At 38.9% G+C, this 57671-nt stretch carries 44 protein-coding genes, 1 tRNA gene, 6 pseudogenes and 1 riboswitch (1 of these 52 running past the window's edge); of the genes and pseudogenes, 16 read left to right on the top strand and 35 right to left on the bottom strand.

The features are described from left to right. The 9 genes from QWY93_RS13705 to QWY93_RS13665 form a co-directional block, all read right to left on the bottom strand. Positions 1-884, bottom strand: partial view of a sugar phosphate isomerase/epimerase family protein gene (locus QWY93_RS13705; RefSeq protein WP_290248914.1) — the 5' portion only. The gene continues 40 nt to the left of window position 1, outside the view; 884 of the gene's 924 nt are visible here — the first part of the coding sequence; the start codon lies at positions 882-884; its stop codon lies off the left edge, out of view. Positions 885-887: 3 nt separating this feature from the next. After that, complete coding sequence (locus tag QWY93_RS13700; protein WP_290248912.1) at positions 888-2363, bottom strand: CoA-acylating methylmalonate-semialdehyde dehydrogenase; 1476 nt, start codon at positions 2361-2363, stop codon at positions 888-890. A gap of 22 nt (positions 2364-2385) precedes the next feature. Beyond that, positions 2386-3966, bottom strand: a complete 1581-nt coding sequence (locus tag QWY93_RS13695; RefSeq protein ID WP_290248911.1) for a solute:sodium symporter family transporter — start codon at positions 3964-3966, stop codon at positions 2386-2388. A gap of 230 nt (positions 3967-4196) precedes the next feature. Beyond that, positions 4197-6059 carry a 3D-(3,5/4)-trihydroxycyclohexane-1,2-dione acylhydrolase (decyclizing) gene (iolD, locus tag QWY93_RS13690; protein WP_290248909.1) on the bottom strand — a complete coding sequence of 621 codons (1863 nt, stop codon included), beginning with the start codon at positions 6057-6059 and terminating at the stop codon, positions 4197-4199. 5 nt (positions 6060-6064) lie between these two features. Then, positions 6065-7111 (bottom strand): 5-dehydro-2-deoxygluconokinase, encoded by a 1047-nt coding sequence (gene iolC, locus QWY93_RS13685; RefSeq protein ID WP_290248907.1) that lies wholly within the window; start codon positions 7109-7111, stop codon positions 6065-6067. After that, the gene (gene iolB / locus QWY93_RS13680; protein ID WP_290248904.1) at positions 7104-7991 is read right to left on the bottom strand and encodes a 5-deoxy-glucuronate isomerase; all 888 of its coding nucleotides are present in this window, start codon (positions 7989-7991) and stop codon (positions 7104-7106) included. The genes iolC and iolB overlap by 8 nt, the downstream gene beginning before the upstream one ends. A gap of 39 nt (positions 7992-8030) precedes the next feature. Then, positions 8031-8981, bottom strand: coding sequence for a class II fructose-bisphosphate aldolase (locus tag QWY93_RS13675; RefSeq protein ID WP_290248903.1), 951 nt, complete (start codon positions 8979-8981; stop codon positions 8031-8033). Positions 8982-9356: 375 nt separating this feature from the next. Continuing rightward, positions 9357-10385 (bottom strand): LacI family DNA-binding transcriptional regulator, encoded by a 1029-nt coding sequence (locus QWY93_RS13670; protein ID WP_290248902.1) that lies wholly within the window; start codon positions 10383-10385, stop codon positions 9357-9359. Positions 10386-10682: 297 nt separating this feature from the next. After that, positions 10683-10756 (bottom strand) — tRNA-Pro (locus QWY93_RS13665). Between the two features lie 674 nt (positions 10757-11430). On the opposite strand from QWY93_RS13665, the gene QWY93_RS13660 reads away from it, so the two are divergent. Then, complete coding sequence (locus QWY93_RS13660; RefSeq protein WP_290246175.1) at positions 11431-12351, top strand: IS1595 family transposase; 921 nt, start codon at positions 11431-11433, stop codon at positions 12349-12351. A gap of 49 nt (positions 12352-12400) precedes the next feature. Here QWY93_RS13660 and QWY93_RS13655 read toward each other — a convergent pair whose 3' ends face one another. The 13 genes and pseudogenes from QWY93_RS13655 to QWY93_RS13595 form a co-directional block, all read right to left on the bottom strand. Further along, positions 12401-13621 (bottom strand): radical SAM protein, encoded by a 1221-nt coding sequence (locus tag QWY93_RS13655; protein WP_290248901.1) that lies wholly within the window; start codon positions 13619-13621, stop codon positions 12401-12403. Then, complete coding sequence (locus QWY93_RS13650) at positions 13611-15359, bottom strand: hypothetical protein (RefSeq protein ID WP_290248900.1); 1749 nt, start codon at positions 15357-15359, stop codon at positions 13611-13613. The genes QWY93_RS13655 and QWY93_RS13650 overlap by 11 nt, the downstream gene beginning before the upstream one ends. A gap of 413 nt (positions 15360-15772) precedes the next feature. Further along, positions 15773-16165: a hypothetical protein gene (locus QWY93_RS13645; RefSeq protein ID WP_290248899.1), complete on the bottom strand. Its 393-nt coding sequence runs from the start codon at positions 16163-16165 to the stop codon at positions 15773-15775. 48 nt (positions 16166-16213) lie between these two features. After that, the gene (locus QWY93_RS13640; RefSeq protein ID WP_290248897.1) at positions 16214-16483 is read right to left on the bottom strand and encodes a glycoside hydrolase family 2 TIM barrel-domain containing protein; all 270 of its coding nucleotides are present in this window, start codon (positions 16481-16483) and stop codon (positions 16214-16216) included. A gap of 14 nt (positions 16484-16497) precedes the next feature. Next, the gene (locus QWY93_RS13635) at positions 16498-17019 is read right to left on the bottom strand and encodes a hypothetical protein (protein ID WP_290248896.1); all 522 of its coding nucleotides are present in this window, start codon (positions 17017-17019) and stop codon (positions 16498-16500) included. 262 nt (positions 17020-17281) lie between these two features. Next, positions 17282-17386 (bottom strand): annotated as a pseudogene (locus QWY93_RS13630) (AraC family transcriptional regulator); the annotation flags it as partial. Between the two features lie 120 nt (positions 17387-17506). After that, complete coding sequence (locus tag QWY93_RS13625; RefSeq protein ID WP_290248895.1) at positions 17507-19846, bottom strand: GH92 family glycosyl hydrolase; 2340 nt, start codon at positions 19844-19846, stop codon at positions 17507-17509. A gap of 9 nt (positions 19847-19855) precedes the next feature. After that, positions 19856-21835, bottom strand: a complete 1980-nt coding sequence (locus tag QWY93_RS13620; protein ID WP_290248894.1) for a glycoside hydrolase family 2 protein — start codon at positions 21833-21835, stop codon at positions 19856-19858. 88 nt (positions 21836-21923) lie between these two features. Continuing rightward, a pseudogene (locus QWY93_RS13615) lies at positions 21924-24632 on the bottom strand (DUF8487 domain-containing protein). Positions 24633-24911: 279 nt separating this feature from the next. Further along, positions 24912-28250, bottom strand: coding sequence for a tetratricopeptide repeat protein (locus tag QWY93_RS13610; RefSeq protein WP_290248891.1), 3339 nt, complete (start codon positions 28248-28250; stop codon positions 24912-24914). A 6-nt stretch (positions 28251-28256) separates the two neighbouring features. After that, positions 28257-29648, bottom strand: coding sequence for a sugar porter family MFS transporter (locus QWY93_RS13605; protein ID WP_290248890.1), 1392 nt, complete (start codon positions 29646-29648; stop codon positions 28257-28259). 497 nt (positions 29649-30145) lie between these two features. Continuing rightward, positions 30146-31735 carry a RagB/SusD family nutrient uptake outer membrane protein gene (locus QWY93_RS13600; RefSeq protein ID WP_290248773.1) on the bottom strand — a complete coding sequence of 530 codons (1590 nt, stop codon included), beginning with the start codon at positions 31733-31735 and terminating at the stop codon, positions 30146-30148. A gap of 15 nt (positions 31736-31750) precedes the next feature. Next, on the bottom strand, positions 31751-34900 hold the full coding sequence (locus QWY93_RS13595; protein ID WP_290248772.1) for a SusC/RagA family TonB-linked outer membrane protein: 3150 nt from the start codon (positions 34898-34900) through the stop codon (positions 31751-31753). 520 nt (positions 34901-35420) lie between these two features. Here QWY93_RS13595 and QWY93_RS13590 point away from each other — a divergent pair. Then, positions 35421-36308: an AraC family transcriptional regulator gene (locus tag QWY93_RS13590; RefSeq protein WP_290248770.1), complete on the top strand. Its 888-nt coding sequence runs from the start codon at positions 35421-35423 to the stop codon at positions 36306-36308. Between the two features lie 47 nt (positions 36309-36355). Here the strand turns inward: QWY93_RS13590 and QWY93_RS13585 are convergent, their stop codons facing one another. From QWY93_RS13585 to QWY93_RS19735, 3 genes are read right to left on the bottom strand one after another with little or no spacing between them, the layout of a single operon-like run. Next, a complete protein-coding gene (locus QWY93_RS13585; protein ID WP_290248768.1) occupies positions 36356-36838 on the bottom strand; it encodes a cupin domain-containing protein in 483 nt (160 codons plus the stop codon). A 12-nt stretch (positions 36839-36850) separates the two neighbouring features. Continuing rightward, the gene (locus QWY93_RS19740) at positions 36851-37087 is read right to left on the bottom strand and encodes an acyltransferase (protein ID WP_353959641.1); all 237 of its coding nucleotides are present in this window, start codon (positions 37085-37087) and stop codon (positions 36851-36853) included. A 32-nt stretch (positions 37088-37119) separates the two neighbouring features. Next, positions 37120-37434 carry an LbetaH domain-containing protein gene (locus QWY93_RS19735; RefSeq protein WP_353959640.1) on the bottom strand — a complete coding sequence of 105 codons (315 nt, stop codon included), beginning with the start codon at positions 37432-37434 and terminating at the stop codon, positions 37120-37122. Positions 37435-37683: 249 nt separating this feature from the next. Beyond that, positions 37684-37879: riboswitch (cobalamin riboswitch) on the top strand. Positions 37880-38052: 173 nt separating this feature from the next. On the opposite strand from QWY93_RS19735, the gene metE reads away from it, so the two are divergent. Genes metE through QWY93_RS13565 form a run of 3 tightly spaced genes read left to right on the top strand, consistent with a single transcriptional unit; the run spans position 38053 to position 41309 of the window. Beyond that, positions 38053-40377: a 5-methyltetrahydropteroyltriglutamate--homocysteine S-methyltransferase gene (gene metE / locus QWY93_RS13575; protein ID WP_290248766.1), complete on the top strand. Its 2325-nt coding sequence runs from the start codon at positions 38053-38055 to the stop codon at positions 40375-40377. 54 nt (positions 40378-40431) lie between these two features. After that, positions 40432-40923 carry a PAS domain-containing protein gene (locus tag QWY93_RS13570; protein ID WP_290248764.1) on the top strand — a complete coding sequence of 164 codons (492 nt, stop codon included), beginning with the start codon at positions 40432-40434 and terminating at the stop codon, positions 40921-40923. After that, entirely contained in the window at positions 40920-41309 is a 390-nt protein-coding gene (locus QWY93_RS13565) for an acyl-CoA thioesterase (RefSeq protein WP_290248763.1), read from the top strand. Before QWY93_RS13570 ends, QWY93_RS13565 begins: the two co-directional genes overlap by 4 nt. A 404-nt stretch (positions 41310-41713) precedes the next feature. Here QWY93_RS13565 and QWY93_RS13560 read toward each other — a convergent pair whose 3' ends face one another. Next, positions 41714-43123, bottom strand: a complete 1410-nt coding sequence (locus QWY93_RS13560; protein ID WP_290248762.1) for an alkaline phosphatase PhoX — start codon at positions 43121-43123, stop codon at positions 41714-41716. 62 nt (positions 43124-43185) lie between these two features. After that, on the bottom strand, positions 43186-43491 hold the full coding sequence (locus QWY93_RS13555; protein WP_290248761.1) for a hypothetical protein: 306 nt from the start codon (positions 43489-43491) through the stop codon (positions 43186-43188). 96 nt (positions 43492-43587) lie between these two features. Here QWY93_RS13555 and QWY93_RS13550 point away from each other — a divergent pair, with 96 nt between their 5' ends. The 3 genes from QWY93_RS13550 (at position 43588) to QWY93_RS13540 (ending at position 45844) form a co-directional block, all read left to right on the top strand. Next, positions 43588-44076: a DUF4199 domain-containing protein gene (locus QWY93_RS13550; protein ID WP_290248760.1), complete on the top strand. Its 489-nt coding sequence runs from the start codon at positions 43588-43590 to the stop codon at positions 44074-44076. 53 nt (positions 44077-44129) lie between these two features. Next, on the top strand, positions 44130-45158 hold the full coding sequence (locus QWY93_RS13545; protein WP_290248759.1) for a patatin-like phospholipase family protein: 1029 nt from the start codon (positions 44130-44132) through the stop codon (positions 45156-45158). A 68-nt stretch (positions 45159-45226) separates the two neighbouring features. Beyond that, positions 45227-45844: an RNA polymerase sigma factor sigma-70 region 4 domain-containing protein gene (locus QWY93_RS13540; protein ID WP_290248757.1), complete on the top strand. Its 618-nt coding sequence runs from the start codon at positions 45227-45229 to the stop codon at positions 45842-45844. Between the two features lie 218 nt (positions 45845-46062). Here the strand turns inward: QWY93_RS13540 and QWY93_RS13535 are convergent, their stop codons facing one another. Both QWY93_RS13535 and QWY93_RS13530 read right to left on the bottom strand, forming a co-directional pair. Further along, entirely contained in the window at positions 46063-46866 is an 804-nt protein-coding gene (locus QWY93_RS13535; protein ID WP_290248756.1) for a hypothetical protein, read from the bottom strand. 428 nt (positions 46867-47294) lie between these two features. Next, positions 47295-48575 (bottom strand): exonuclease domain-containing protein, encoded by a 1281-nt coding sequence (locus QWY93_RS13530; protein WP_353959652.1) that lies wholly within the window; start codon positions 48573-48575, stop codon positions 47295-47297. A gap of 146 nt (positions 48576-48721) precedes the next feature. On the opposite strand from QWY93_RS13530, the gene QWY93_RS13525 reads away from it, so the two are divergent. Then, positions 48722-49279, top strand: a complete 558-nt coding sequence (locus QWY93_RS13525; RefSeq protein WP_290248754.1) for a DinB family protein — start codon at positions 48722-48724, stop codon at positions 49277-49279. A 264-nt stretch (positions 49280-49543) separates the two neighbouring features. Further along, a pseudogene (gene bioB / locus QWY93_RS13520) lies at positions 49544-50520 on the top strand (biotin synthase BioB). Positions 50521-50554: 34 nt separating this feature from the next. Here the strand turns inward: bioB and QWY93_RS13515 are convergent. From QWY93_RS13515 to QWY93_RS19725, 4 genes and pseudogenes are all read right to left on the bottom strand, one after another. Beyond that, positions 50555-52238 (bottom strand): annotated as a pseudogene (locus QWY93_RS13515) (AMP-binding protein). A 363-nt stretch (positions 52239-52601) separates the two neighbouring features. Further along, positions 52602-53035, bottom strand: a pseudogene (locus tag QWY93_RS13510) (acyl-CoA dehydrogenase family protein). Next, positions 53035-53367 (bottom strand): acyl-CoA dehydrogenase family protein, encoded by a 333-nt coding sequence (locus QWY93_RS19730; protein WP_353959664.1) that lies wholly within the window; start codon positions 53365-53367, stop codon positions 53035-53037. The pseudogene QWY93_RS13510 and the gene QWY93_RS19730 overlap by 1 nt, the downstream one beginning before the upstream one ends. A 78-nt stretch (positions 53368-53445) precedes the next feature. Continuing rightward, positions 53446-53756: pseudogene (locus QWY93_RS19725) on the bottom strand (acyl-CoA dehydrogenase family protein); the annotation flags it as partial. 306 nt (positions 53757-54062) lie between these two features. Between QWY93_RS19725 and QWY93_RS13495 the strand changes: the two are divergent. The 3 genes from QWY93_RS13495 to QWY93_RS13485 are packed head-to-tail and all read left to right on the top strand — an operon-like array spanning position 54063 to position 55274. After that, positions 54063-54584 (top strand): hypothetical protein, encoded by a 522-nt coding sequence (locus QWY93_RS13495; RefSeq protein WP_290248886.1) that lies wholly within the window; start codon positions 54063-54065, stop codon positions 54582-54584. After that, on the top strand, positions 54581-55039 hold the full coding sequence (locus QWY93_RS13490) for a hypothetical protein (RefSeq protein ID WP_290248885.1): 459 nt from the start codon (positions 54581-54583) through the stop codon (positions 55037-55039). Before QWY93_RS13495 ends, QWY93_RS13490 begins: the two co-directional genes overlap by 4 nt. 4 nt (positions 55040-55043) lie before the next feature. Next, positions 55044-55274 carry a hypothetical protein gene (locus QWY93_RS13485; protein WP_290248884.1) on the top strand — a complete coding sequence of 77 codons (231 nt, stop codon included), beginning with the start codon at positions 55044-55046 and terminating at the stop codon, positions 55272-55274. A 61-nt stretch (positions 55275-55335) separates the two neighbouring features. Here QWY93_RS13485 and QWY93_RS13480 read toward each other — a convergent pair whose 3' ends face one another. Together QWY93_RS13480 and QWY93_RS13475 are read right to left on the bottom strand one after the other, a co-directional pair. Continuing rightward, positions 55336-55848: an acyl-CoA thioesterase gene (locus tag QWY93_RS13480; protein ID WP_290248749.1), complete on the bottom strand. Its 513-nt coding sequence runs from the start codon at positions 55846-55848 to the stop codon at positions 55336-55338. 256 nt (positions 55849-56104) lie between these two features. After that, positions 56105-56512 (bottom strand): DinB family protein, encoded by a 408-nt coding sequence (locus QWY93_RS13475; RefSeq protein ID WP_290248883.1) that lies wholly within the window; start codon positions 56510-56512, stop codon positions 56105-56107. A 306-nt stretch (positions 56513-56818) separates the two neighbouring features. On the opposite strand from QWY93_RS13475, the gene QWY93_RS19720 reads away from it, so the two are divergent. From QWY93_RS19720 to QWY93_RS19710, 3 genes are read left to right on the top strand one after another with little or no spacing between them, the layout of a single operon-like run. Next, positions 56819-57100 carry a hypothetical protein gene (locus tag QWY93_RS19720; protein ID WP_353959651.1) on the top strand — a complete coding sequence of 94 codons (282 nt, stop codon included), beginning with the start codon at positions 56819-56821 and terminating at the stop codon, positions 57098-57100. Beyond that, entirely contained in the window at positions 57100-57495 is a 396-nt protein-coding gene (locus QWY93_RS19715; RefSeq protein WP_353959650.1) for a hypothetical protein, read from the top strand. The genes QWY93_RS19720 and QWY93_RS19715 overlap by 1 nt, the downstream gene beginning before the upstream one ends. After that, positions 57492-57650: a M3 family metallopeptidase gene (locus QWY93_RS19710; protein WP_353959649.1), complete on the top strand. Its 159-nt coding sequence runs from the start codon at positions 57492-57494 to the stop codon at positions 57648-57650. The genes QWY93_RS19715 and QWY93_RS19710 overlap by 4 nt, the downstream gene beginning before the upstream one ends. Positions 57651-57671 lie beyond the last annotated feature (21 nt).

Genomic DNA, 57671 nt, shown 5'->3' with positions numbered 1-57671 from the left:
AACTCCAGGTTATGCTTTGCACACATAAATGGGCTTCCCATTCCTGGTAAGACATCCTGTTCCACCACAATCCAACCTGAATAATCCATTGCTTCCAATTTTTGAATGATGGCATCAAAGTTGACAGCCCCTTCTCCCAATTTGCAAAAAACCCCATGCTGCACAGATTGGAAATAATCCCAACCCATATCCCTGCTTTTTTGGCCAATCTTGGGGTCGAAATCCTTAAAGTGAATATGCCAAATCCTATCAGGGTACTTCTCCAACACCATTAGTGGATCCCCTCCACCGAAGGCATAGTGGCCCATATCCAGGCAGATTCCCACCAATTCAGAATCTGTATTTTCCATTAAGGCATCCAGTTCTTCTGGGGTTTCCACAAAGCCGGCACAGTGATGGTGAAATACTGTTTTCAGTCCATATTGGTCTTTCACTGCCTTAGCAACCTTGTTAGCACCATCACCAAAGACCTTCCATTCATCCGGTTTTAGAGACATATTAGGGGTAATCCTTCCTGCATTTAGGGTGCGTTCCTCGACACATCCATTTTCATCCGCCAAAATTATAAAGGCATCCCGGTAACCCGCCTCTACCATTAGTTTGGCAATTCTCAGGGCTTTCTCCACTCCATTTTGATGCTGGTCTTTATTGGCCAAAGCCACTGGAACAAAAGCCCCGGGAAGATCAAGTCCATAAGCATCCAAAACCTTTCGTAACCCCTGTGGATCGGTAGGCATAAAGCCCCAATCCCCCAATTCAGTACCTACATATCCGAGCTCAGCCATTTCGGCCAAAACCTGCTTGCAAGCCAGAGCCTTCCCTCCTAATTCGAATTCCAATGCCCCCCAGGAACAGGGGGCATTGGCAAGTTTTATTTTTTTCATGGCTTAAAATTTTCTGGTCCAATCCTGAAGCCAACGCTCCACGGTAACTTTGGTCTGGGTGAAAAATTCAATGGCATGACGGCCCTGACCGTGCAGATCACCAAAAAAGCTGTCTTTCCAGCCACTGAACGGGAACTGTGCCATCGGTGCGGCCACACCGATATTTATTCCGATGTTTCCTGCATTGGCTTCATTTCTAAACCTTCTGGCATGTGCTCCACTGGATGTGAAAAGACAGGCCATATTCCCATAATTATTTCCATTAATAAATTGGAGGGCATCATCAATAGTATTCATTTGCACCAGACTCATTACTGGACCGAAAATTTCGGTTTTGATTAACTCTCCCCCTAGGTCCAGGTTCTCCAAAATGGTTGGCTTCAGGAAGTTACCTTTCTCAAAACCAGAAACAGCACTATTTCTTCCGTCAAGAAGCACATTAGCACCTTCACTGACACCTTTTTCAATCAGTTGCTGGACCCTGGTTTTACTTGCTTGGGTAATGACAGGCCCCATTTCAACATTTTCATCCAGGCCGTATCCGGTAATCCTTTTTGCAGCAGCCTCGTAAAGCGCTTCTTTAATTCCCCCTTTTTGGTCGCCCACGGTGATGATAGTTGATGCTGCCAAACACCTTTGTCCAGCACAGCCAAAAACACTGTCCGTTATGATTCTAGAGGTGGTATCAATATCTGCATCAGGTAAAACTACTACCGGGTTTTTGGCACCTCCCTGTGCCTGGACACGTTTTCCATTGGCAGCGCCTTTGGCATAGATATACCGGGCAACTTCAGTGGATCCTACAAAACTGATGGCTTTGACATCTGGATGCTCCAACAATGCATCCACGGTTTCTTTTCCCCCGTGGACCATATTGATCACCCCTTCCGGCAAGCCGATTTGCTCAATAAGCCCCATTACCTTTTGCATTGTCAAAGGCACTTTTTCAGATGGTTTTAGCAAAAAGGTATTCCCACAGGCAATTGCATAGGGCAAAAACCAAAAAGGAATCATCCCGGGAAAGTTGAATGGAGCAATACAGGCACAAACACCTAAAGGCTGCCTGATCATAAATTCGTCTACTCCCTTTGCTATATTTTCAGAAAATTCACTTTGCATCAGCATTGGTGTAGCGCAGGCAGTTTCTACATTTTCTATAGCCCGCTGCAATTCCCCTCTTGACTCTCCCAAGGTCTTGCCGCATTCCATGGTAATGGTTCTGGCCAGCTCCTCCTTATTTTCCTCCAGCAGCTGTTTTAGTTTAAACAGGGGCTGAATACGCTGGATAACCGGCACCTGGGACCAGGAGATAAAGGCTTTTTGGGAAGACTTTACTGCCAATTCAACATCAGCAGTGGTAGCTTTGCCCATTGGCACTTTGCCCAAAACCTCCTGGGTCGCCGGGTTGAGCACATCCACCAGATTGTTTTCCTGGCTTATAGTCCAGCTTCCATTGATATAATTGCTTAATTTTTCCATATCAGATACTTCTTTTTTTTGATTAAATATTTCCTAATAGAATGTATATAGTCACGGTAATGATGAAAAGGACTAAGGAGAGGGCTCCCGCATATTTCCATTTGTCCAATTGAATGCCTGACGAAAATGAGATAGGGGATTTGGCTTCCCCTGACCAGAAATGGGAAATGCCCAGCATCACCAATAAATTGAGCAAAAACTCAATTCCCCAGACATGGACAAAGTGAATGTCCACTTGAAAGAAAAATGTGGTCAGTATATAAAATGCCAATCCCGTCAACAAAGCCACTTTTGCACCCAAAGCCGTTACTTTCTTGGTGAAAAAACCGGCCAACATAATGGATGCAATTGGGATAAAGAAAATTCCATTGAGCTGTTGTAAAAGCTGGAACAATCCTTCTGGCGCTTGGGCCACCATAGGTGCCGCAATAATGGAAGTAATGGCCAAAATTGTAGCTGAAAGTTTTCCTGCTCTCACCAAATGATGGGCACTGGCATTGGGTTGAATCAACCGTTTGTAAATATCGATGCTGAAAATGGTGGAAGCACTGTTTAAAACACTGTTAAATGTGCTCAATACTGCTCCCATAATGATGGCTGCAAATACTCCAGTTAGCCCCACGGGTAAAACTTTTTTTACCAGTTCAGGATAAACCATATCCTGCTGGCCGTATAGGCTGTCCCCAAAATAATAAAAACCTATCACTCCGGGTAGGACAATGATAAAGGGCACCAAAAGTTTTAAAGCCCCTGTAAACAATAACCCTTTTTGAGCTTCCTTAAGATTTTTTGCCCCCAAAGCCCTTTGGATAATGGTTTGGTTCATGCACCAGAAATAAAGTTGGTTGATGACCAAACCCGTAAAGAGGGTGCTAAAAGGCAATACAGAATCCTTTCCTCCAACTACATTGAATTTTTCAGGGCTGTTTTCGAAAACCTTGGATATCCCATTCAAGGGATTACCCTCCCCGATCATAAAAAGGGCAATTAAAGGAACCATTAATCCGGCGATAAGGAGTCCATAACCATTGATGGTATCTGAAACGGCCACGGCTTTCAAGCCCCCAAAAATGGCATAGATTGATCCGATTCCACCCACGGCCAAAACGGTGTACCAAAGCCCCTTATCCTGACTTATACCCAATACCTCTGAAACATTAAATAAACTTTCCAAATTTATTGCACCTGTATAGAGAACAATAGGCAAAAGGGTCACCGCAAAAGAAACCAGAAGAAATAAAGCCACCATGGACCTTGTTCCGGCATCGAAACGTTTTTCCAGGTATTGGGGAATGGTGGTAAGTCCCATATTCAAGTACTTGGGCACAAAATACACTGCTGCAATAATCAATGCCAATGCAGAAGTAACCTCCCAGGCCACGATGACAAAGCCATTTTTGTAGGAAGATCCATTCATGCCCACCAAATGTTCGGTGGAGATATTGGTCATGATCATCGAGCCGGCAATAACAACACCTGTCAGGCTCTTTCCTCCAAGAAAATAGCCATCCTCGGTTTCCAGGTCTTCATTTCTGGTTTTTCGCCAGGCATAGTATGCCACAAACAGCGTAAATCCTATAAAGGACAAAACAGTAATTTCCATTAGTTATTTGGGTATAGGTTATTTAAACTGAGTTCAACTTAATTGGACTGAATATGGCCTCAACCGTCATTGCGATCCGTCAAAGGCGGAGTGGCAATCTCGAATAAAAGATTCCCCCCGCCACTTCCCCCACTGTAATTATTAAGTTTATTTGATTCGAATTGAGGTGAGAATATTCCATCAGTTATCCCGATCAGGATTTCAAATACATTTTTTTCAAATTATTTCCTCTATAAGTGGTAATGCTGTTTTGACTTGTTCAAACGGGATTTCTCCCTGGCTTTAATTACTGAAGGCTGAGAAGAAACTTCAGCTATAGGCACTTCCCACCAGGAATGGCCATACCCAGCCATTTTCCTTTCCGGGACGGTTTCAATATAAATCACCGTTGTTTTGTCAATGGTTTTGGCCTTTTGTAAAGCCTGAGTCAGGGAGGAAATGTTTTTGGTTTTGATTACCTCAGCTCCCAAACTTTGGGCATTGGCAGCCAAATCAACCGGCAAATACTCTCCATCCAATTGTCCTGTTTCTTGATTTCGGTACTTGTAAACCGTCCCAAAACCTTTAGATCCCAAGGACTTCGACAAGCCACCTATGCTGGCATAACCATTATTATTGATTAAAATGATGGTCAGTTTATAGCCCTCCTGAATGGATGTAATGATTTCTGAGGACATCATCAGGTAACTCCCATCCCCAACCATCACATAAATTTCCCTTTCAGGACAAGCCATTTTGGCCCCCAGGCCTCCGGCGATTTCATAGCCCATACAGGAATACCCATACTCTAGGTGAAATCCCTTTGGATCTCTGGTTCTCCAAAGTTTGTGGAGGTCTCCAGGAAGACTACCAGCTGCACAGAGTACTACATCTTCGGGCTGGGAAAAATCATTGATAGCCCCAATGACTTCCGATTGGCTTGGAAGGCTGCCATTTTCAGGCTCGTAAGCCAATTTGACCTGCTGGTCCCAAGATTCATTAAATGCTTTTACTTTTTCCCTATATTTTAAATCCACCTGGTATCCTGCAAGTTTTTCACTTAGCTTTTCCAAGGTAGTTTTTGCATCTCCGGTAAGTGGTAAAGCCCCATTTTTAAAAGCATCAAATTCAGCAATATTGATATTGATAAATTTAGCTTTTTCGGAAAAAGCTGTCTTAGAAGCAGTTGTAAAGTCACTGTACCGGGTGCCTATTCCAATGATCAGATCTGCTTTTTGGCTAATGGCATTGGCTCCTTCCGTCCCTGTAGCCCCAGCTGCTCCCAGATTTCCGGGGTGATTGTAGGGCACAGCCCCTTTACCAGCAAATGTTTCGGCCACAGGTATTCCTGTCTGGTCCATCAGGTTCTTCAAAGCTTCATTGGCTTCACTGTAATTCACTCCTCCACCAGCAATGATCAAAGGCTTTTTTGACTTTCTGATTAATTCAGTAGCCTTCAAAATCAAAGCTTCATCCGGAGTTGACCTTGGAATATACCAAACTTTCTTTTTGAAAAGCGATACAGGAAAGTCATAAGCCTCTACCTGTACATCCTGTGGTAAAGACAGGGTAACCGCACCGGTATCCGCTGGAGAGGTAAGCACCCGCATGGCTGCCGGCAAAGCAGTTATCAATTGCTCGGGACGGTTTATGCGGTCCCAAAATTTTGAAACGGGTTTAAAGCAATCATTAACGGACACATCCTGACTCATTGAATTTTCTAATTGCTGAAGTACAGGATCCACCCTGCGGCTGGCAAAAATATCTCCCGGCAAAAGCAAAACGGGTAACCTGTTTATGGTAGCCCCAGCTGCGGCGGTGATCATATTAGTAGCTCCAGGCCCAATGGATGAGGTGCACACCATGGTGGAAAGGCGGTTTTTCATTTTGGCAAAGGCTGCTGCCGCATGCACCATGGCCTGTTCATTTCTGGATTGATAATAGGTGAACTGTGGATATTGATGCAATGCCTGGCCAATCCCAGCAACATTGCCATGACCAAAGATGCCAAAGCATCCAAGAAAAAACTTATGCTCTACTCCATCCCTTTCAACATACTGTTGGTCCAGGTAACGGATAATAGCTTGGGCTACAGTTAATTTTACAGTTTTCATAGGGCTTAGATTTTTTCGGAGAATGATACGGGGTAAAAGCCACCATGTGCTTCAATAAAGTCCAGGGATTCCTCCAAAGTGGGCATAAAGTTGGCGCAACCAGGTTGAAGAACCACCTGTGCTCCACTGGCATTGCCCATCCTGCAGGATTTATAAAGGTCCCAGCCTTGCAGATAACCATAGATAAACCCTGAAGCAAAAGCATCTCCCGCTCCCAAAACATTCAAGGGTTCCACTGGAAAACCAGGCACCTCAATCACCTGGCCTTGATTATCGTAAACGGTAACTCCTCTGCCTCCACTTTTCACCACCAGAATCTCCACACCGAGGTCCATTATTCTTTCAATGGCTTCATCAATATTCCCGGTGATTTTGGGAGCTGAGATTTGTTGATGTTCTATTTTCACCTGCCCCGCATCCTGAAGCATAGCTGCCAAAATCTCTTCTTCGGTACCCAAAGCAATTTTTACTTTAGGCAAAATATTTCTCACCATAAGGCCAAATGAGCGGATATCAGACCATTGGTCCGCCCTAAAATCAATGTCCAAAAGTACAGGCACATTGGCCTTATAGGCTTCTTCCACTGCAAAGAACACGGAACTTCGGCTGGGTTCCACATTCATTGCTGTGGCGGAAATCTCAACCAATTTTGTTTCACCCACATTGGCATTGATCACATGGTCAATGGTAATTTGACTGTCCGCGCAGTTATCCCGGTAATAAACCAAAGGGAACCTGTCAGGGGGCTGGATGCCCAATATTACGGCACTGGATCGAGCACCTGGGATCTTTGGAATAAACTGGGTGCCTACCCCTTCCTTATCCAGAAAGTTCAGGATAAAATCTCCCACCTTATCCTCCCCTACTCCGGTCAGTAAAGCGGTATTTATCCCTAACCTTGCACATCCTGTGGCGATATTTAATGGTGAGCCACCTACAAAAGCATCAAAGCCTTTGATATCAATAAAATCGGCTCCAATATTTTGAGAATAAAGGTCTATGGAGGACCTGCCGATGGTGATTACATCTGGTTTTTCGTTTTTATTAGCCATTGTTATTCATTTTAGCGGTGACCATTGGAATTCTTTCATCTCTGCCTTTCCAGGAACCAAAAATCCATTCATGCTTGGGATCGGGTGAATTGGCAAGGGATTGATCACTTCCTGTAAGGAAATTGAGGTAATAGACATTATATCCATGCCCAGCAACAACCGGATGGTAGCCTTTTGGGATCAGCACCACATCATTGTTCCTGGCCACTGCTATTTCATCCAAAGACCTGTCATCCGTATAAACTTGTTGGATAGCATATCCCTGGGCCTTATCTATTTTGTAGAAATAGGTTTCTTCCAAGCAGGCCTCCAACAAATTCCCTTTCTCATCCACGATCCGCTCATCATGCTTATGGGCTGGAAAAGAGCTCCAGTTGCCTGAGGGAGTATAAACTTCCACTGCTACCAGCCTATGGCAGGGAAATCCAGGGCCCAGCAAATCATTGATTTGCCGAGTTGCATTATCACCTCCCCGGATTTCTACCTCTACCTGCTCTGGATTTTTCAATACCGGTTCAAAATCCTGGTCCGTTTCACACCAACCATATGCAATATCCAACACTTCACTGTTGGCGTGAAGGGTAAAATTGGTTCTTCTGGGTAAGTAAAGACTATGAGCTATTCCTGAAAAAACGTCTTTCCGGCCATTGGACACGGTCCATGTCCCTTTATCAGTTTCCATGGTGTAATTCCCGGAAAGCAGGATAAAACCATATTCATTCTCTCCTGTATTGCCGCTCCAAGTGTTTCCTTTTTTTATTAATCTGGCCTCGAAATTCAAGTATTGCCAGCCTCCATCTTCTTTCAAAACTTGTTGGTAGATGCCCTCCTCCACTTCATTGGGCTTTGCTAACAAGTCATATTTCTTATCTTTTATCATAAGTTATTTTGGTTTATTCAAATTAAATTCCACTGCGATTTAGACGGATTGGGTGTCAAAAGCCACTGCCTTTCCAGTTGAGCCCAACAACTCAAACTTCTTCAAGCAAAACTCCACCAATTCTTCCTGATATTTTTTCCCCGGAACTATGGGGTCAAACTGGTCGGGATGGTTATTGAAAAATTCCCTGTGAACCCGGGTCCAAAGTACCCTTAGGTCAGTGGCGATATTCACCTTGCACACACCCAATCCAATAGCAGCTTTTAATTCTTCCTCTGATACCCCCCGGGATCCGGATTTTAATTGTCCACCCAATTCATTGATCTCTTGAGTCTCTTTCGGGTCCACTGCTGATCCGCCATGCAAAACCAATGGATACCCTGGGAGTCTTTTGTTGATTTCCTTTAAAATCCCAAATTGGATTCCCTGGCCCCCTGAAAATTTATAAGCCCCATGGCTGGTTCCTACAGCAATGGCCAAGCTATCGCAACCCGTGCGTGACACAAATTCTTCAACTTCATCTGGTTGGGTATAACGGGAATTTGCCTCATCTACCTCCATATCATCCTCCACACCACTGAGCACTCCTAATTCAGCCTCCACGACCAACCCTTTGCTGTGGGCGGACTGGACTACCGATAAGGTTCTGGAAATATTTTTTTCAAAAGAATCATTGGAGGCATCAATCATAAGGGAAGTGTAGTGGCCTTCCTCCAAGGCTGCATCAATATGAAATTCGTTGCCATGGTCTAAATGAAGGGCATAAACTACCTCCGGGAAAATTTGGGCTCCAGTTGCTATCATGTTCAGCAGCATGACAGGGTTTGCATAATCCCTTGCCACTGGGGTGGTTTGAATGATGACCGGAGACTTGCTGATGGAAGCCGCTTTAAATACGCCCAAAACCTGTTCCATGGTAAAAACATTGATGGCTGCAATGCCATATTTTCCATAACAGTGGTTGTACAAATCCTTAGGGCTAACTTTCATGGTTATTGGGTTTTCGTTTTCCCAATACTCCAATTATTTCAATTTAAAAAAAAGAAAACCAAGCGATAACCTTACGCAAAGGTTTGCATAAACAGAATATTATTTCTTTTTTAATAATTTATCAAAACATACATTCAATACACTGCCATATTAAAAAATTAGGCTGGATTTTATGAATTCATATTTTGGTTTCCGGAATTCTACAATTTTAATCTGATTATTCCCTTTCTAGTAAGAAAAAATAGAGGAAGTTATTTAGATAAACGTAATCAAAAAAATCCCACATGTTGACGGGGAAGGCTGTGCTAATTCGTGCTATTAGAGGACCATCTCTGGATTATTTAATTTACAGATAATTCTTTCAAAAATTCCATTTTAAGGCAATGGCCTTGAAGAATTCCGAATAATCAGTTCCGGTTTAAGCAATTCATACCTGTAATTATAATCCTCCAAATCATTCAGAATATGATTCATCAAAATTCTTGAGGACAACATGCCCAAATCATATACCGGCTGCCAAACTGAGGTAAGTGAAGGTTTAAAATACTTGCTATACGGTTCATCATCGAATCCAACCAGTGAAATTTCCTCAGGAATGTGAATTCCCTTTTCCCTGATAACGGCCATCGCCCCAATAGCAACAGCATCATTAATTGCAAAAATAGCATCAGGAGGGGTATCCAAATCCAACAATTTTTTTGCCGCCTCTTCGCCGTCTTCAGAAGTAAAACCTTCCACTTCGGTAATATAATCAGGATTGACGGTTCTCCCATTCTTTTTTAAGGCATCCAAATACCCTGCTTTTCGGTGCTGACAAGTGGTCAAATTTTTTGGACCTGTTATATGAGCTATCCGTTGGCACCCCGTTTTCACCAAATAATCCACAGCTTGAAAAGCCCCATCATAATCATCCACCAACACTTTATCCGCTTCAAAATTGGGACAATCCCTATCAAAAACCACTACCGGGTTTCCTGAAGCCCTGAGTTTTTCCAAATGTTCAAAGTTGGTTGTTTTCGAGGATGGGGAAATCAAAAAGCCATCGACCCTACCCAAAGACAAGGTTTCGATCAACTTTTTTTCTTCCTCAAAGGATTCATTGGATTGGCAAATAATCAATTTGTAATTAGCCTCTTCCACCATATCCTGAACCCCGCTGATAACGGTGGCAAAAAAATAGCTTGTAATTTCAGGCACAATGACACCAATGGTCTTTGTTTTTTTATTCAGTAAACTAACGGCCAGCATATTGGGCTGATAATTTAGCTGCTTTGCCAAAGCTATTACAGCATCCTTTGTTTCCTGACTAATAGAAGGGCTATCATGCAAAGCCCTGGAAACCGTTGAGGCAGAAACATTGAGGGCTTTAGCAATATCGGTTATTGTACTGGGTCTACGCTTCATTGGGATTTCAATATAAATGAAAGCATTTATTGATTCTAATTTGTTTAAAAAAAACTTCAAAAGCCTTCAAGAAATTTCCACTGCTGTTTAGATCTGCATTTTTAAATAAACTTTTCAATTATTACCAATAAGCATACCTTTTAATAGGGGGCAGAAATTCCTCATAAGTATCCGGAAACTAGGTGAAATCGGCAATTTCACCCAAATATCACGGTGAGAATTAATAATTGGCACCATTATGCGTAGAAAAAGTAATCAAAAAAAGCCTGTCAACTTTCGTCAACAGGCTTTTGTTCGTCGGGGTGGCGGGATTCGAACCCACGACCCCTTGCACCCCATGCAAGTACGCTACCGGACTGCGCCACACCCCGAACTTCTTTTGAATGGGCAAAATTACAATTTTCCGGGAAAGTATTAAATGATAACTTAAATTAATTTAGCTCCATTATATTATTGACTGATTATCACTTAAAAAGATTTATTGCTTATCAATCCAGTTCTTGCTCAATATATCTTAATTCATGCCAAAAATCAGAAAAGGAATTATCAAGGACTCTAAGGTTTTAGCCTAAATTTATCACCAGGAGCAGTAAGCAAGCTTTTATTTAGTTCACTTTTCTTGATCACCACTCCCTATCCTTCAATATAATTACAATAATAATTTATATAATAATATTAATAAGGAGGGAATTGTCTTTCTTCGTAGTGAATCTTCATTGAAAATTACATCCAATTTCCAATAAAAGCTTTTTTACAAAAGCCAAGGGCTCTTCTCAGTCCTATGAAAATGGTCTTTTGCCCTTTTCCAAAGAAGAAAATAACATCCAATTTCATCTTATTATTTTTCACCCCCCTTTTTGAAGTCCTTCCCTAAATTATTTTAATAACTTACTTTAATCCTAGTTAATCCTTACTATGATTTAAAATGATATGTATATCCGCAATGACACCAGTAGCCAAATAAATTAAAAGTGACAGTTAGTGTCAATAGCTTTAGTTAAGTTATTACTCTGTATAAATTGGGTCAAAATAAACGGTTTTGACCATGAATATAATCAACTTCATTAATCGGTTTCCTGACGAGTCTTCCTGTATTAAGTTCATTAGAGAACAAAGGACAAAATCGGGCATCATTTGCAAACGGTGCAGCTGTAACCGTCATTATTGGCTTGAAAACAAGAAGTCCTTTCAATGTGCTTCATGTGGGTTCAGGACCAGCATCAAGAGTGGTACTGTTATGGAAAACAGCAACCTTCCAATTAGGACCTGGCTGCTGGCCATGACCTTCATAACCGCCACTAAGAAGAGCTTCAGTGCCTCAGAGCTACAAAGGCAGCTTGGGATGAAGCGGTATGAACCTGTTTTCAGGATGTACCATAAACTCAGGAAGGTCATGGGACAACGCGATGATATCTATAGGCTTGAGGATATGGTAGAATATGATGAGGCCTTTGTAGGAAAAGCCACCAAAGCCAAATCCCAAAACAAGCTCAAAAGAGGCAGGGGCAGTCAAAAACAGTCCATTGTAGCGGTAATGGCCGAATCGACAGTTTTAGAAAACCCTGAATCCGGAAAGCTTGAAAAGAGCTGTAGATATTTTAAAATGAAGAAGATAAAGAACTTAGAGGCAAAAACAGCCCAAGGTCTGGTCAAAGAATTCATTGATCAGGACTCAGTGCTTCAAACAGATAAGAGTACCACCTTCTCAGATCTGGGTGACTGTATTGAGGTTCATGTCAGAGAGGTCTCTGGAACTGATAAAGGCCATTTTAACCTCAAATGGGTTCATATAGCCATAAGTAATTTAAAGAAACAGCTGCAGACATACCATATGATAAGTGAAAGGATGATGCAAAACTATCTTGATGAGTTTAGTTATAAGCTCAACAGAAAATATTTCGGTCAAAAACTTTTTGACCGGCTCATTATTGCTTCCATTTATCCTTACTGGCATGATTGCGGATAATCATATAAAATGATTTTCGAATTCGAATTTTCCAGGTTCTCTTTTCCACTTATCTAATATTGGAATCATTGAATGAATGACATCCTTTCGCTTGCAATTCCGCTATGGAATCATCCAGTGATCCGTCAAGAGCATTTCCCGTTTTAGAAAAGCAAAAAGGGCAAGGGTGAAGATCCCCATCAGTATCGATATATAAATGTCTGTTTCCGGCACCAAAACACCCAACTCTCCTTTGATAATATCCATGATAAGTGATAATCGGAAAATCCCTAAACCTCTTATCAAAATTCATTTTTAAATAAAATTCTTCTAATATTTTTTCTTGTTCTGGGGCCAACTGAACATCCTTTCCTGAATAATGCCCTAACGCCTTTGGCTCAAGAATCTGGACAAATGAAACCCCTAATTTTTTTGCAAGTTCAGCGTATCTCATAAGATTTGATTCACTCACAAATGTTTTTGTGACACAAATAGAAAGTGCCGTTACTAAGCTTGAAGCAATGGAATTTCTAACTGCCTCTTCGACCCATTGGTATGATTTTTTAAATCCACGAAACAAATTATGACTTTCCGGATCAAAATGATCCAAACTAATGACTACACCAGTGAGGCCCGCTTGTTTTAATTTTTGAGCATTAGCATAGGTCAAATTAAAACCGGAGGTGAGGACCCAAAAGTCAGTTCCTTTATGGGAAGATTGTATCATTTCGACAATATCATCAACTCTCAACATTGGTTCCCCACCAGTAATTTGAAATTGCGCCACTCCTTTCAACTGGAATTTTTTTATGATCATTTGAATATCATTGAGCCCCAATTTTTCTTTTTTATTAATCACGTCCCATTCAAAACAATGCTCACATTTTAAAGGACACTTTTTTGTAAACGCAATAAAGATGTTTGAAAAGCGGTTTGTTTTCCCTGGGATGGGTGAAATCCTATTAATCTCCGCTTCAAAAAAACGGTCAAAAGCAAGGGAGTTGCTCCCAGGGATATATAAATTCCAAAAATATCTTCCGTTAATCTTTATAAATTTATTCACCCTTCCAGGACCGGAAATCTTTCTTCGGTTGCTGTCCAGCGTTTTCAGAATTTTCAAAACCTTGACAGGGTTTTGAAAGTGTCTAAATACAATTCTTAAAATTCTGAGACGAACAAAAAATTCAACAAGTTCTTTTTTAAAGCCAAGAATAACTTTTTGAGCCTTAATCTTTGCATCCTGATTACGGGGATCAGGTATTTTGGATTGAACGATTTCTTTAGTTTTCATCTCCTTGATTTAACGTCTGGATAAAGAAGACCTCCCTGTCGACAAAATTGTATAAGTATTGTTTTGAAAAAGATGGAAACGCCCCTTTTCTCTTAAAAGAATACAAGTGAATAAGATTCGGCTTATTCTTGTAGTCTCTTATATATTCATAATACCCTTTACTGTGTAAAAATAAAGTTTGTTTCTTATTCTTTTCAACAGGAATTGTGGGATAGGTTACTACCACCTTATTTCCAACCTCCGGCTGGACTAAATATTTTTCATCAGAATAGGTAAGGAGATCCGATACGTCATTCCCATTTTCGTCAATAGCCGTTTCTGGAGATAAATAAGATACATCTACAAGGGTATTTTCAGAATAATCCATGGCTATATAATCAACCTCCCAAAACATAAACCCGCATTCAAGTTTCAACTTAACTTCCTCCCCTTCAACATTTGATAAATCAATATCCATTACCATATCCCGGGAAGCCAGTGGGCCTACAACATTAAAATAATCAACGAACTCCCATCCCTTTTTCGTTTCAATATAAACGGAAAGGGGAATTCCCTGATTAAGCGACCACCTCAGGTTTTTATTTGCGGGAACATTTTTTTGTTTTTCCGCAAACTTGGGATAGTACGTTCCAAATTGCTCATTAAACTTTCCAAAAATAAAATCAAGCCATAATGAATTTTTTCCATTCAAAATTAATTTTCCATTTTTTTCTGTTTTTGGCTTCTTAAAAGTGAGTGTAAGGTTACTCAGATTTTTATTTATGTCATTTTCTTCATCGAATAGATAGAAAGAACTATCCTTTTTTGAAATGGCATTGAAATAACTTGTATGGTTAGAAGATTCTGCTTTTGTTGGTATAAGGGCGGAATTAATGGTAAATATTTGCCCATTTTTATCTGCAAGGACCTGAGTGTTTTCTGGATGTTCTACCACCATGAGTTCAGAAAGATTGGTATATTGCCTTTCCAACAATTCATTGGCAATTTTCAATTGATATTTGCCATTGTGCGTATCCAAACCAGGCAACAGCATATAATCATCTCTTTCCAATGACGAATAAATCGCCCCTCCATACATTTCACCAATAAAATTGTACCCTTTCCCATCGTAAGTGTAAATAAATGGACAAGAACTAGTAGAGGGAGTATTAGGGGGAGGAGAGCGGCGAGGAGGAGGAGAGGAGGAAGATCCACCTGTTAATCCAATAATTAGACCTATGATAAAAACCGCACCCACAATGACTCCTATTGTCCCAAACACATAAGACAAAGTAGTGGCTCCCTTATCTTTATCATAAACTTCAATTTTTTTTATCGAAGAAAGGGGGACTGTGACTTTTGAATTTTCACCTTTAACATATTCTGAAACATAAACATGGACTTCATGTAAGGGAAATTCTTTTCGGACCCTATATCGATTTGCTCTTTCTGGATCCGTTTTTAAATAGGATTGGTGTTCAGGAGGCAGTGGTTCGATCTCCCCTACCATTTCTTTAGAGTCCTCCTTTAACCTAATGTTTTTTAGGTGCCATGAATTGTCGCCTTGATGGATAATGAAATATTTTAGTTGTTCTTGTGCTTGCCTGATCTCCACTGGGTCATTGGAAACCTGGGTTACCTTATAATAACTACAACCAATAATAATAAGATTTAAAAATAGAGGAATTAGAATTAATGAGATAAATCTACTATATTTTCTAATTACATTTAAGGGAATATTTGCAGAAAAGTTTTCCATGGAATAGTCTTTTTGCAGATAATACCAATACTTTAACTCGCTCTTAAATTGTCATCCTTCCAATACCAATATTATTTTATTTCTCTCCGATTGGCAATTTCCACCTGATTTGAACCAGGTCAAACCTTTAACAAAATAATATCCCGAACAACAAGCAAACTATTAAACAAAAATACTTCAATAGTAATTAATTTACTATTTATATTTCTTAAAAATAAATATAAACAGCATTTAATTCTATTTAAAAAGTATTTAAAAAGTCGATAAGGGAATAAATCTTTATCCATCCAATGCCCCCTAAAAAACACGATTTACAAATAACAAAGGCTGCAAAATGCGTTTTGCAGCCTTTGTTAATTCTCATTTTTTGAGATCTTTTAACCCCTATATAAATTTTCGGTTAAACCAATACATTACTTCCCCTCATAATAATCCTGAAGAATAAAAAACGCTTTCTTCTTCCTTCCTTTTTCGGAGATCAAACCTTTTCGGTTCCAGCCATCCTGAACTCCGGACAGTTGACGTAAGGGGGACATAAAATCTACCAGTATCCATGGTGTCATGCCAGCCAAGCCATCAATTTTGTCAAACATGGCAATGCTTTCCTTGTATAAATACTCCTGATAGTCTTCGCTCCACCGGGTAAGGCTATCTGCATAAAAACCTTCGATGGCCCCACCTCCAAATTCACTCACTATAATGGGTTTCTCCATTCCTGCCTTAAATGACTTGTCCCTGCACTCATCCGGTAAGCCTCCATACCAGCCCAAATATTCATTAAAGCTAATGATATCCAGGTGCTCCATGATGGGATCATTATAGGTATAAACATTGTCCGAGTAACCGTCAGCTTCCTAGTCTTTTTTATAAGCTGCAGACACTAACCAGGTATTGTCAATTGACCGAACATGTTCAGCAAGATCAATTAAAACCTCATCCCTTGCCTCGGTTGGTGCAGTTTCATTGGCAATGGACCAAATGATGGAACTGGCCCTGTTGTAATCCCGGTTGATTAATTCGGTAAACTGGTTTTTTGCTTTTTCCAATACTTGGGGGATATTCCAGTCAATTCCCCAATACAAAGGCAATTCTTCCCACAACAAAATTCCCATTGTTTCTGCCAACCGTATAATTTTTCCTAATGGGGATAATGCGCTAGCCGCAAAAAATTACAATTCAATTCCTTGGCCCATCCCAAAACTATTTCCGCATCCTCAATGGTATTGGCCCGATCCTGACGTAAAGGATTTTCGTCATGCAAACAGATACCTCTTAAAAATATAGGGTCTCCATTTGGTAAAATTTCTTTCCCCTTGGTTTCTATAGTTCTAAATCCAATGAGGTCTTTCAGTTCATCCTCACCTGCTTTAACAATTACATCGTAAAGCTTGGGATTGTCCGGGGACCAAAGCTCCAGTTTTCTTGAAGAAACTGAAAACCTACCCACTCCATCATCGCCCATTGCAAATGGGGCATCAACATCCAATTCTGGTATAATTATCCGGGCTCCTTTTGGAAATTCTTTTCCTTCTAAGAAAATTTCCTCATTTATTCGCTTGGCTCTTGATTCAAGTGATGTCTTATCAAGGGGTATAAAAGATTTGCTTATATAAGGTTGAGTGCAACTCCAAAAGCTTAACATCACGGAAAATCCCTCCATGGTTAAACCAATCGGTGACTTTTGATGGCACATAATCCGACTCCCCGGTATTGTTGATCCCTACAATAAGGTAATTTCCCTTCTCTTTTAGTAAATCACCTCATAGGCAAATGGGAAAAACCCTCCTTCATGTCTTCCAATAATCTTCCCATTAATTAAACCCGCTTGGAGTTTAGCATGCACGGCAAACAAAAAAGCCCTCTAAATTAAAATTAGAGGGCTAAATATTCATTTTAGTAATTTAGTCGGACGACAGTAAATTTTAATTCAAATTTCTATACTCATTAAGAGTATGCCCCGTATTTTTCTTGAACATGCAGTTGAAATGCTGCGGATACTTAAATCCTAATTCGTAAGCGATCTGGCTTGAGAAGTGGTGAAATGTCCTGCTAATATTCTGCATTGGGGGGAGACCTCCATCATTACCATTAGTTGAATCACTGTTTTACTTCTTTTAATATTAAGCAAAAATTAAAAATTCAACATTTTAATTCGGATTCTTAGACATCTTTAAATTTAAAGTGCCGCCAGATACTATATCACTATGATTTAGGTTTGTTACAGGCAAAATTTTGTTATTAAGTTTTATTTCCTTTATATAACAGTTTTCTGGTGTGTTATTTTCAGCAACGATATTGAAGGTTTTTCCTGAATAAAACTCAGGATTTAGATGAATGGTAACTTTATTAAAAATTGGGCTTCCAATTTGGTAAGAAGGGTTAGCCTCAGTTCCACCGTTCATTTGAAATAGTCCTATTTTCATTAATACTGCTAGGCTGCCCATAAGTCCTTGATCTTCATCTCCGTTATATCCGGTATCTTTGTTTAGACCCGAGAATACACTGTCAATAATTTTACGTGACCAATATTGGGTAAGATCTGGACGGTCCAATTTCTCAAATATAAATGCGGTCTGGATAGAGGGTTGGTTTCCATAATTAATAGGTATTCTATTAAATTCCGGGTGTAATTCGACTTCGTGAGAGTCTCCAGATGTAAAGCCTATTTTTTCTGCTTCGTTAAACTGAGTGTGGAGTTTTTTCGCAGCCTTCTCTTTACCTCCCATAAGAGTTGCTAAACCTTCTAAATCGTGCGGTACAAACCAGGTTGATTGTGCAGCGTTTGCTTCAACAAAACCTATTTCATCCTCATAAGGGTCAAAATTTTCTAACCAGTTTCCTGAAATATCTTTGGGCTGCATCCAACCTAATTTAGGATTAAAAACTTCTTTGTAATTTTTAGCCCGTTTTAGGAAATAAGTTTCATCCTCCTTCAAATTTAATTTTTTTGCAAGTTGAGCTAATGTCCAATCTTGATAGGCATATTCTAAAGTTAAACCTGCTCCATCCTGATGTAAACCAAAATCTCCATCGGGTAAGGGATAGGGTACATAACCTTTCTTTATATAATAAGATAAACCACCGCCTTTACTAGTATTGTGCTCATACCCTGCTTTAGTCATAATTCCACCTGGCATATGATTCTTTTTGAGAGCCACATAAATTGAATCAATATTCTCATTAATGATACCTTTTTGTATAGCACTAACGATAAATGGAGTTGAAGTAGCTCCCGTCATCACATAAGTATAATTACCACCCGAAGGTCCACGTGGAACCAGGCCTCCATCTTTATAATATTGCATTAAAGACAAAGAAAATTCCTGCATAATTTCGGGATAAACGAGCCCCCACAAAGTATTTATAGTCCATTGAGCACCCCAAAATGAATCTGAATTGTAATGATTGAATTGTGGATTTCCGTTTGCATCAAGCGGAATTTGTTTAATCCTGAATGATTCTCCTGTGTTATCAGGATATTGTCCATTGTGATCGCTGATAATTCTCCGTCCTTGGAGGGCATGCCATAAATCTGTATAGAATCTACACTGTGCTTTAGGCGTACTACCTGTAACCTCTATTCTGCCCAGCAGATTATTCCATTGCTGTTTTGAATTTTTTACTATTTGTTCAAAATCCCACTCTGGTAATTCAGCTTCCAAATTGTTTTTCGCATTTTCAGCTGAAGTATAAGAGAGACCTATTTTCATCTTCAACTCTTTGGTTTGGTCTGAAAATGTAAGCAGTGCATTCCCTGTCTCTGAATCTTTATTTAATGAAGTTATTGGTTCGTTAAGACTTACATAAAAATATATTTTAGTTGGTTTTGGCCTTCTTTGCGTGGGAGTTGCAATAATTGATCCTTGAAAGGTTTTCTTATCAAGCTGTTTTAAGCTCCCTTCGGCATTACTGCTAGGTCCTAACATGGTGTTCAGGTTAAATAATATACCTTTATTACGGTTTGATAAAAAGGTATATTTTGAAAAACCTACACGTGTTGTGCTTGTCAAAGTAACATCGATATTAAATCTCGAAAGTGAGAGCTTGTGAAATCCAGGAGAGACTTCTTCGGTTTCGTGACTAAAGTGAGAATAAAAATCTGTGTAAATATTAGACTTGTTTTCTTCTGAAAAAGTAACGGGCATAACGGAAATACCCGATAATTGCCAGGCATGAACGTGACTAAAACCTTTTATTGTATCGGTATCATATCGATAGCCACTGCCCCAGGCACCACTAATTTGAGTGTCAGGACTCAGGTTTACCATTCCAAATGGTCTACTTGCAGAGGAGAAGTAGAACCATCTTGAATTTTTTGTATCTAAATGAGGATAAACCTTTGCAGTATAATCAGTTTCTTCTTTTGAAACAGATTCTTCTTTGTTGTCCTTTATTTTACAGGAATGTAGGCTAAAGAAAACAAAAACCAGAACAAAAAGATTATTGATTACACTAATATTTATATTGAAGTATCTGTTGTAAGTCATATTATTAATTTAATATTGAGCAACTATAAAACCGGTTGGCCTAAGTACTTTGAATTGAAATTGTGGATTTATATTTTCCAAAATTGTATCATATGTATCTCCTGGTGCTAAATCTGGAAGCTCAATGGTGATTAATTTTCTTTCACTGTTTTTATACTCTAATATATAACCACGCAATGTGTAAGACGGAATACTCGCTTTAACCTCTAAAGCAATCGCGGCAGAAGTGTCTGTTTCACGTTGTACTTTGGTGATATTTATAGGAGAAGCTAATTGCTTTAATACTGAAAAGGAAGGTTTTCTATTTAGAGAAATATCAGTAATGCCGTGACGACGGATTTTATATTTACCAAAACCTTCTTCTCCCATTTGCGTACGATAATCGTTTAAACTGAAATAAATGTATCCCATTATCCAGGGGTGAGAGCTCCATTCCTTAATGTGAAATATCATATCGTCAATTCTTCGTGCATCACCACCTGTCATTGCCGGTTCGCAAAGTCCATTTTCTGTAATAAGTAAAGGTTGGTTACCAATAGCACGTTTTACCGTGTCTAATTTTCCTGGTAACTCATTACGATCATTACCATGCCAGGTACCAATGTATTCATTCCATGTAGCCATATCCCCTAAAAGCATAGGATCATCTTGCTTCTTCTGCCAAATTCGGTTTGAAACTATAGTAACAAAGCGAGTAGCATCTAAATCTTTTACATAATCACGTAAATTTCTATATTGAGTATCATCGGTAGAACCGTTTATTTCATTACTAATTCCCCAGGAAAAGATGCTCGGGTGGTTGTAATGGGACTCTATATTGTCAGTAAGTTGTTTTTTTGCTGTTTTTACTAACTCTGGAGTAAGACTCGCGGGCTTTTGCCACCATGGCAATTCTTCTTGTACAAGAATGCCATACTTGTCCATAAGACTTATCATATAATCATCCTGTTGCCAGTGAAAACGGGTAATAACCACATTTAATTCTTTCATAGATCTCACTATTGAATCCATGTACGATTTTGGCTCTGCGATTCCATATTTGGGGTTACTGCCTGGCATGTATTCAATACCTGGGAGTCTAACAGCTTCCCCATTGAGGTAAAGTTTTTCTCCCTTTATTTCTACTTTTTTAAAGCCGAATACTGCAAGATCTGTATCAGAAACTTCGTCTTTAGCAGTTATAGATGTTTCAAGTTCATAGAGGTTAGGAGCGTCAAAATGCCAAGGTGATATTTCACCCAGATCAAAATTGGTTGTATAAATACCATTAACTGGCTCAATTTCAATTTTTTCCGTAGCAATTGATTTGCCGCTTTGTTTGTCTTTATAGCTAAAGTTAAAATTTAGTGTCTTATTATTTTTCCCAAAAAGTTTAACTTCTACCTTTACGGTGCCTGTACTGTCCCTTAAGTTTAGTTCAGGTTTAACATGTACATAGCGTATTGTATACTTTCCTGAAGTTTCTAGAGCAACAGAGCGAATAATGCCACCATCATTGGTCCAGTCGAATGCTTTCAGATAGGGTAGATTTTTGTCTGAGTACGAGTTATCTACAGCAACAACTAAAGTATTGCTTTGATTGGTTTTTAAATAGTCTGTGATATCAAAGGAAAAAGGAGTATATCCTGCATTTAAATTTTTGCCTACTTCTTGACCATTCACATAAACAGTAGCATCGTGATAAACTGCTTCAAATTGTATACGAATGGTTTTGTTTTCCCAATTATCAGGGATAGAAATCTTTTTCTGATACCAAGCTAAACCTGCATAATCAGCTGTAGCATCATTGGTATTCCACGTATGTGGCACCTTAACCTGGGTAGCAGCGGCAGGCAATTCTTTATGCCAGTTTTTGTTAATGCCCTGTGCTGTTGAGTCAATTATAAAAGACCATTCTCCATCAAGAGATAAGGAATTTTGAGACTGATTCTGGGCATATATTGTTGTGCTTGCACAAAGGAGGATAAGTATTAATAATATATTTTTCATAATCTTAATTTTATTGAGTTTAAAATTTGTACTATATATTTTTCAGTTTTTAATTGACAAAAACGACTTCCTAATTTGTCATAATATTTTATTTTTTTAAACTTGTTTTTAAGCTCTCAAAGTTTAACTTCTGTTCTGGATTGAACGTATCTGAATTCATATAACTTAATAAACTGTTAAGCATTTGTTGAGCAGCCGGTCTGTTGCTTAGATCACGTTAAAGGTCTATTGCTGCAACAATTAATTTTCCATTACCAACTTTGGCTTCAAAAAGGTTACCCATACTTTGGTTGGTTACAAAATTGTCTATAACACGAACAATAGGTTTAATGGAAAGCTCATCCAGAATTAATGATTTTGAATGTATACACAGATCCCACCATTGCCACTGTGTATATTCTTTTGTTGGAAAATCCGCAAGAGCCTTATGATCTTTATCAATTAAAAGTCCCATCGTACCAGGCTGATCTGGAAAATGGACCGGACTCCAAAATACTGGTACAAAGCGTCCTTCTACTCCATTTAGATCTTCTAGATCAGGATTTAATAATACCTTTTTTCCTTCCTTTAAAAGTTGATCGGCTTCCGCAAAAGAGGTTGTAATATGGACTTCACGGTTTGGCTTGATACTCGTAGCAGGATATACCCAAACCGGCCAGCTATTTTCAAAATCTGTTCCTTCAACTTTAATTTTAAGTTCCCAAACATCAGCAGTATCTACTTTTACAGGAACTTCTAGATTTCCTAAAGAAGTGTTGTTTCCAATTGAAAGATCAATATTTTCGATAACTTCTTCAGTGATAGGTGCGCCTGTACTATTTGTAAGACTCACTACAAGTTTCTGATCTTTTAATTCTTTATAAAAATTGGAAATTTCAAAAGTTGCAATAAAGTTTTCTCCGCTCTTGTATATAGCTTTTTCAAACCTAGCAAGAGGAGTAAGTGGGCTATTAAATTTGCTGAATTCTTCTGCACTGATAGCTCCTTTAGATTCCCAAAAGGCATTTAAAAGTCCAACCAAAGCTGTTCCCTGACCGGGAAAGTCTTGCAATTGTAGCAACTGAAAACCATCAAAAGAAGGTGTTTTTAGTGCTCTTTCAATTTCTTCTTTGTAAAGCATAGCTGCTAATTTCCCTGAGGCTTCAGTCAAATCTGGAGCAAGAGAAAGCAGGTTTTTATTCTCAAGATCGTTCTTTACCGCTATAAAATTTAGTGGCTGTAATACCCCGGTATATTTTTCAATTTCATTGATATCCGGGTAAACAGAATACTGCCCAATTTCATGGGAGATCAATGGGATTTCAACCTGCTTACTATTGGCCGAGTAATCGGTTTTAAAATTAGGACTAAACTCGTTGAATACCCCTTGCCCGCGAATCCAACCTTTATCGGTCCACTGGGTAGCAAAAAACTCATCTTGAGGTTCAGGACGGGTTCCCACAGGCTTTTGAAACGAAAAGGTCGTAGTGGCATAAAGATGCCTACTATCTTTTTCTTTTAATTCAGAAACCAAGTCATTAAGCATCCCAAAATTACCTTCCAGTTCATTCCCCATAGACATAAAAATGAATGAAGGATGTTGGCCATAATCAGCAATGATTTTATTTGCTTCATTTTCTAAGAACTGAAATGTCTTCTGGTCTTCACCTACTTTTAAACTCCAATGGGGTAACTCTACTTGAAGGTACATTCCAATCTCATCGGCTGCCACAAATGCAGCCTCCGGAGGACACCAGGAGTGAAACCTAAAATGATTTAAGCCATAATCCTTAGCCTTTTGATACAGCCTTAGCCACTCTTCTTTTTGCATAGGGGGGCGCCCGGTTAGTGGGAAAATAACGCACTCTAAATTTCCACGTAAAAATATACGATGGCCATTTAGGGTAAGTTCACCATTTTTATGACCTAAGCTTCGATTTCCGAATGTTTTGGTGACTTTTTCACCTTCACTATTAACTTCGATGGTGTATAATTGTGGGTTAAATTCGTCCCAAACTTCTAATTCTTTTACGGAAAATTGAAATTTCACCACATTTTTCTCTTCGGTATAGTCTGAGATAGCTTCTGAAATGATAGAATTTCCTTCTTGATCCACAATTGTAACTGATAGCGGATTGGAAATTATTCCGTCTTTATTTAACTTGACATTCAAAATTCCTTCTTCGGGATTTGGATAAACCTGAAGGACTTTAAGAATTTTATTACTAATAGGTTGGATTGAAATGTCTCCAAGAATACCGTTCCATTTTATTTGGGTATGGTTAGTATATCCATGTGCCATATCTTTTGAGGCTGGATTAGGGTATTTGGAACCGGCTATGTTAATATTAGGGTATTTATTTCCATTATCCACACAAATGGTTATCAGGTTCTTCCCTTCTTTTAGCTGATCGATAACCAAATAACGGTGAGGCCCTACTAAACTTTCCTTCCTTCCCAACAGTTGCCAGTTGATCCAAACCTTTGACTCCCACATGACCCTTTCCAATTCCATCTGCAGTGGTTTCTCCAACCAGTCTGCGGGAATCTCTATCTCTTTTTGGTACCAGGCTTTTCCAGTATATTCGGTTTTACGAGTCAGGTGAGAAAGAACATAATTGTCCAATGCTGGCTGCCTATCATTCAACTCCCCTATTCCTGCCATGTCCAAAGTTCCAGGCAGGTCAATTTTTGTGCCCTGTTTCATCTCATTAAACCACTGGTTTTGCTCCCCTTGATTTAGTGAATCCAATATCACCTTCCATTCCCCGGCCAAAGATATTTGTTGTGAATATGATTTACAGGACCATAAAGTCATAAGCCAAAGAGCCAATACAATTTTAATTAGATTATTAGAATGGTTATTTTCCATGAATTCAGTCTGTTTATTGCTTTATCTTACCCGTATCAGAACAGGCTGGATAATTATTAATTATTCAAGGACCATAATAAAGGAACACCTGAACAATGCGTCCCTTATGATGAATCCTTAAGGTTTTTAATTGGAATCTCCTCTTTTCAGGCAATTACGGCGGCATGGTTAAATGTTATCGAAAGGCAACCCCTTTTATCATTTAAGGTGAAATGATCCTGAGGTTCAATTAACCTTAACGCTTTCAATTGAGGCTGTTCCCTGATGCTTGACCAACAATTCCTGATGCATATGGACACCTAAGTGGTAAGCATCCATTTTTTTCGCATTTTGAAAGGAAGATTGGGCTTTTTCCCATTCAGCTTTGCCCAAATTCCCCAAACCTATCAAGTAGTTACAGTGAATTCGGTTTCGTACATTAAGGTCTTCATCCCATATCAAAAGATCAGGGAGGGAAACAGCAAAGTAATCGATTTTGATGTCATCAAAAATATGCGTTTCTCCATAATCGATTAGTTTATTGAACCTTGAAAGGGCGGAATTTTCCTCTCCTAATTTCAATAGAGATAGTCCCTGGTAGAAGATTTTATCAGGCTGTTGGTCATTATAGTACATAGCTTGACTAGGGTCACTTAGGCCTTGAGAAGCATAACTCCAGGCTTCCCTTGCCTTTTCAAGTTCTCCCAAGCCTTCATAAGCACACCCTAACCAATAGAACACATCATTTTCCTGTGCACCATAAAGTTTTCCTTCTCCTAGGTTATGTGGATAAACCTGTGCCGCTTCCAGATGCGATATTGCAGTTTTAAATTCTCCTTGACTCAGCGCTTCTTTGGCCAATTCCACGTTTGACAAAACGTATTGGGCAGGAACCTTTCCTTCTCCACCTTCCCATGGATGGAACTGCCGCTGCAACAACATTTCTAAAGCATATTTATGCTGTCCATCCATATTCAAAAGCGTAATATATTCCAAATACACATCATCCCTGGAGGAAACCAGATCCTTATGTTTTTCAAGGAAGGCCTTACGTTGAGATGGATCAACATTTATTTTTTTATAGAGCTGATCTAATTCCATCATCAGTCTTGGACAAGGATCCAATTCAAAAGCTCTTTCCAAAAATTCGCGGGCTTTTTCCTTTCTTTCCAGTTTATTAAAGTATATCAGCGCAAGGTTTCTCAATACATAAGGAGATTTCTTATTTATCTCCAATGCTTTTTCCCAACAATCTCTGGCATCTGCATATTGTTTTTTGGCCAACCAAAAATCACCTAAATAATATAGCCCTTTATCATCATCTGGTATTGCCTCAATGGCTGCCTTCAAGATAACCACTTCTTCCAACCGGTTGGGGAAACAGTAATCTGAGGATTCTTTTGCAGCAAATCTATAATATTTGTTTGCTTGATCTTTATCCCCCAATTGTCCATAAAAATAGCCCTTTGCATAAAATACTATGGGATACACCTCATTTTTGTTATCGGTATAAAGATCCAATAAATGAATCGCTTCCTCATAGAGTCCCGCTTGAGCATAATCCAAGGCATATTCAAGGTAATTATGAGCATAATCCCTAATCAGACCTTCTAAGTATTTTTTGTCTTCTTCCCTTTTACCAATCAGATATTTTTCAAATAGTACCCCAAAATTGAACTTGTCAATTTTTAGGGAGTCATCAATTAGCGTTTTTGCTTCTTCAACATTTCCTAATTTCCGCAAAATAGCGGTTTTCAGGTGTCTTGCTTTGTGATTATGCCAATTTCGAATAAGAGATTTGTCCACCAAATCCAGGGCTTTCACTAAATCTCCTCGACCCGTGTCAATTTGGGCCAAATTAAAATAACCTGCATCTTGCCAAGCTGCATTCCAACTAGATTTAAAAAAGGCATTGTAAGCTTCCTCTAATTTACCCTGTAACTTTAATGCTACCCCTTTATTAAAGTAAGGTTCACCATCATAGGGGTTTGGATTGTATTTTGTCAAAGTATCAATTGCTGTCTGAAAATATTTTTCAGCCTCTTCAAACTTGCCACTTTTCAACAGATACAAGCCCATAGCGTTATTGCTTCTAACATCCCCACTATCCCTTTTAATTGCCTCACTGTAATATGGGACAGGACTGTAGGTGGCATGCCTGTATTGTTCAATATGCAATCCGGTCAGATACAATTCCTCATTGGTCAAGATATCTTCGGGATCTTTGACCGACTTTGCTGCCTCAGGTACTGGTTTTAATTCATCGGATTTTTGTTGCCAAGTCACCAGGCTATGGCCCTTTTCATCCAAAACCTCCAATTGTGAACCCTCAGGAAGGCTTCCCAGTTCAATGGTTTGGCTGAAAACATTTGCAGGGCTGAAATCAAAATTTTCGTCCAATACTTTCTTTCCATCCGCTGTAAGAATAACGCTACTATTGGCAAAGTTTCCTGTGGCATAAACCACTACCTTGCATTTTCCATCCTGAAGGGTTACATTGACCATGGCATCTTTAGTAGCATTTTTCACTACCCCAACTTGTTGGTACGGCATAAAATATTGCGTAAAATTACGTTCCTCGTAAGGTTGTATCCAAGAAAAGTCAGGTTGATTGTCAGTATAAACTCCACACATCAGTTCGATATAGGGTCCATTTCGATCGGTCAAATTTCTATCCCATGCCTGACCAAAGTCCCCATTTCCCCAAGTCCATTGTTTTTTTCCCGGGGACACATGGTGGTCAGCAATATGCAGCAAACCTGCCTGCGTATCATTCTCATAGCCTCCTACAAAATCAAAATCTGAATTGACTGCCATATAAGAAGTTGGTACAGGAATATTTTTATACCTAGAAATATCCACCCCTGCAGAATAATCCATTTTATAGTATGTTCCCGTCGCAATTGGAAACCTGGACACATCTCTTTTTCCATGGTCAAACACAGCGTTCACGTCCTCTGGAAATACCGATTGGTAATGATCATTAACAGCTACTGCCGGATTGGCCCACCATAAGAAAGTCTGGGGATGAGGTGTCCTATTATAAAGTTTACCTTTTATTTCTAAATAAGCTTTGTCAGGATGGAGCGTAAATCCGGCCATTCCCTTTGTCCGAAACATTCTCTCTAATTCACTAACCCAAACAGTCACACTTCCATCTTGATTTTCCTCAATGGTAGCATCCACTGGGTCATAGGTACTCGGCCTGTGGTGCTGTGGCCAGTTAAATTCTATTCCTCCTGAGATCCATGGCCCAGTCAGTCCTACCAATGCAGGTTTAATGACCTCATTGTAATAAACAAAATGGCGTTCCTTTACCTTATCATAGGCCATTTGGATACGACCACCCAAAGCAGGTAGTACCATGATCTTGAGGTACTGGTTTTCCAGGAAAATGACATCCCATTCTTTATCGATTTTTTCATCGCTAATTTTTTCAATTACCGGATGAGGGTAAACCGCCCCACTGCTTCCCTGATAAACCCTTTTTTCTAAAAAGATGGGGTACTTTTCCGCTTCACTTACTTCGTAAGTCGGAATAATTACCTTCTCCTCCCATGCTTTTACGGTTTCAAAATTTTTCATATTCTATTATTTTAAGAACTCCAATTCAATATCTTCCAATGTTTTTCCTTTGGTTTCAGGTAACTTCATTTTTATAAAAACAAAGCCCATTATGCTAATCACACAGTACACCCAAAATGTACCATACGCCCCTAATTCACTGTTTAAAATGGGGAAGGAAAAAGCCAGGGTAAATGAAGCTACCCAAAGGCTGAAAGTGGCCAGAGACATTGCCAATCCCCTCACCCGGTTTGGAAATATTTCAGACAATACCACCCAAGTTATAGGGGCAAGTGACATTGCATAGGTGGCAATTGACACCACGACCAAAATAAGTATCGGCAAACCTGTCCAACCCTGAAAATAACTTAATCCCAAGACGAAATAGATGATAGACAAGCCTCCTGAACCAAACAGCATCAACTTCTTCCTGCCCCATTTGTCCACTGTTTTCATGGCAACAAGGGTAAACACCAAGTTGACGCTTCCGGTGATGACAATATTGAAAAGCATATCTCCAACACTATACCCTGCACTACTAAAAATTTCCTCTGCATAGTTAAAAATGACATTTATGCCGCACCATTGTTGGAAAATGGCCAATACCACGCCCAAGAAGACAATGGGTTTTATTTTTGGTTCATTTAATTCCTTGAAATGCACCCTGTCATTATTTTCCTGGAGAGTGCTCTTAATATTTTTCACTTCCTGTAGTGCATAGGCCTCTCCACCGACCTTGGTTAAAACTCTTGAGGCGGCCTTTAAGTCTCCGATTTTCAATAAGAATCTTGGACTTTTTGGCACAACAAACATTAAAACAAAAAAGGCTATTGCAGGAACCATCTCAGCCCAAAACATCCATCGCCAACCGATGGTACCATTCCAGGAAGCTGCCAATTCCTGATTGGAAATTCCCAAGGGAACTGGTTCTGCAATTAAAAAGTTGATGATTTGTGCGGCCAAAATACCGATTACAATGGTCAGTTGGTTAATGGCAACAAACCTTCCTCTAAGTTCTGCGGGGGCCAATTCTGCGATATACATGGGGGATAGCGTTGATGCCAAGCCAATACCCACGCCACCTATTAACCGGAAAATGATGAACCAATAAAAATCATTTGCATACCCACTTCCAAAAGCCGAGATAATGAATAAAGCTGCGGCCCATATCATTGGTATCTTCCTGCCATATTTATCGGAAAAGGTTCCTGATGTCACTGCACCCAGAATACAGCCTACTAAAGCACTGCTCATTGCCCATCCTTGTAATTTGGGCGAATGATTGATATCAAAAAACAGTTCATAAAATGGTTTGGCTCCCCCTATTACCACCCAATCATAACCAAATAACAGGCCTCCCATTGCCGAGGTGAAGGCTAGCGCCAATAAATAGGGCAAATTATATTTTATATTACTCATGATATAATCTTGAAATTTTATTCTTTTCTCCTCTTAATCAGTCTTTCAAAAAGAAAAGCCCTTTAGTCACATATCTCCCACGATGGTCACAACCGATCTGGAAGGTATTCTCACTACACTACCTTTTACCAGTTGTTTTTCCAGGTCACGTTTCTCATCTGTTATATAAAAGCCGGAAATCTCCAATAGCTACTCCACCTCCATTGTAGACATAAAAGAAGTCTACCATATTAAAAGAATCATTTTCTATGATTTTATTATTAAAAAAATCATAGTGGAATCTTCAGGCACCTTTTTAAAAAGAGTTTCTGTAAACTCACTATTTTTATCGGCACTCTTATTTCCGCAGTTGGTTAATTAAATCAGAGCATAAAGCAGCATAAATTATTTCAAAAGGTATCGAAGATTCATATTGAGAGTTTGGGCAGTTTGGTAAGATAATGAAATTAAACCTGCCCAAAGAGACAGGTTTAATTCTATTAATTTTAAAATAACTTCTATTGATACTCTGGGTTTTGAGTAACATTAGGATTACCCAAAACTTCATTTAAAGGTAATGGTAATACATAATCTCTGGGAGAAAGTGACCTATCCACATTATAGGTTTCGATAAAATCTTCGATATAATCTCCTAAATAATCTGGTGATCCACCATAAGTACTTTTTCTTTTAAGTTCAGGATAAACCTCAGATTCCATTGCAAATTCTAAAACTCTTTCATTTACAATTGCGTCGCGAAGCTGCGATTGACTTAAACCTGAAAGCGGAGTTAGACCAGCTCTTCTTCTTACCTCGTTAATACCGTAATATGGATCGCCCATATTGCTTTCATTAGCAGCTTCAGAATGTCCTAAAAGTACATCTGCATATCTTAGATAAACAATATTCTTTTCATTCATGTACGCATTAGAAATTCCAACTTCAGTATATTTAGCAGACCAAGCAGCAGAATAGATAAGCTCTTCAGGATTATTCGGATCTGAATCTGCAGGAACTAAACCTCCAAAACGGCTTAAGTTGTACGGCGCATCTGGACTCCAGCGAACTATTGGCCATTCTCCATCATCATTACGTCCCACACGATTTGATGGATATTCTTGTATGAATGTACCCGCTATCCTTTTATCGTTTGGATCATATTTTTCTCTGAAATCTTTAGTTGAATTTAACCAATGCCATCCAACACCGCCTAAATCATTTGGTAGATCTGCAGGCACAAAATGGGCATGATAGACCTGGTTTTCACCAGCATTCGCTGAAGCAGAAACCTGAGCCTCAAAAATTCTTGGCCCCATATTCTCTGTTTCCACAGAAAAAGTATTTGCAAAATCATCAAATAATGACATTCCACTTTCATCAATGATCGTCTGAGCAACATTGTAGGCTTCAGACCATTTTTCTCCCTGTAAGTAAGCTTTCATCAATAATGCTTCTGCTGCCCAACGAGTTGCTCTACCAGCTTCTGATGGGCCATAACTTTCTGGTAGAATATCTCTTGCCATTAACAAATCTGACTGAATAAGCTCTAAAGCCTTTTGTTCTCCATTTTCATTAGACGGTAGATCCTGGTCACTTAGGGTTGGACTTGTTGTTACAGGAATATTATTAAAATATCTTACTAAATTATAATAGTAAAATGCTCTTAAAAATTGCGCTTCGGCCTTTACTCTATCAATCAACGCCACATTTGTTGCCCCAGCGTCTTTAAGCTCGTCTGCTTTGGCAATTATAGAGTTTGCCCTATTAATATTCTCGTAAGAAATTCTCCAGTAAATTGAAATATAAACATCGTCTGGAGAAACATTCCCATTTTGGTAATTCAGAGGCCCTTTTTCCCAGCCTACCTGATACCCCACCAAACATTCGAATACAAAACGGTTATAAAAATGATTTTCCCAATCCTGGCCATATCCAATCCCATCATAAATTGCATTCACACCTAATTCTAGCTGCTCGGCAGTATTAAAGAAGTTGTCTTGCGTCGTAAAATCCGGATTCTCTTCAAGATCAGAGCATGCTGAGAAAACATTCATTAGGAGTAATACAAAAACTCCTTTTAAACATGTCTTTTTTATAAATTTTACCATAATATGTTTTGCTTATTAAAATTCTAAATTGATTCCTACCGTGAATGTTCTGGATCGCGGATACGCATCATAATCATCTCCTCTGTTCAGGTTATCCTGCCCACGGTTATTTACTTCAGGATCAAAACCTGTATAATCTGTAATAGTAAATAAATTTTGACCGCTTACGTAAACTCTAGCTCTCGAAACAAATTCTGAAAAAGATGGAACTGTATATCCTAAAGAAATATTTTGTAGACGTATAAAAGAACCATCTTCAATAAAATAATCGGAATCTCTATAGGAGTTTGCAAAATCCCTGTTACCATCGATAACTGGTCTGGTAGCATTTGGATTATCTGGGGTCCATGAATCGGTAAGAATGCCGGCAATCTGGTTAATCTTTTGCACTCCATCACCTAATTCAGAAGCCTGAAGGTTTCTTACATCAAATCCTTGCGAACCTCTAAGGAAAATACCTAAATCGAGATCTTTATAAGTAAATGTTGAGTTTAGTCCCCAGGTAAAATCTGGATTTGGATCACCTATAATAGTATAATCGTCTGGTGTGATTTGGCCATCTCCATTCACATCTCTATATCGCGGATATCCTGGTTTATCACCTGAACGCGATGCGTTATTATCGATTTCTTCCTGAGACTGAAAGATCCCTATATAGTCATAACCTCTCCATACTCCAATTGGGTTTCCTTCTTCTACCCAGCTACCTGCTACCCCAAGATGCCCACTGGTGGTACTTGAAAAGAAGGGTGTACTGCTTCCTAAATCCGTAAGTTTATTTCTTAAGATAGAAAGGTTTCCAGCTAGATTCCATTTAAAATCCCCATTATCTATTATATAACCATCCAAACCAATTTCAAAACCTTTATTCTGTAATGAACCGGAATTTTTCAATATGGATTCAAACCCTAAACTACTTGGTATAGATACAAATAATAACAGGTCTTCAGTCTTGTTATCAAAATAGTCCAAGGTTAAATTAAGACGACTTTTAAAGAAAGAAGCATCCAGACCGATATTTCTCATTGTGGTTGTTTCCCATTTTAGATCAGAATTACTTAATCTGCCGTCTGCTAACCCCAAAACTAAATTACCACCAATTACATAATTGTATTCATTCAGATTTGCTAATGAATTATACACAGGAATTTCTGAGTTACCCGTTAATCCCCAGCTACCTCTTATCTTAAGATTATTAATTACGTTGGATATCCCTTTTTCATCAAAAAAGCTTTCGTTCGCAATGTTCCAACCTAAGGCTACAGATGGAAAGTTAGCCCATTTGTTTTGAGCTCCAAATCTGGAGGAACCATCGCGTCTAAAAGTAAGAGTAAGAAGATATCTACTATCATAATTATAGTTTAAACGTCCTAATAATGATTCTAATAGCCATTCTCTTCGGCTTGAAAATGGAGTCAAAATGTCCGGACCTCCCTGAAGGGTTGCCTGATCTACCGAAGATGCGGTAATACCACGGGTGGTACTTCTAAAAAATTTATTCACTTCTCTTTGATAAGTATATCCCACCACTGCATCTACAAAATGATCTCCACCAAAGTCGTTGGTATACGTTATAAGGTTCTCATTCAAAATGTTTGCTGAATGCCTGTTAGCAAGAGTTAATTCACCTGAATTATCTCTACCAATTCTAGTCGTAACGGTAGGGAAGAAACTGGTCCTATTGATATTTAAAATATCTGCTCCAATACTACTTTTTACTTTCAAATGATCTGTAATATTCAATGTAAATGTTGTATTTCCAAGAACACGGTTGGTGATATCTTCATCTGTAGCATATTCCAGCTCTTGCAGGGGATTAATCAAAAAACGTCCGTCATAAGAAGCAAGGGCATAAGTTCCATCTTCATTATAAACCGGGGTTGTAGGATCTAAACCTAATGCTGTAATAATAGTTCCTCCCGGCCCTCCTTGATCTGTAGGTGCATTGTTGGACGCCGTGCGGTTGTATGACCAGCTTGAACTTACATTTAAAAAGTCATCAAATGCAGAATTATCCAGATTTAATCTTATACCGTATCTTTTAAAATTCGTTTTCTTTATGATACCCGCATTATCATGGTAATTACCCGTTAATGCATATTTATTGTCTTTATTTCCGCCAGAAAATGTAATCTGGTGATTTTGAATGTAACCTGTTCTTGTTACCTCATCCAGCCAGTTTGTCCCTTCTCCAAATGCGTTAATCTCCTCCTGAGTATAAATAGGAGATCCTCCCTGGCTTTGCTCAAGAATGTTTAAATAAGTAGCATATTCAGCACCATTTAAAACTTCTATAGGATTAGACATTGTTTGAGTTGAGTAAGAACCATCATAACTAAATTTTGGTTTACCCGCTTTACCACGCTTAGTAGTAATTAAAACTACCCCGTTGGACCCTCTGGAACCATATATCGAAGTTGCAGAAGCATCCTTTAACACCTCGATAGATTCTATATCATTTGGATTAATAGACGCCATTACGTTGGCAGATTGCCTATTCCCTCCTGCACTATAAGCTCCATTGTTTGGATAAATAGGAAAACCGTCCACAACATATAATGGCTCACTTCCGCTATTAATTGAATTAGAACCCCTAATTCTTACCGACACCCCACCTCCGGGAGCTGCTGATGTTTGCGTCACCTGAACTCCTGGCGCCCTTGCTTGGATGGCCTGATCTACAGAAGTAATAGGTAATTCTTTTACAGCTTCTCCATCTATTGAAGATACAGCACCTGTAAGATCACTTCTTTTGGTTTCACCATATCCCACCACCACAACTTCATCCAGTTGGGCAAAATCTGGTTCCAAGGTGATATTTATTTGTGACTGATTGTTTACAGGAACTTCCTGACTAATATAGCCCACAAAGGAAAAAGACAAAATTGCCTCTGCTGGATTGGAAACATTCAGGGAATAATTTCCTTCAAAATCTGTAACTGTTCCAGTACTGGATCCTTTTACAAGGACGGTTGCCCCTGGAATAGGCAATTGGTCCTCTCCTGAGATTACCTTTCCGGTAATTTCCTGGGATTGTGCCAAACCTAGTTTTGTAAAGGTCATCAAAATGATAACCCCAAGCATTTTGGCCATTGTTATAGGGTCAATTATCCTGCTATTACAGGAGTTAAACCCTTTTAACCATTTTTGTGAAAACTGTTTCATAAGGATGTTATTTTGGATATTAATTAGATTTTCTTTAGGTAATCAAAACGCGCTATTAATATAGCGTCACCATATTTTATTTCAACAAACTTATTGTTTGAAATTATTTATTACTCCAAAGCAATAGTATTCCAAATTAAGTTTCGAAATTGATTATCCAAACCTTTGCATATTGGTTTTATGGACTTGTACGCTCCCATTTATTTAATATTTATTCTTAAGCTAATTTTGTCAGTCGTAAATTTCCCACAACTGAGTAAAACATGTTTATTCCTATAGTATTTCATTAATTATTGTTTGTATTTCTACGGAGCTCCTATCAGAATAATTAAAACCAACAATTCTTTTAATACAGAATAAACAGTAGGTTTATAATCATTTAATAAATCATTATGACTCAAATGTAGCCCAATAAGGCAGGAGGTAAATGGACAATGATATTTTACACATGGACAAAAGCACAAATTTTTAAAAATAAAAATATGATTATATTAGCACTACAATCACCCTATACTGTTATATGAAAAATAAGCCAACACTAAAAACCGGTTTTAAAGGAGAAAAAATCAATGTAATCCCAAGAAGACTGTTAACAGATTATTCAAAAAGAGAACTTACTAAAAACTTATACTTAACTGATATTGGTTATTTTCCAAAAGCGCTTCATCACTTCCGGAAAAGACCACAGGGTTGCCCTGAGTACATTTTAATTTATTGTATTGAAGGAAAGGGAACCATCAAAATTAATCAATCCAGTTTTCAGCTAACTCCCAATTCTTTTTACATCATCGAGTCAAAGCAGAATCACGCCTATTTTTCGGATGAGAAAAATCCTTGGTCCATTTTCTGGGTTCATTTTACAGGTGTAAATGCGAAGGAAATTTTTCAAAGGTTCAGAAAACAGAATAATAACCAACCCATCATTATCCCTTTTGAGAAAAACCGGATTGCAGAGTTTGAATACATGATTGACCTTTTTAAAAATGGTATTTCGGAGGAAATATTCGAGTATTCGAGCATGTTGCTTCATAAAACCCTAGGTTCCTTTATTTATTATTCTATTAAGTCAAACAAAAAGGTTCAGTCTTCCAACGAAGATTTAGTCAATGAAATCATTGACTATTTGAACCAACATATTTACGACACGGTGACCATTGAGGAAATTTCACGTACGTTTAATAAGTCTTCCTCCACCATTTTTTCACTTTTCAAAAAAAAGACCGGCCAATCACTGATCCATTTTTTCAATTTATTAAAAGTCCAAAAAGCTTGTGAGCTTTTCAATCTAACTAACATGTCTGTAAAAGAAATCAGCTACGAACTGAACTTTCAGGATCCACTTTATTTTTCGAGGTTATTTAAAAAATACATGGGGGTATCCCCATCAACGTATAAAAATGAGCTTTAAAAAGCCAAACCTATTACCGATTACATTTAAACCAGGAAAGGGATCATTTATTCACCAACATTGTACTCTTCATCAGTCACCGGCTCCATCCATTCTACTATGCCTTTCTCAGTATTTGGAACAATATACATTTGCTGTAAACCGGTATCAGGACTTGCACCATGCCAATGACGGGTATTGGGAGGGCATTTTACTATATCCCCTTTTTTCATTACCTGAATGGGCTCCCCTTCGATTTGGTGATAGCCTACACCATCAGTAATAATAAGGATTTGGCCTCCAGGATGGGTATGCCAGTTGCTTCTTGCCCCTGGTTCAAAAAAAACATTTCCCACCAAAGTGGTATAAGTTGAATCATTGGGCACAAGGCCATAATTGTAGGCTTTGCCAGTAAAATACTCAGAAGGTCCTAACTTCCCTTTAGGGAAAATGGCTTCCAAATCTTTTTGTTCTGTTTCGGATGAATCTTGTCCTTGACACCCCTGGAGAACCAAAGCTGAGAATACTAATAACAGATTGATATTTTTCATAATATAAGAAATTTATTGACCTATTTTCTTAATAACCTTTGCAGGAACACCTGCCACAAAACAGTTTGAGGGCACATCTTTTGTTACCACCGCACCTGCAGCTACTACCGAGTTTTCACCAATGGTAACCCTGGGAAGGATGGTAGCAATGGCACCGACCCAGACATTCCTTTTTATTATCACTTCTGCAGGAACCATGGTCTTTCGGGAGGCAATCTCCACTGGATGGTTTTCGGAGCTTATATTCACCCGTGGGCCAAGCATCACTTCATCTTCAATAGTTATACCCCTAAATCCAAAAAGCTGCAGGCATGGTTGATAAACACATTTTTCCCCAGCTTTATATTTTTTCCAACATTGGTATAAAATGGCGTAAACAATGTGGTACTTTCATCAATTGGGCTTCCTATGATCTCGGAGAGCCATGACCGAATTTCCTGGATATTACAAGCTGAATTCAGTTTCACAGAAAGCTTGATGGTCTCATTAACTGCCTTCCTAATCTTCCCGTAATCCGGGTCATCCATGGAAATCACTTCCCCTGACCTCAGCCTTTCAAAAATATCTTTTGCTTGGTTTGTCTGGTGCTTTCCCATTCTGTATGAACTTGATTTTCCATTACAAATGTATACCTAGAAATCTATTAGAAATTAATGATTTTCAAATCAAAAAGTAAGAAATTCAAACCCACATTTCAGTTCAAGTCCTAAAATATGGCCTTAAATAATAAAAGGGTTATTGCAATCAGCATTGATATAGAGGAAAAACCAATAACTAATTTACCCAACAACCAATTACTTTAACCGAATTCCCTATATTTGCAGCCCAAAGTTCTTTACTTGATTTCTTCATCTTCCAATATAGGTCCTTGACCAAGGTCAGGGTGAATAGGGAACCGTGTGAAAATCACGGGCTGTCGCGCAACTGTAAGTAATGGAAAAGTTTTTACCCTTAGTGGTCCACTGTCCCGATAACCATCGGGGTGGGAAGGACGGTAAAAATGTTACAAGCCAGGAGACCTGCCTATATTGAAATGACAATGCTTTCGCGATTTGAAGCCCTGTCAAGTAGGATGCTTTTTCCAAAAAATTATGGGACTCGTGTGCCTAAGGAAAAAGTATATCCTGTTTTTCACCTCCACTTCTTATCCGCAGGGCATTGTGAAGTTTAGCTAAAGGCTTTTGACCTATTTATCACGTTAAAAGTTTAAAATTATGCTAACGCACAATCTTGGCTACCCGCGGATTGGTAGCAAAAGACAACTCAAAAAGGCCAGTGAAGCTTACTGGGCCGGAAAATCAACCCTTCGTGAACTCCAGGAAACCGGTGCAAACATCCGGGAAGAAAATTGGAAAATCCAACAGGAAGCAGGCATTGACCTGATCCCTTCCAATGATTTTTCCTTCTACGATCAGGTTTTGGACATGTCCTTTACCGTTGGTGCTATTCCTGAAAGATACCATGAGATTGTAACTGACCAGAAAAAACCTGAACTGGACCTTTATTTTGCCATGGCCCGGGGCTATCAGAAAAATGGCCTTGATATCATTGCCATGGAAATGACCAAATGGTTCGATACCAATTACCATTATATCGTTCCTGAATTTAAAAAGAATCAGCCCTTTAAACTCTTCTCCACAAAAATCCTGGATGAGTTCAAAGAGGCAAAAAGACAGGGTATCATCACCAAACCTGTCATCCTTGGACCGGTCTCCTACCTCCTATTGGGTAAAGAAAAGGAAAAAGGTTTTAAGCGAATTGAGCTGATCAAAAACCTTGTCCCTGTTTATTTGGACATCCTCAAAAAACTGGAGGAATCAAACGCTACCTGGGTACAATTGGATGAACCTTTTCTTGCCATGGATCTGGATCAGGAAGAAAAGGAAGCTTTTGAATATACATACAAAACCATCCGCAAAGCTTGTCCGAACCTTAAAATCCTTTTGACCACTTATTTTGGCGGCCTGGATGAAAATTTGGACCTGGCTTGTGAATTGCCAGTTTGTGGCCTGCATTTGGATTTGGTCCGGGCTCCAAAACAACTTGAAAAGACATTGGATAAACTTCCGCAAAACCTAAGCCTTTCTTTAGGATTGGTAGATGGAAGGAATATCTGGAAAAATGATTTCAAAGCTTCTTTGGAATTACTTGAATTGGCCAAAGGCAAGAAAAGTGAAAACCGCCTATTGATAGCTTCCAGTTGCTCTTTGCTTCATTCACCCTGTGACTTGGAGGAGGAAAAATCTGGCTCAGGGTTGACGGCTGAGATCCAACAATGGTTGGCTTTTGCCAAGCAAAAAGTCGGTGAAATTGCAAGCTTGAAGCAACTAGCTTTGGATTCCGGTTTGCCGGAAAACCAACAATTATTGGAGGAAAATCAAAAAGCTATCCAATCTAAAAAAACCTCTTCCATCATCCATAAACAAGAGGTGGGACAGGCTGTAAGCAGCCTTACACCAGGCCATAGCACGAGGAATAAGCCTTTTGGAGAAAGGAGAAAACTTCAAACCCCAAACCTGAACCTTCCACTTTTCCCAACCACAACCATTGGTTCCTTTCCTCAAACCAAGGAGGTAAGGCAATGGCGAGCTCTAAAGAAAAAGGGGAAATTGACTCAAAATCAATATGATGAGCTGATCAAAAGTGAAACCGAAATGGCAATACGTTGGCAGGAAGGAATTGGATTGGATGTTTTGGTTCATGGGGAGTTTGAAAGAAATGATATGGTTGAATATTTCGGGGAGCAATTGGAAGGCTTTGTCTTCACCCAAAATGGCTGGGTCCAAAGTTATGGTTCCCGCTGCGTTAAACCTCCCATTATTTATGGAGACGTTTCCCGTCCTGAGCCTATGACCGTTGGTTGGACTTCTTTTGCCCAATCCCTGACAGAAAAAAATGTAAAAGGAATGCTCACAGGGCCGGTAACCATTTTGCAATGGTCCTTTGTCCGAAATGACCAGCCCAGATCAACCACTTGTCAGCAAATTGCCCTGGCTATCAGAGAAGAGGTGGCTGATTTGGAAAAAGAAGGCATCAAGATCATCCAAATTGATGAACCTGCCCTAAGGGAAGGTTTGCCCTTAAGGCAGTCCGACTGGGAAGCCTATCTGGACTGGGCTGTAGAATGTTTCCGAATCTCTGCATCAGTGGTGGAGGACAAAACCCAAATCCATACACACATGTGCTATTCAGAGTTTAATGATATCATCAAACATATTGCTGGCATGGATGCTGATGTCATTACCATCGAATGTTCCAGGTCTCAAATGGAGTTATTAGATGCTTTTGCTGAGTTCCAATACCCCAATGAAATTGGTCCAGGGGTTTATGACATCCACTCTCCAAGGATACCTTCCAAAGAGGAAATGGTTGAATTGCTAGAAAAAGCTAAATCCGTATTACCGGAGGAACAGCTTTGGGTCAACCCTGACTGTGGCCTTAAAACCAGAGGATGGAAAGAAACTGAGCCAGCTTTGGAGCGCATGGTACAAGCTGCTAAAGCACTTAGAAAAACCACAGTTGCTGGTATCGAAAATTAAACAATTACCCCACCGGGCAGGTTAATTACTTGCCCGGTATAATTTCTATTTGCAATGACAATTTTTTCAAAGCCATCCAAAAAAGCCTCCTCCGTTCCTCTTCACTGTTGGGACATCATTGCCTGCCAATTATACCCAAGCATTGCAAACCAAAGTCTTGAATCCCTATCTCACACTTTAAGTTTTTTCAAAAAATCATTCAGTTGGTCAACAGATTTGAATTTCCTAAATCAAAGGTTTGATGCTTTAGTACTTACCGATAGGCAGGAAACCATCCTTTGGGCAAGTCCAGGCTTTGAAAAAATGACGGATTATCATGTCTTTGAAGCAATTGGTAAAAACCCTTCTTTTTTACAGGGAAAGGATTCTTCTTATAAAGCAAAAACCCAAATAAGAAAAAAAATCAATGAAGGAAAACCATTTTCTTCCCAATTGATTAATTATAAAAAGAATGGAGAACCTTACCTTTGCGAAATCACTATCATTCCATTGGAAGATCCAAAAGGGAAAATCACCCATTTTCTGGCACTTGAAAACGAAATATGACCGATTTAGACCAAAAAATTAAAAACGCAGAAACCCGAATATTTAAAGCTGTTTTCCCCAATACCATCAACCATTATGATACTTTGTTTGGTGGCACGGCTATGCACCTGATGGATGAGGTTGCCTTTATCGCAGCCACCCGGTTCAGCAGACAAAAAATGGTTACCGTACGAAGTGATAAAATTGATTTTACCGTCCCCATTCCCGCAGGAACCATTATCGAATTGGTGGGGCATATCATCCATATTGGCCGGACCAGTTTAAAAGTCCAAGTGGACATATTTATTGAAAAAATGTATGAGGAGGGTAGAGAAAAAGCCATTAGCGGCACTTTCACCCTGGTAGCAATTGATGAAAATAAAAAGCCCACCCCTATTGATCATTAAACTTCTCCATATTGAAAGCTGGATTGAAAATCTTCATGATGGAAAAATGGTTTATTTCTTTTGCCAAAAGCTTAAGGCCGGATGCTGAAAGCAACCCAAAAATTCCTCATTTGCATTGAGGAATTTGAAAGCCCAGCATTTGTAATTCCAAAAAAAGCATCAAATTTGAATTTTTCACCGCAGATCATAAACTCCCTTTTCCAAAGGTATCCATTCCATGGATCAAAATGGGTTACCTGGAATTAATTTAAATGATTTCCTACTTCCTAAATTCCTTCTGGAAAAGCAGATATTCATTTTAGTATTCAGCGTAAAATAAAATTAATCCAATCAGTTCACTCAAGAATAATTAGTGATAATTAGGGGAATTGATGGACCCTTTTTTTTAAATTCTCACCAAAACCTCATCTCAAATTCCTCCAGGGTCCTGTTATTGCCAGGGTGATGCCTGCATCTTGGATATTGACAAAATATGTTTGCCCGGAAGGGGAAAACACCCCTCCAGCAAATTCTGATTCAAACCCAATATTCTCGGCCAGTTTATAAAACCTACCCTCCGGTGTAATCCCAACCACAAATGGGTGGGGATGGTCCTCGCAAAGCAATAAATCTCCCCAAGGTGCAATGGCCACATTATCACAATTCTTTAATAAATCCCTATCATTGGGTTCTGCAAAAAGCTCTAATGAACCGGGCGTTTTATATTCATTCTCTTTTCCTTCATTTTCCCCTGGAATATACTTAAAAACCTGTCCTGCCCCTATTTCTCCTCCATTAGTACAAGCAAAATACAGCTCGTTCTCCCCAAACCAAATCCCCTCACCACGAGCAAACCTTGCAGCCCCTTTTCCATACCCCCTGTACCTCAAATCATCATGAGGGGAACCAATATCCTCCAGGTCAATCCAATAGATGCTTTGAGGTTTTCCAACTGGAAAAAAACCCTCTTGTTGCCCTTTCCAATTCCGGGTATCCCTTCCTTTTCCCCAGGAAAGGCAAAGGGCTTGAAGTTTCCCTCCTTGGTATAATTTCCCTGGAACATGGGGAATATAGCGGTAAAACAAGCCATCACCCCGGTCCTCGGTCAAAAATACTATTCCGGTTCTGGGATCAACTGCCACCGCCTCGTGGTTAAACCTTCCCATTTCTTTTATGGGAATCGCATTTTGTAACTTCCCGTCTCTTTTGGCCAGTACCTCAAAGACAAATCCGTGATCTTTTTCCAGATTTCCACTGTAATCACCTGCCTTCACAACTGATTCCTCACAAGTCAACCATGAATTCCAGGGAGTAACCCCTCCCGCACAGTTTCTCACCGTTCCTGCAAGGCTCATAAACTCTTGTTCTACCTCACCCGTTTTTTCATTGTAGACCAAGGTGGTTGTTCCTCCCAGAGCAGGTAAATTTCCCTTTCCTTTTTCATAAAACTTATCAAGTTCAGCTTGGGCAAGGTTTTCATTTTCCGGTCCAAATGCACCATTTTCAAAATCATCTGGACTGTTTTCATGATTCCGAACCAATATCACTTTTCCATCATCCCCCTCAAAAGCTCCCATACCATCTGGCCTCCCTGGAGTCCACCAGCCATCATCCATGATTTTTCCTTTCTTCGAAATGATTTTATATTCAAAACCTTTAGGCAAATTCAATATTCCCTTATCATCATTTTGCAAAGGTCCATATCCTAAACAGCCATTAATCTCATGAGCCTCGGCCAAAGGGTTTAGAAATTGGTTTAAGCCCATAAAACCAAGGGTAGCCACTCCTGAATTAATCAAAAATTGTCGACGTGAATTAAATGATTTCTCCTCCATAGGCCTATTATATTTACAACTTTACGTGCTATTTATTTTTAAAATCTGTTCTACCTTGGATTTTACCTTTGGGGCAATAGTTTGATTTTTTTCACTTTTATAGCCCGGGCAGTAAAATCAAATTCCAACAGGTCATTGGGAGCTGGCTTAAAAACAGTATCCAATCTGTCCAACACCCTGTATTTCACCTGTACCCTAACACTATCCATTTTAAATTTTTCGGGCAATTCCTCAGGATAATACCATTGATTATCCACAACAATCAAATATTGTTGAGATCCACGAGTGGCAGTTTTAGCGAGCACCCATCCGGTTCCTTGCCTTAAATTTTTGGATGTTTGGCAAGAACCGAAAAAAAAGCACCCCATCAACCCTATTGTTAAAAGGTACTTAATCATTTTCCATTTTTTCGATAAGAAATATATGTAAATTGTAAGTAAGAATAAACCTCTAATGCACTCATTATGAAAAAGTATGAGATTGAAATCAAATGGGGGATCATATTTACATTTATAGGTTTGTTGTGGATTGGGCTGGAAAGAGCTGTAGGACTTCATGATGAATACATTGGATTCCATTCTACCTATACCAACCTTTTTGCATTTATAGCCATTTTACTCTATGTTTTGGCGCTTTTGGATAAAAGGAACCACTATTATAAAGGGTATATTAGTTGGAAAAATGCTTTTTTCTCCGGCCTGGTCTTATCCGCGATTATAGCCATTCTTAGCCCCCTGTCCCAGTTGATCAGCCATAAAATTGTCACCCCACATTATTTTGAAAATGCCATAAACCACGCAGTAAGTAGAAAAATAATGAGCCAGCAAGAAGCAGAAAGTTATTTCTCCCTTGGGAATTACATCCTTCAAACAACCTTTTTTGCTTTTATCGTGGGTTGTATAACTGCTGCCCTTATTTCTATTTTCATCAGAAAAAGCCCTCAAGCCATTTAAACATTAAAACTTTACTTTAATCTTTATTATTCAAACTTTTTACCCCAATCATTATGAAAAAAATCAACATTTTATCCATCGACGGTGGAGGAATAAAAGGCATTATTCCTGGCACTATCCTTCAGGTTATTGAAGAAAAAATCCAACAAAGAAAGGGAGATGATCAGGCCAGATTAGTGGATTATTTGGACTTTGTGGCTGGGACCAGTACCGGTGGAATACTAAGCTGTGGACTATTAACACCCTCCGATGAAGATCCACAAAAACCTAAATTCAAGGTTCAGGAAGTGGTCAATTTATATCACAAACATGGAAAAGCTATTTTCCATAAATCCTTTTGGCACGAGGTAAGGGGACTTTGGGGAATATTGGATGAAAAATTCCCCAACAAGGCATTAAGGAAAGCCCTTCAAAAACAATTTGGAGAAATTAAGTTAAGCCAATTGATAAAACCCTGTTTGATCACTTCTTATGAAATCAACAACAGGAAAGCCAAATTTTTCACCCAACACAATGCCAACCTCTCTCCTTCCGAGGACTTTTTGGTTAAAGAGGTGGCCCAGGCTACTTCGGCAGCCCCCACTTATTTTCAGGTGGCGATGATCAAGTCAGCCATTGGGGTCAACTACCCTTTAATAGACGGAGGGGTATTTGCCAATAATCCGGCTATGTGTGCCTATGCAGAAACTCGAAAATTGGATTTTAAAAATGTAAAAAAGCCCACTTCTAAGGACATGTACCTTTTATCTCTAGGAACTGGTTCTGAAAATGAAACCTATAGTTATTCCCAAGCCAAAAATTTTGGTTTGGCCCAATGGATCAAACCCCTAATCAGTATAATGATGTCCGGAAATTCAGAAACAGTTTCCCACCAGTTAAAATGGCTTTTTGATGCTGGAAATAATAAAGAAGGATATGTTCGCCTGGAGCCCAAACTATTACATGCATCCCCAAAAATGGATGAGGCTACTAGGAAAAATATGAATGCTTTAAAAGAAGCTGGATTGAATTATGTATCGGAAAATGAAAAACAAATCGATGATATTGTAACCAATTTGCTAATGAATAAAGGGGAATTATAAATCGGGTAACCAAAGGTCTCGCTTAGATAAAGCAATCAATCCTATGCTTTTTTTCGTTTAATAATATTATGGTAGCGATAATTTTAGGCGAGGTTGTCGGTCCTGTAAATACTACCCGGAACCATTGGTTTTCCTTTCTCAAGGAACAGCTGGGGGTAATTATTACCCCGCCCGATCAGTGGAAAATCAGTAAGGAAGTTGGTTTTCGATTGGAAATTCAAAATCCCGAAGAAGCTTTCTTGAGGGTAATTCAGATCAAATCTTCCATAAAAAAGAAAAAAAATATGGATGTAAGATTGGCCATTGGAATTGGTGAGAAAAAATCTGAAATTATAGATATTACCCCGGGCCAACTTACCGCTGAAGATTATGCTGAATCTATAAGAATAGCTTTAAAAAAGCATAAAATAAACCTGGGCATTCAAAGTGATTTTCAAGACTGGGACGAAACCATGAATCTAATATTTAGGTTGGCCCTGTTGATCATGGACAAGTGGTCCGTAAGCTCAGCAGAACTGGTAAATATGCTTTGTTGGGAAAGGGACTTATTACAGGAACAAATTGCAAGACGCCTGGGAATCAAGCAAGCCGCAGTAAGTCAACGATATAGCAGAGCAGAAGCAGGGTTGATTTTTGATCTGGAAAAATATTTTAGACAAAAGACAGCATCCATTCTGGTATCCTAAAAGCTAATAGAAATCTTGCCTTTTATTACTGTCTTTGTACGTTCTATTTTACCCGGCGGAAAAAATATGTTTTATCAAAAATAAGGAACCATGAATTATGAATTCATGGTTCCTTATTTTTGATCCTTCGCGCTGATTTGCTTCCAGCTACAAAATAACTGAAAATATCAGCAGCAAAATGCAATTACAAACCATAACCAACTACCCTTATTCACAAGCTACCTTACTGATTTCAAAAGGGTTGCAAGATAAACCCATTTCTGCTCCCTGGATTTCAATCCTTCCTCCATTGCCATTTGTCTTTCCTCACTTGCTTCCAAATCCTCATATTCCTGTGCATTAAAAAACTGCATATAATTATCATAAAAATTGAGGGTCATATGGGTATATTCGGCTTCGCTTCCCATCGGTACAGCCGTCCTTAGCAGTCTCCAACTTCCCATCATATCCGCTTCTATTTTTTTCTGGTGAAAGGGAAGGTAAAGTTGTTTTTCCATTTGCTCATATTCATTGAAACGCCCTTCCGCAGCTTTCATCAGGTCAAAAGAAGCCAAGACCCCGGGTTTCATTTCAAAATCATCTTTTGTATGGGCGATTTCTACCATATATGCCCTTAATGCCAAGTCCCGGTTGTTGACACTTTTGTCTACCGCCAATTCCAATTGTTGTTCAGACATATCAGTTGAATGAGCCCTTTCAGCATAAGCTTGAAGGTTATCATCCGTCATACCGTTCATCATTTTTACAGGGTCATCATAGTAAGTAATGGTTACATACTGAAATTCTCCCCTTTCGGGCCCAGATTGCAAAGTCCACAAATCCCAACCCTCAATTTCTCCTTGCTTTACAGCTTCCTTATAAATGCCCTCCAAAAATCCTTTTGCCTCTGAAAAGTCAACCATATTATCAGAATCTACTTTGATAAATTCTATGACCAAATATTTGGGGTGGGGCTCCTCTTGTGCTATTGCAGCAGGACACACCAAGGCTACAATAATGACTAAATAAAACAGCTTTTTCATATTCTTGTGATTTTGGGTTGCATAAAATATTGTCAATCATGACTGTAATCAATATAAACAATTATTCTGTTTTTATAAAACCATACAGAACATATTAAACAACAACTTCATCGTGATTTTATCATAAAATAAAACACAGATATACCCAAAAATTTGACACAAATACCTTTTAAGTATATTATTCCGAGAAGTGGTAATTCAAGTCTATAACCCTTATCCCTTTCTTGAAAAAATCTTTAAAAATGAACCATTCTAAAAAATGTGCCAGATTAAAAATAAATACTGAAATGAGGCAATGAGCCATATTCCTTTGTTATTTCAGAAACCTCATAAACTTAACCCTTCAATCACTTTGACCTTTTTCAACAAATTTTTACCCAAATATTGTTCTAGAATAACTGCCGTTTCAGAAACAGGTTTCACCGGAGTTAAACTTGCAATACTACTTCCTCATCGGATTGAAACTCCTGTTTAAGATCCAAAAAACCGTAGGCTTTTAATATCCCTTGATCGAAATAAATGGCAGCTTCTTCCTCAGGGTTTCTCCCCTTTTCTTTGATCAACATCCGTTGGTTTTCAAGAGGAATCTGCCCCAACCAATCCAGTACTTTATCATTGTAAGAGGAAGAATCTTCTTTTTCCGCGCAAGCTCCATCACAAAAACCCGATTCAAAATCATAACAAGCACCAGGAGTTTTTTGAATCCCACAAAGTTTGGGGCATAGCTTAAACTCTTCCACTTTTTTCAAAAGATACGACCAGGCATCATGGTGGGTCCTAAAAGTAATAAGAGGCTTTTTGAATTTATTGATTTTCGATACCTGAAACCTCATATAACCCTTTCCATCCTGGTACTGATAAAGCCCCCAGGCCCCAGCTTTCACTTTTAATGCCCTATTAAACCTTGGCCAGTGTTTTTTTATTTCCAATGCCTCCACCAAAAGAGCCAAAAATTCACTTCCTGTCAATGTATATGAAACATGATGAATGGCTGATTTCATGGCCTGTTTGCCCTTTCCTGCACCTGAAAAATGGCCCTTGAACCGGTTTCTAATATTCAAGGCCTTTCCAACATAAATGACTTTTCCATGCTCATCATGAAAATAATACACACCCACAGATGTGGGCAATTCCAAAAATTGCTCCCTGGAAATATGAGGTGGCAAAAAGGATTCCCCAGAATTCCTTTTCATAGCTTGGGCGATCACTCCCTGATCATCCCTATGGACCAAAATCCCAAAAAGAATGGCGGTAGCCTCCGCATCCCCAAACGCCCTGTGCCTATCGTGAATTTCGATATCCATGTACTCACAAATGCTGCCCAAACTATAGGAGGGCAACCCAGGTATCAATTTTCGGCTTAGTCGAATAGTGCATAGCTTTGGCCTCTCAAAATTGATACCCACTCTGCTAAATTCTGATTTGATAAAATTGAAATCAAAATTTACATTATGGGCCACAAAGACCTTATCCTTCAATAATTCATATAATTCTTCTCCTATTTCTTCAAAAAATGGTGCACCTTGGACCATCTCATTATCTATTCCTGTCAGGCCGGTAATAAAAGCTGGAATTTCGCAATCAGGATTTAACAATGTCTGGTATGTATCCAAAACCTGTTTTCCGTCATGAACAACCACGGCAATTTCTGTGATTCGATGTCTTCTCCCATACCCTCCAGTGGTTTCAATATCAACGATTGCATACATACCCATTTTTTTATATTGACAAATTTAGCTTTTCACCAACCAAAATTCATGTTTTTTCAATCATATTAGCGAATTTTGACGCTTAATGTCATAGTATTTTACATTTTTACTAAATTCAAAAAAGCTACATTTCCCTTAATATGAACATGGATACCACCATTAAGAATTGGCAACAGGATATTCAAGAAATTACTGCATCGTTTAAAGACAGCTTTCAATCTTTGGATGTGGAAACCCTGCATATGAAACCCGATGCAAAAACCTGGAGTATTGCTGAAAACATCCAACATTTGATCGTCCTAAACGAAAGCTATTTTCCTATTTTTCGACAATTGGAAAAGGGAAATTATTCCAAGCCATTCATTGGCAATTTTGGTTTTCTTACAAAAGCGCTGGGTAAAATGATCCTCAAATCCGTTGCCCCGGAAAACCACAAAAAATTCAAAACCCTTCCCATATGGATCCCATCCAAATATGAAGTACCCGAAAATAAAGAACTATTAGACCAGTTTGAAAAACACCAAAAGAATCTTTCTCGTTGGATAGGTCAACTTAAGCCATTTCTAGAAAATAAACAGGTGATTCATTCCCCGGCTAACCGTTTAATTGCCTATCCCTTGGAATTGGCAATCAATATCATTATCAGTCATGAAAAAAGACATTACAATCAAGCTTTCCATCTCCTGGAAGAAATAAAAAAATAATTCTGATTATTATTAGCCTAAAATCCTATTCTGGCCTGTTGCCCCAGACAAGTTAATTCCATGTCCTTAAGACCATCCTGGTTTAAGGCTTAATAAGTGAGATTAATTACCCTCTTATATAATATCACCTCAATCCAAACCCCGGATCAGGTTAGCTTAACTCACCCATTCTCAATTGAATAGGGAAAAAGCAGAAAAAATCATTACATACTAAACAAAAATCAATAATTTTAGCCCTGAATTCACCATCCAAATGCCATTTTGATGACTGAGATTAGAAACGATTGGACAAGGGAAGAAATCAAAGCTATTTTTGATCAACCCATTTTAGAATTAATATATAAGGCAGCCACTGTTCATAGGGAGTTTAATGACCCACAGGAAGTACAAGTTTGCACCCTATTGTCAGTAAAAACTGGGGGTTGCCCTGAAGATTGTGCCTATTGCCCTCAAGCAGCAAGGTACCATACTGATGTAAAGGTCCACAAACTATTGGAAGTGGAAGAAGTTTTGCAGAAAGCTGCTGATGCAAAATCTGCCGGTAGCACAAGGTTCTGCATGGGTGCTGCCTGGAGAGAAGTAAGGGACAACCGGGACTTTGACAAGGTTCTGGAAATGGTAAAAGGGGTAAATACCATGGGCATGGAAGTGTGCTGCACCTTAGGTATGCTTTCTGAAGAACAGGCCAAAAAGCTTAAAGATGCTGGCCTTTATGCCTATAACCATAACCTGGACACCAGTGAGGAACATTATGACCAGATCATAACCACCCGAAACTATGACGATAGGCTAAACACCCTGGATAATGTCCGGAAAGCTGATATTTCGGTTTGCTCGGGTGGAATCATCGGATTGGGGGAAAATCTGGAAGACCGGGTAGGCATGTTACACACTTTGGCTACTTTGCCAAGTCATCCAGAGTCTGTACCTGTAAATGCCCTGGTTCCAGTAGAAGGAACTCCATTGGAGGAACAGGAAAAAGTATCTGTTTGGGAAATGGTCAGGATGATCGCCACTGCTAGAATTATCATGCCGAAAGCCATGGTCAGACTTTCTGCGGGAAGGGTAAGAATGACCACAGAGGAACAAGCCCTTTGCTTTATGGCTGGAGCCAACTCCATTTTTGCAGGGGACAAATTATTAACCACCCCAAATCCGGAAGAAGATTCAGACAAACAACTTTTCAAACCCTGAATCTAAAACCCAGGGAAGCATTTAAAGATAAAGAAGTAAGCCTTTAATAAAAAAAGCGGGTCGTTTATAAACCCGCTTTTTTTATGGTAATACTTTTTTCTGGTGATTTTCCTTGATTAGCCTTCTGAGGATTTTTCCTACATTGGACTTGGGCAATTCATCAACAAAATGGACTTCTTTAGGAACTTTATAGCTTGTCAGGGATTGACGGCTGTGCTGGATTACTTCCTCCTCTGAAAGAGAGGTATCATTTGGACTACATAGGCAATTACCCTTTCTGTGCTTTGTTCATCAGGTATGCCTATGACGCCCACCTCTACCACTTTTTCATGAGAGGCAATAGCATCCTCCACTTCATTGGGATATACATTAAAGCCAGAAACCAAAATCATCTCTTTTTTCCTATCCACAATTTTCAAATAGCCATCTTCATTTAAAACAGCAATATCTCCGGTTTTTAACCAACCATCTTCAGACAATACTTTGGCGGTTTCTTCCGGCATTTTCCAATAACCTTTCATCACTTGGGGCCCTTTGATGCATAGTTCCCTTTTTTCTCCAAAAGACAAAGCATTGCCATCATCATCAATAATTTTAATTTCGGTATTGGGTAGCGGCAAGCCGATAGTTCCCAGCCGCTCATTTCCATCAATAGGGTTACAGGAAACAACAGGTGAAGTCTCCGTCAAGCCATATCCTTCTGCCAGTGGAGTTCCTGTTACTTCTTTCCACTTTTCGGCCACATATTTTTGAACAGCCATTCCTCCTCCCACAGATATCTTTAAAGCACTAAAATCAAGATTCCTAAATGATTCTTGGTTTAATAAACCATTGAATAAAGTATTTACTCCAGTAAGAATACTAAATGGATGGGTACGCAAGTCCTTACAAAAAGCCTTCATATCCCTAGGATTGGTAACAAGTACATTATGCGCCCCAATTTTCAACATAGCAAGACAGTTGACAGTAAGAGCAAATATATGATACAGGGGAAGGGCGGTTATAACCATTTCCTCCCGTTCCTTCAGTTTGGGAAGCATCCAGGCAGAAATTTGCTGCATATTGGCCACAATATTGGCATGGGTAAGCTCGGCACCTTTGGAAATCCCAGTGGTTCCTCCAGTATATTGTAAAAAGGCAGTATCCTCAGAAGATATTTCTACAGGTTTAAAAATAGAAGAAACTCCCTTTTTCAGACAATCCATCAGGGCCATTTTATTTTTAATATGATATGTAGGCACCATTTGTTTGATGTATTTCACTACAAAATTCACAATGCTTCCTTTCATTCCTCCCAACATATCCCCAATCTCTGTAATGATGATATGTTTCACTCCAAGTTCCGGTAGGATTTCCTCTAGTTTACTGGCAAAATTGGCCAAAATTACAATGGCTTCAATCTTGGCATCCTTAAACTGATGCAACATCTCTTTGGAAGTATAAAGGGGGTTGGTATTGACGATGATCAAACCTGCCCTCAAAGCCCCAAACATCACCACTGGATATTGAAGTAAATTAGGCATTTGGATTGCTATCCGGTCACCCTTTTTCACCCTAAATCTTCCTGTAAAAAGGCTGCAAAATTTTGAGATAATTGATCGAGTTGGTTAAAACTCATTTTTTTACCCATACATTCATAGGCCACGGCATCCTTATATTTAATGATGCACTCTTCAAATAGGTCCACGATATTGCCATATGCGTGGACATCCACTTCTTTGGGAACGGATTTGGGATAATGCTTGAACCATGGGAAATCTTGCATGAAATATGAAATTTGAATGAGGTGATTAGTTAATATTAACCGCTGATTTACTTATCAATATAGCTTATTTATGATTTTAAAAAAAGAAAAAAATTTACCTGAAAGAAGAAATTCTGCTTAATTATTGATTATAAAAACCTTATACCAGTAAAGAAGAATTAACAAAATAAAATCAACTCTTTATTTAGGCCCCTGGCCCACCCAGTTTTAGCTTTATTAAAAGGAAATAATAACCATTAAATGGACGGTCCCTGAACAGGTGATATGGCATTGATTCAAATAAATTTTGGGTAAAAATAAAACCTTCAAATCCTGATTTCAGCCGTCCAACGACTTGGGTCTTGCTTTACCATAAAACAGCAGTTACTTTAAAATCTTTCTGGCAATTAGCTCCTTCATAATTTCATTGGTTCCTGCATATATCCTTTGCACCCGGGCATCTGCATAAGCTCTTGCCACCGGATAATCCCACATATATCCATAGCCCCCATGAAGTTGAACGCATTCATCGGCAACTTCGCATTGTAATTCAGTCATTAAATATTTTGCAGCGGAAGCCATGGCACTGTCCACTTTTTTCTCATTATGCAGCATTACCAGTTGATCACAATATATTCTGGCTTGCTCGATTTTAGCAGCCAATTCAGCCAATTTGAACCTGGTGTTTTGAAAATCGGCCACGGTTTTTCCAAAAGCGGGCGGCGTTTCACATATTTTATGGTTTCATTAATCATAAATTCTGCCAATGCCAAAGCGGCCAAGGCTACTACCAATCTTTCCTGAGCCAACTCAGTCATCAGGTAGGTAAAACCTCTTCCAGGCTCCCCCAATAAGTTTTTTTTGGGAACTTTGACTTCCTCGAAAAACAATTCACAAGTATCCTGTGCATGCAGGCCGACTTTTTTAAATGGAACTCCTTTGGTAAACCTTGCATTTCCTTATCCACCACAAATAAGCTAATCCCCCTAGCTCCTTTACTAGGGTCAGTTTTTGCAGCAACTACAACGACATCACTTAGGTAGCCATTGGTAATAAAAGTTTTTGTTCCACTAAGGGTATAATATCCTCCCTGGTCAATAGCTCTGGATTTAATATTTTGCAAATCACTTCCTGCTCCTGGCTCCGTCATTGCAATCGCAGAAATATAATCTCCTGATACCATTTTGGGGATATATTTTATTTTTGCCTCCTCGGAACCATAATGCAGAATATAGGGTAATACAATATCATTATGCAATGGATACCCAATCGCCGGTCCTGAACAACCACTTAGACCTAACTCCTCAATAAATAGGGCATTGAACCTGAAATCTTCCAATGCCAACCCACCGTATCTTTCGGGTGCCTGCATACACAAAAAACCGTTTTCCCCTAACTTTTTCAGGATTCCCTGGACACCATCTTTTGCTGCTCCCATTGTGCATTATTGGGCGTAATTTCCCTTTTTACAAACTCTTTTACCGACTGACGAAACAAAAGGTGCTCCTCGTCAAAAATAATCCTGGGGGTGAAAAACATGGGGATTAATTTAGGGTGATCAAGCTATCCGGCACCAAATAAACATTCATTTTTATCCGGGACCGGATTATTACCTCCAATAATATAATAGTAAAAATCCACATTTCAATGCATTATTTTGCTTTTTATATATATTTTTATGCTTTTCAAACCTATTTCAAGCAAATAACTAATTGATTAAAACATTTATTCATTGAATTTAAATTCACCTATTACAATTTTTGAAATCGCTCTTATTTCATAGCTGAAATTTTGGAATTACATTTATGGCACAAATTTCGTATAGAGCAAGAAAAATTAAATTGTATGAAACTGAAAATATACCCAATATCCATTTTAATCTTCTTTTTAGCCCTATGGTCTGCCCAAGCCCAAACGGATTCGATGACCATTTCCCTGGAACAAGCCTTAAAAAACAGCCTTTTAAAAAGCATTAAACTAAAAACGGACTCCCTGGACAACCAGTTGGGGACCAAACTCCACGACCTGGACCAAAAAATCCAAATGCTGGACAAGTCGCTCAACCAGACCAGTAGTGAAACCCAAAAAATCGAAAAATTGATTGAGCGTGTCAAATTGATCGAGGACTTTCAACATGCTGAGAAAGAGGCCGAACTTAATATATACCAGGGTAATTACCAATCTGCAATGATCAACTTGGTATCAATGGAAAGGGAATTGAGGCCATTAATTCTTTTTGGGGCCACAAGGGATTTTTTCCAAACCCTTAATTCGGTGGGCAACCCTACTCAATACCCCGGTTTTAATGATTGGTACAAAGGTTTCCAAAGCTATGTAAAAAAAACAAGGAGGACAGTCCCGCATTGAGTGTGGTTTCCAACTTAATTAACTTAACTGGCGATCTTTCTGCAGGAACACCGATCTTTGGGACCTTTAGTCAGGCTTTGTTTATGGGCATGTCCAATTACATAGAAGATATTGGAAATGGAAGAAGACATAGGGAATTGAGGAATCAAAGTCAGGAAATGTTTGAATTGGTGACCGTATTAGGCCAATACACCCATGACAAAAACCTTATTGAAACTGAATGGGAAGCTATAGATACAGAACTGGAGGAATTAAAAAGAATCTATGAGCAAAACTTGAAAAAAAACCTGGACATTTTGGGCATCTCCAAAAAGGAATTTGAAAAGAGGTACAGTGATGAAAATGATGCCAACCTCCGGTACGAATACCTCAATGATCTGACCAAACCATATCAAATAAAGTACGGGCAGAAAGGGACCAAAATCCCAAAAACTGGAAAAACACACCTTTCATAATGAAATGGCGGAAATCCAATCTCTTAAGATTAGATTTGGTGGAATCACTTTCCGAATCAGTGAAAATATCAATAAATACAATGAACTGATCAAAAAGTATAAGGAAAGCAAACATATCGGCCCAAGAATCATTGAATTGGAATCCAAGTTAATCAGTCTTCAAAACTCCTTTGACAAGGCCTTTAAGCCCTTGGAATACATTAATTCAGCCAATAAAATGTATAAGGTATATTAGTCCTCCCCAAAAAAGGGCAGTCAAAAAATTTGGCGGCCCTTTTTTTATTCCAAATCTACATTCAGTTAAACAATTCAGATTTCAACTGCTTAACTCTTTCCGATATGGTACACCCTTTAATATCAAAATCCCCGGAGGTGGCTTTCAAAAACTCCACCACGGCCCCTTTGTGATCAGTAGACTTTCCACTCTTTAAGGTAACATAACGCAAAGTAGTCCAAAGTACATTTTTTAGTTCCTTCTTTGAATCATCGGTCATATAATATTCCACCACAACCGTATTGTTATTGTGCCAGAGTACCCTACTCATTATTCTTACCCACTCTCCTACCATGGCAGGCCTGACATAGGAAATATTGTGATTAAAAACTACCCAAGCCGCTTGATATTTCCGGATCATGTCAATCATTTCAATTCCATATAACTTGGGGACCTGATCTTCCCGTGCATTAAAATAATAGTCAAAATATTTGGCATTATTCAGGTGCTGAAGAGGGTCGCAATCTTGAAACCTTACCACCACCCTGCTTTCTGTTTCCTGTGGATAATGCTTTTCGGGATTATATTCAAACATAGTTGTTGATGTTATTTGGTTCACCAATAAGCTTAGTTTCTTTCTGTTTCAAATTGAGGAAAGCTCAGAGGACATTTTGAACAGTCCACGGTGAACATTATTTTTATTTTACTGGCATATAGAAAGTCATTTAGAATCTTTTATTACCTGCCATACCTTTCGTGCAGAATACGCATATGATGTTCAAAATGCCCTGGGATGATATTCAGCAAAGCCCTGACACTAAGATCATAACCATTGGCATTTCCAATTCTGGTCAAAGCCTCATCAGGTAGATTTTTAAAAAAGGAACCATCAATTTTCTGCTTTGTTCAAAATCATCCAACAATATGGCAAGAGGAATTTGATTAAAATTGGCTGCCTTGACATATTCTTCCTGCTCATAACCTGGAAGCTTTATTTTTTCATTCCTTGCTATACACAAGGCCCGATAAAGCATGATCTTCTCTGTGTCATTAATATGCCCAATGACTTCCTTGTAACTCCACTTCCCATCATCATAATTTGACTGGGCCACTTCCTCTGTAACCCCGACAAAATATTCTCTCAATACCCCTATTTGGGAAAGCATCAAATCCAACGGATCTTTTCCCCGGACGTAGGAAATATAGGTTTCATAAAATGAACCATATTCATTGCTTTCCGGCATCAACTTTTCATTCATATCAAATATATTTTGATCTGCTTATTAATAAATTTAATTGATTAACCACCATTAATACAGTCAAAAACCAAAAATTCCTTTTTTTTCAGCATTTATTGAATCTCAAAGTATAGTTTTAGTTGGAATTTTCTTCGGGATTTCTTTATCCCGATTTTTCTTTCCTGCCTCCATTAAAATCGTGGATTTCAAAAGGGTAATCACCTTAATCCTCCTGAGAAGCTTGCCACTTTCACCAAATCATTAACTTTGTCTATCTGATGCCATAAAGGCCAATAATTTAGATAAACCATAGAAAAAAAAATATTTATGAATCCTTTATTGGAAAAATTTGAGACTCCTTTTCATACAGCCCCTTTTGACAAGATAAAAAACGAACATTTTTTACCTGCAGTTCAGGCTGCCATTTCAGAAGCTAGGGCTGAAATTGAAAATATTAAGGAAGTTCAGGAACCAGATTTCAGCAATATTATAGAAGCCCTGGACCGTTCTGGAGAAAGGTTAAATATAGTAGCCAGCATATTTTCAACCTCAATTCTGCAGAAACCAATGATGAAATCCAAAAACTGGCAAGGGATATTTCACCCTTGATGACCGCACACAGCAATGATATTTTGTTAGATAAAGAGCTTTTCGAATTAGTTAATTCGGTTTTTCAAAAGCGGGACAGCCTTTCTCTAGATGAGGAACAGCAAACCCTATTGGAAAAAACTTATAAGGCTTTTGTCCGAAATGGTGCGAATTTATCTGATGAGGATAAACTCCAATTGCGGGAAATTGACAAGGAGCTGGCACAATACAGCCTTCAATTTGGGGAAAATGTATTGGCAGAAACCAATAAATATGAAATGGTGGTGGACAATGAAGAAGATCTAAAAGGGCTTCCAGAAGCGGTTATTGAAGCAGCTGCTCAAACTGCCTCAGAAAGGGGAAAGATGGGAATTGGGTATTTACCCTTGCCTTCCCCAGCTACCTTCCATTTATGACTTATGCGGAAAACAGGGAATTAAGGAAAAAACTTTTCAAAGCCTTTAACACCAAGTCCTGTAAGGGTGACGACCTGGACAATCAGGAAATTGTCAAAAAGATACTGGAACTCAAGCACAAAAGGGCCAACCTATTGGGTACAAAAATTTGCTGATTTTGTTTGGAGGAAAGAATG

The sequence above is a fragment of the Echinicola jeungdonensis genome, assembly GCF_030409905.1.
In the GTDB taxonomy this organism is placed as follows: Bacteria; Bacteroidota; Bacteroidia; order Cytophagales; family Cyclobacteriaceae; genus Echinicola; species Echinicola jeungdonensis.
Note: the sequence above shows the minus strand (reverse complement) of the source record. Positions and strands in the feature narration are given on the sequence as shown.

Excerpts from the sequence above, each read along its gene's own strand:
- QWY93_RS13700 (WP_290248912.1), bottom strand. The coding sequence starts at position 2,363 with ATGGAAAAATTAAGCAATTATATCAATGGAAGCTGGACTATAAGCCAG.
- QWY93_RS13695 (WP_290248911.1), bottom strand. The coding sequence starts at position 3,966 with ATGGAAATTACTGTTTTGTCCTTTATAGGATTTACGCTGTTTGTGGCA.
- iolD (WP_290248909.1), bottom strand. The coding sequence starts at position 6,059 with ATGAAAACTGTAAAATTAACTGTAGCCCAAGCTATTATCCGTTACCTG.
- iolC (WP_290248907.1), bottom strand. The coding sequence starts at position 7,111 with ATGGCTAATAAAAACGAAAAACCAGATGTAATCACCATCGGCAGGTCC.
- iolB (WP_290248904.1), bottom strand. The coding sequence starts at position 7,991 with ATGATAAAAGATAAGAAATATGACTTGTTAGCAAAGCCCAATGAAGTG.
- QWY93_RS13675 (WP_290248903.1), bottom strand. The coding sequence starts at position 8,981 with ATGAAAGTTAGCCCTAAGGATTTGTACAACCACTGTTATGGAAAATAT.
- QWY93_RS13670 (WP_290248902.1), bottom strand. The coding sequence starts at position 10,385 with ATGAAGCGTAGACCCAGTACAATAACCGATATTGCTAAAGCCCTCAAT.
- QWY93_RS13660 (WP_290246175.1), top strand. The coding sequence starts at position 11,431 with ATGAATATAATCAACTTCATTAATCGGTTTCCTGACGAGTCTTCCTGT.
- QWY93_RS13655 (WP_290248901.1), bottom strand. The coding sequence starts at position 13,621 with ATGAAAACTAAAGAAATCGTTCAATCCAAAATACCTGATCCCCGTAAT.
- QWY93_RS13650 (WP_290248900.1), bottom strand. The coding sequence starts at position 15,359 with ATGGAAAACTTTTCTGCAAATATTCCCTTAAATGTAATTAGAAAATAT.
- QWY93_RS13645 (WP_290248899.1), bottom strand. The coding sequence starts at position 16,165 with ATGGAGCACCTGGATATCATTAGCTTTAATGAATATTTGGGCTGGTAT.
- QWY93_RS13635 (WP_290248896.1), bottom strand. The coding sequence starts at position 17,019 with ATGGAGGGATTTTCCGTGATGTTAAGCTTTTGGAGTTGCACTCAACCT.
- QWY93_RS13625 (WP_290248895.1), bottom strand. The coding sequence starts at position 19,846 with ATGACTTACAACAGATACTTCAATATAAATATTAGTGTAATCAATAAT.
- QWY93_RS13620 (WP_290248894.1), bottom strand. The coding sequence starts at position 21,835 with ATGAAAAATATATTATTAATACTTATCCTCCTTTGTGCAAGCACAACA.
- QWY93_RS13610 (WP_290248891.1), bottom strand. The coding sequence starts at position 28,250 with ATGAAAAATTTTGAAACCGTAAAAGCATGGGAGGAGAAGGTAATTATT.
- QWY93_RS13605 (WP_290248890.1), bottom strand. The coding sequence starts at position 29,648 with ATGAGTAATATAAAATATAATTTGCCCTATTTATTGGCGCTAGCCTTC.
- QWY93_RS13600 (WP_290248773.1), bottom strand. The coding sequence starts at position 31,735 with ATGGTAAAATTTATAAAAAAGACATGTTTAAAAGGAGTTTTTGTATTA.
- QWY93_RS13595 (WP_290248772.1), bottom strand. The coding sequence starts at position 34,900 with ATGAAACAGTTTTCACAAAAATGGTTAAAAGGGTTTAACTCCTGTAAT.
- QWY93_RS13590 (WP_290248770.1), top strand. The coding sequence starts at position 35,421 with ATGAAAAATAAGCCAACACTAAAAACCGGTTTTAAAGGAGAAAAAATC.
- QWY93_RS13585 (WP_290248768.1), bottom strand. The coding sequence starts at position 36,838 with ATGAAAAATATCAATCTGTTATTAGTATTCTCAGCTTTGGTTCTCCAG.
- QWY93_RS19735 (WP_353959640.1), bottom strand. The coding sequence starts at position 37,434 with ATGGGAAAGCACCAGACAAACCAAGCAAAAGATATTTTTGAAAGGCTG.
- metE (WP_290248766.1), top strand. The coding sequence starts at position 38,053 with ATGCTAACGCACAATCTTGGCTACCCGCGGATTGGTAGCAAAAGACAA.
- QWY93_RS13570 (WP_290248764.1), top strand. The coding sequence starts at position 40,432 with ATGACAATTTTTTCAAAGCCATCCAAAAAAGCCTCCTCCGTTCCTCTT.
- QWY93_RS13565 (WP_290248763.1), top strand. The coding sequence starts at position 40,920 with ATGACCGATTTAGACCAAAAAATTAAAAACGCAGAAACCCGAATATTT.
- QWY93_RS13560 (WP_290248762.1), bottom strand. The coding sequence starts at position 43,123 with ATGGAGGAGAAATCATTTAATTCACGTCGACAATTTTTGATTAATTCA.
- QWY93_RS13555 (WP_290248761.1), bottom strand. The coding sequence starts at position 43,491 with ATGGGGTGCTTTTTTTTCGGTTCTTGCCAAACATCCAAAAATTTAAGG.
- QWY93_RS13550 (WP_290248760.1), top strand. The coding sequence starts at position 43,588 with ATGAAAAAGTATGAGATTGAAATCAAATGGGGGATCATATTTACATTT.
- QWY93_RS13545 (WP_290248759.1), top strand. The coding sequence starts at position 44,130 with ATGAAAAAAATCAACATTTTATCCATCGACGGTGGAGGAATAAAAGGC.
- QWY93_RS13540 (WP_290248757.1), top strand. The coding sequence starts at position 45,227 with ATGGTAGCGATAATTTTAGGCGAGGTTGTCGGTCCTGTAAATACTACC.
- QWY93_RS13535 (WP_290248756.1), bottom strand. The coding sequence starts at position 46,866 with ATGAAAAAGCTGTTTTATTTAGTCATTATTGTAGCCTTGGTGTGTCCT.
- QWY93_RS13530 (WP_353959652.1), bottom strand. The coding sequence starts at position 48,575 with ATGTATGCAATCGTTGATATTGAAACCACTGGAGGGTATGGGAGAAGA.
- QWY93_RS13525 (WP_290248754.1), top strand. The coding sequence starts at position 48,722 with ATGGATACCACCATTAAGAATTGGCAACAGGATATTCAAGAAATTACT.
- QWY93_RS19730 (WP_353959664.1), bottom strand. The coding sequence starts at position 53,367 with ATGACGGAGCCAGGAGCAGGAAGTGATTTGCAAAATATTAAATCCAGA.
- QWY93_RS13495 (WP_290248886.1), top strand. The coding sequence starts at position 54,063 with ATGAAACTGAAAATATACCCAATATCCATTTTAATCTTCTTTTTAGCC.
- QWY93_RS13485 (WP_290248884.1), top strand. The coding sequence starts at position 55,044 with ATGGCGGAAATCCAATCTCTTAAGATTAGATTTGGTGGAATCACTTTC.
- QWY93_RS13480 (WP_290248749.1), bottom strand. The coding sequence starts at position 55,848 with ATGTTTGAATATAATCCCGAAAAGCATTATCCACAGGAAACAGAAAGC.
- QWY93_RS13475 (WP_290248883.1), bottom strand. The coding sequence starts at position 56,512 with ATGAATGAAAAGTTGATGCCGGAAAGCAATGAATATGGTTCATTTTAT.
- QWY93_RS19720 (WP_353959651.1), top strand. The coding sequence starts at position 56,819 with ATGAATCCTTTATTGGAAAAATTTGAGACTCCTTTTCATACAGCCCCT.
- QWY93_RS19715 (WP_353959650.1), top strand. The coding sequence starts at position 57,100 with ATGACCGCACACAGCAATGATATTTTGTTAGATAAAGAGCTTTTCGAA.
- QWY93_RS19710 (WP_353959649.1), top strand. The coding sequence starts at position 57,492 with ATGACTTATGCGGAAAACAGGGAATTAAGGAAAAAACTTTTCAAAGCC.